General features: G+C 46.7%; 59 protein-coding genes and 1 pseudogene (1 of these 60 running past the window's edge). 59 read left to right on the top strand and 1 reads right to left on the bottom strand.

The window, feature by feature from the left end; translation table 11 throughout:
- From ACQSGY_RS08365 to ACQSGY_RS08380, 4 genes and pseudogenes are all read left to right on the top strand, one after another.
- A pseudogene (locus tag ACQSGY_RS08365) lies at positions 1 to 830 on the top strand (DNA ligase); the annotation flags it as partial.
- A complete protein-coding gene (locus ACQSGY_RS08370; protein WP_111269989.1) occupies positions 827 to 1138 on the top strand; it encodes an EscU/YscU/HrcU family type III secretion system export apparatus switch protein in 312 nt (103 codons plus the stop codon). The pseudogene ACQSGY_RS08365 and the gene ACQSGY_RS08370, both read left to right, overlap by 4 nt.
- Positions 1132 to 1530, top strand: a complete 399-nt coding sequence (locus ACQSGY_RS08375) for a YraN family protein (protein WP_427051519.1) — start codon at positions 1132 to 1134, stop codon at positions 1528 to 1530. The genes ACQSGY_RS08370 and ACQSGY_RS08375 overlap by 7 nt, the downstream gene beginning before the upstream one ends.
- Positions 1531 to 1816: 286 nt before the next feature.
- On the top strand, positions 1817 to 2368 hold the full coding sequence (locus tag ACQSGY_RS08380) for a nitroreductase family protein (RefSeq protein WP_216513420.1): 552 nt from the start codon (positions 1817 to 1819) through the stop codon (positions 2366 to 2368).
- Between the two features lie 190 nt (positions 2369 to 2558).
- On the opposite strand, the gene ACQSGY_RS08385 is transcribed toward ACQSGY_RS08380, so the two are convergent.
- A complete protein-coding gene (locus tag ACQSGY_RS08385) occupies positions 2559 to 4178 on the bottom strand; it encodes a YifB family Mg chelatase-like AAA ATPase (RefSeq protein WP_427051521.1) in 1620 nt (539 codons plus the stop codon).
- A 341-nt stretch (positions 4179 to 4519) separates the two neighbouring features.
- Here ACQSGY_RS08385 and ACQSGY_RS08390 point away from each other — a divergent pair, with 341 nt between their 5' ends.
- From ACQSGY_RS08390 to ACQSGY_RS08660, 55 genes are all read left to right on the top strand, one after another.
- Entirely contained in the window at positions 4520 to 4975 is a 456-nt protein-coding gene (locus ACQSGY_RS08390) for a MarR family winged helix-turn-helix transcriptional regulator (protein ID WP_145402793.1), read from the top strand.
- 245 nt (positions 4976 to 5220) lie between these two features.
- On the top strand, positions 5221 to 6381 hold the full coding sequence (gene sucC / locus ACQSGY_RS08395) for an ADP-forming succinate--CoA ligase subunit beta (RefSeq protein ID WP_111269994.1): 1161 nt from the start codon (positions 5221 to 5223) through the stop codon (positions 6379 to 6381).
- Between the two features lie 63 nt (positions 6382 to 6444).
- On the top strand, positions 6445 to 7374 hold the full coding sequence (gene sucD, locus ACQSGY_RS08400) for a succinate--CoA ligase subunit alpha (RefSeq protein ID WP_110893179.1): 930 nt from the start codon (positions 6445 to 6447) through the stop codon (positions 7372 to 7374).
- A 239-nt stretch (positions 7375 to 7613) separates the two neighbouring features.
- The gene (dprA, locus tag ACQSGY_RS08405; RefSeq protein WP_427051523.1) at positions 7614 to 8744 is read left to right on the top strand and encodes a DNA-processing protein DprA; all 1131 of its coding nucleotides are present in this window, start codon (positions 7614 to 7616) and stop codon (positions 8742 to 8744) included.
- A 175-nt stretch (positions 8745 to 8919) separates the two neighbouring features.
- Positions 8920 to 11019 (top strand): type I DNA topoisomerase, encoded by a 2100-nt coding sequence (gene topA, locus ACQSGY_RS08410; protein ID WP_184180239.1) that lies wholly within the window; start codon positions 8920 to 8922, stop codon positions 11017 to 11019.
- Positions 11020 to 11035: 16 nt separating this feature from the next.
- Positions 11036 to 12379 (top strand): FADH(2)-oxidizing methylenetetrahydrofolate--tRNA-(uracil(54)-C(5))-methyltransferase TrmFO, encoded by a 1344-nt coding sequence (gene trmFO / locus ACQSGY_RS08415; RefSeq protein ID WP_427051524.1) that lies wholly within the window; start codon positions 11036 to 11038, stop codon positions 12377 to 12379.
- A gap of 24 nt (positions 12380 to 12403) precedes the next feature.
- A complete protein-coding gene (hslV, locus tag ACQSGY_RS08420) occupies positions 12404 to 12946 on the top strand; it encodes an ATP-dependent protease subunit HslV (RefSeq protein WP_111269998.1) in 543 nt (180 codons plus the stop codon).
- Positions 12947 to 13061: 115 nt separating this feature from the next.
- Positions 13062 to 14468: an ATP-dependent protease ATPase subunit HslU gene (gene hslU, locus ACQSGY_RS08425; protein WP_427051525.1), complete on the top strand. Its 1407-nt coding sequence runs from the start codon at positions 13062 to 13064 to the stop codon at positions 14466 to 14468.
- A 1005-nt stretch (positions 14469 to 15473) separates the two neighbouring features.
- Positions 15474 to 15881 (top strand): flagellar basal body rod protein FlgB, encoded by a 408-nt coding sequence (gene flgB / locus ACQSGY_RS08430; protein ID WP_111270000.1) that lies wholly within the window; start codon positions 15474 to 15476, stop codon positions 15879 to 15881.
- A gap of 5 nt (positions 15882 to 15886) precedes the next feature.
- Entirely contained in the window at positions 15887 to 16339 is a 453-nt protein-coding gene (gene flgC, locus ACQSGY_RS08435; RefSeq protein WP_427051526.1) for a flagellar basal body rod protein FlgC, read from the top strand.
- A 54-nt stretch (positions 16340 to 16393) separates the two neighbouring features.
- Complete coding sequence (gene fliE, locus ACQSGY_RS08440; protein WP_110893165.1) at positions 16394 to 16705, top strand: flagellar hook-basal body complex protein FliE; 312 nt, start codon at positions 16394 to 16396, stop codon at positions 16703 to 16705.
- Positions 16706 to 16836: 131 nt separating this feature from the next.
- Positions 16837 to 18423: a flagellar basal-body MS-ring/collar protein FliF gene (fliF, locus tag ACQSGY_RS08445; RefSeq protein WP_216513428.1), complete on the top strand. Its 1587-nt coding sequence runs from the start codon at positions 16837 to 16839 to the stop codon at positions 18421 to 18423.
- Between the two features lie 11 nt (positions 18424 to 18434).
- A complete protein-coding gene (gene fliG / locus ACQSGY_RS08450) occupies positions 18435 to 19451 on the top strand; it encodes a flagellar motor switch protein FliG (protein WP_145402788.1) in 1017 nt (338 codons plus the stop codon).
- Positions 19444 to 20301 (top strand): FliH/SctL family protein, encoded by an 858-nt coding sequence (locus ACQSGY_RS08455; RefSeq protein ID WP_427051527.1) that lies wholly within the window; start codon positions 19444 to 19446, stop codon positions 20299 to 20301. The genes fliG and ACQSGY_RS08455 overlap by 8 nt, the downstream gene beginning before the upstream one ends.
- Positions 20288 to 21607 carry a flagellar protein export ATPase FliI gene (gene fliI, locus ACQSGY_RS08460; protein ID WP_427051528.1) on the top strand — a complete coding sequence of 440 codons (1320 nt, stop codon included), beginning with the start codon at positions 20288 to 20290 and terminating at the stop codon, positions 21605 to 21607. The genes ACQSGY_RS08455 and fliI overlap by 14 nt, the downstream gene beginning before the upstream one ends.
- An 11-nt stretch (positions 21608 to 21618) precedes the next feature.
- Positions 21619 to 22071, top strand: coding sequence for a flagellar export protein FliJ (fliJ, locus tag ACQSGY_RS08465; protein WP_427051529.1), 453 nt, complete (start codon positions 21619 to 21621; stop codon positions 22069 to 22071).
- Positions 22072 to 22116: 45 nt separating this feature from the next.
- Positions 22117 to 23055: a MotE family protein gene (locus tag ACQSGY_RS08470; protein ID WP_427051530.1), complete on the top strand. Its 939-nt coding sequence runs from the start codon at positions 22117 to 22119 to the stop codon at positions 23053 to 23055.
- Between the two features lie 39 nt (positions 23056 to 23094).
- Complete coding sequence (locus ACQSGY_RS08475; RefSeq protein ID WP_427051531.1) at positions 23095 to 24555, top strand: flagellar hook-length control protein FliK; 1461 nt, start codon at positions 23095 to 23097, stop codon at positions 24553 to 24555.
- Positions 24556 to 24574: 19 nt separating this feature from the next.
- Positions 24575 to 25141 (top strand): flagellar hook capping FlgD N-terminal domain-containing protein, encoded by a 567-nt coding sequence (locus ACQSGY_RS08480; protein ID WP_427051532.1) that lies wholly within the window; start codon positions 24575 to 24577, stop codon positions 25139 to 25141.
- Between the two features lie 50 nt (positions 25142 to 25191).
- Complete coding sequence (locus ACQSGY_RS08485; protein WP_427051801.1) at positions 25192 to 25521, top strand: TIGR02530 family flagellar biosynthesis protein; 330 nt, start codon at positions 25192 to 25194, stop codon at positions 25519 to 25521.
- Between the two features lie 81 nt (positions 25522 to 25602).
- Positions 25603 to 26418, top strand: coding sequence for a flagellar basal body rod protein FlgG (flgG, locus tag ACQSGY_RS08490; RefSeq protein WP_427051533.1), 816 nt, complete (start codon positions 25603 to 25605; stop codon positions 26416 to 26418).
- 67 nt (positions 26419 to 26485) lie between these two features.
- Positions 26486 to 26707 carry a flagellar FlbD family protein gene (locus tag ACQSGY_RS08495; RefSeq protein ID WP_123064455.1) on the top strand — a complete coding sequence of 74 codons (222 nt, stop codon included), beginning with the start codon at positions 26486 to 26488 and terminating at the stop codon, positions 26705 to 26707.
- Positions 26707 to 27168 (top strand): flagellar basal body-associated FliL family protein, encoded by a 462-nt coding sequence (locus tag ACQSGY_RS08500; protein ID WP_427051534.1) that lies wholly within the window; start codon positions 26707 to 26709, stop codon positions 27166 to 27168. Before ACQSGY_RS08495 ends, ACQSGY_RS08500 begins: the two co-directional genes overlap by 1 nt.
- 39 nt (positions 27169 to 27207) lie before the next feature.
- Entirely contained in the window at positions 27208 to 28206 is a 999-nt protein-coding gene (fliM, locus tag ACQSGY_RS08505; RefSeq protein ID WP_427051535.1) for a flagellar motor switch protein FliM, read from the top strand.
- Positions 28196 to 29503 (top strand): flagellar motor switch phosphatase FliY, encoded by a 1308-nt coding sequence (fliY, locus tag ACQSGY_RS08510; RefSeq protein ID WP_427051537.1) that lies wholly within the window; start codon positions 28196 to 28198, stop codon positions 29501 to 29503. The genes fliM and fliY overlap by 11 nt, the downstream gene beginning before the upstream one ends.
- 28 nt (positions 29504 to 29531) lie before the next feature.
- Positions 29532 to 29897: a response regulator gene (locus ACQSGY_RS08515; protein WP_090923862.1), complete on the top strand. Its 366-nt coding sequence runs from the start codon at positions 29532 to 29534 to the stop codon at positions 29895 to 29897.
- An 11-nt stretch (positions 29898 to 29908) separates the two neighbouring features.
- Positions 29909 to 30445: a flagellar biosynthetic protein FliO gene (locus tag ACQSGY_RS08520; protein ID WP_427051802.1), complete on the top strand. Its 537-nt coding sequence runs from the start codon at positions 29909 to 29911 to the stop codon at positions 30443 to 30445.
- Entirely contained in the window at positions 30442 to 31197 is a 756-nt protein-coding gene (gene fliP, locus ACQSGY_RS08525; protein WP_427051538.1) for a flagellar type III secretion system pore protein FliP, read from the top strand. The genes ACQSGY_RS08520 and fliP overlap by 4 nt, the downstream gene beginning before the upstream one ends.
- 25 nt (positions 31198 to 31222) lie before the next feature.
- Complete coding sequence (gene fliQ, locus ACQSGY_RS08530) at positions 31223 to 31492, top strand: flagellar biosynthesis protein FliQ (protein WP_111270016.1); 270 nt, start codon at positions 31223 to 31225, stop codon at positions 31490 to 31492.
- A 10-nt stretch (positions 31493 to 31502) separates the two neighbouring features.
- Entirely contained in the window at positions 31503 to 32291 is a 789-nt protein-coding gene (gene fliR / locus ACQSGY_RS08535) for a flagellar biosynthetic protein FliR (RefSeq protein ID WP_427051540.1), read from the top strand.
- Positions 32288 to 33397 carry a flagellar biosynthesis protein FlhB gene (gene flhB / locus ACQSGY_RS08540; protein ID WP_427051541.1) on the top strand — a complete coding sequence of 370 codons (1110 nt, stop codon included), beginning with the start codon at positions 32288 to 32290 and terminating at the stop codon, positions 33395 to 33397. Before fliR ends, flhB begins: the two co-directional genes overlap by 4 nt.
- A gap of 24 nt (positions 33398 to 33421) precedes the next feature.
- Positions 33422 to 35455, top strand: a complete 2034-nt coding sequence (gene flhA, locus ACQSGY_RS08545; protein ID WP_145402778.1) for a flagellar biosynthesis protein FlhA — start codon at positions 33422 to 33424, stop codon at positions 35453 to 35455.
- Complete coding sequence (gene flhF, locus ACQSGY_RS08550) at positions 35452 to 36816, top strand: flagellar biosynthesis protein FlhF (protein ID WP_427051542.1); 1365 nt, start codon at positions 35452 to 35454, stop codon at positions 36814 to 36816. The genes flhA and flhF overlap by 4 nt, the downstream gene beginning before the upstream one ends.
- Positions 36813 to 37700 carry a MinD/ParA family protein gene (locus ACQSGY_RS08555; RefSeq protein ID WP_427051543.1) on the top strand — a complete coding sequence of 296 codons (888 nt, stop codon included), beginning with the start codon at positions 36813 to 36815 and terminating at the stop codon, positions 37698 to 37700. Before flhF ends, ACQSGY_RS08555 begins: the two co-directional genes overlap by 4 nt.
- Positions 37701 to 37732: 32 nt before the next feature.
- Positions 37733 to 39172, top strand: a complete 1440-nt coding sequence (locus ACQSGY_RS08560) for a chemotaxis protein CheB (RefSeq protein ID WP_427051544.1) — start codon at positions 37733 to 37735, stop codon at positions 39170 to 39172.
- A gap of 32 nt (positions 39173 to 39204) precedes the next feature.
- Positions 39205 to 41289 carry a chemotaxis protein CheW gene (locus tag ACQSGY_RS08565; RefSeq protein WP_427051545.1) on the top strand — a complete coding sequence of 695 codons (2085 nt, stop codon included), beginning with the start codon at positions 39205 to 39207 and terminating at the stop codon, positions 41287 to 41289.
- A 42-nt stretch (positions 41290 to 41331) separates the two neighbouring features.
- Positions 41332 to 41793, top strand: coding sequence for a chemotaxis protein CheW (locus tag ACQSGY_RS08570; protein WP_184180292.1), 462 nt, complete (start codon positions 41332 to 41334; stop codon positions 41791 to 41793).
- Positions 41794 to 41830: 37 nt separating this feature from the next.
- Entirely contained in the window at positions 41831 to 42424 is a 594-nt protein-coding gene (locus ACQSGY_RS08575) for a chemotaxis protein CheC (RefSeq protein ID WP_216514182.1), read from the top strand.
- Complete coding sequence (locus ACQSGY_RS08580) at positions 42417 to 42914, top strand: chemotaxis protein CheD (protein ID WP_216513447.1); 498 nt, start codon at positions 42417 to 42419, stop codon at positions 42912 to 42914. Before ACQSGY_RS08575 ends, ACQSGY_RS08580 begins: the two co-directional genes overlap by 8 nt.
- 3 nt (positions 42915 to 42917) lie before the next feature.
- Positions 42918 to 43358, top strand: a complete 441-nt coding sequence (locus ACQSGY_RS08585) for a hypothetical protein (protein WP_184180294.1) — start codon at positions 42918 to 42920, stop codon at positions 43356 to 43358.
- Between the two features lie 15 nt (positions 43359 to 43373).
- Positions 43374 to 44162, top strand: coding sequence for a FliA/WhiG family RNA polymerase sigma factor (locus ACQSGY_RS08590; RefSeq protein ID WP_111270027.1), 789 nt, complete (start codon positions 43374 to 43376; stop codon positions 44160 to 44162).
- A gap of 60 nt (positions 44163 to 44222) precedes the next feature.
- The gene (locus ACQSGY_RS08595) at positions 44223 to 45632 is read left to right on the top strand and encodes a DUF342 domain-containing protein (protein WP_427051547.1); all 1410 of its coding nucleotides are present in this window, start codon (positions 44223 to 44225) and stop codon (positions 45630 to 45632) included.
- Positions 45633 to 45684: 52 nt separating this feature from the next.
- Positions 45685 to 45999 carry a hypothetical protein gene (locus ACQSGY_RS08600; RefSeq protein ID WP_216513449.1) on the top strand — a complete coding sequence of 105 codons (315 nt, stop codon included), beginning with the start codon at positions 45685 to 45687 and terminating at the stop codon, positions 45997 to 45999.
- A 66-nt stretch (positions 46000 to 46065) separates the two neighbouring features.
- Entirely contained in the window at positions 46066 to 46653 is a 588-nt protein-coding gene (locus ACQSGY_RS08605) for a hypothetical protein (RefSeq protein WP_216513450.1), read from the top strand.
- A 3-nt stretch (positions 46654 to 46656) separates the two neighbouring features.
- A complete protein-coding gene (locus tag ACQSGY_RS08610; RefSeq protein ID WP_216513451.1) occupies positions 46657 to 47283 on the top strand; it encodes an endolytic transglycosylase MltG in 627 nt (208 codons plus the stop codon).
- 217 nt (positions 47284 to 47500) lie between these two features.
- Positions 47501 to 48199, top strand: coding sequence for a 30S ribosomal protein S2 (gene rpsB, locus ACQSGY_RS08615; RefSeq protein WP_024630243.1), 699 nt, complete (start codon positions 47501 to 47503; stop codon positions 48197 to 48199).
- A 117-nt stretch (positions 48200 to 48316) separates the two neighbouring features.
- Entirely contained in the window at positions 48317 to 48967 is a 651-nt protein-coding gene (gene tsf / locus ACQSGY_RS08620) for a translation elongation factor Ts (RefSeq protein ID WP_110893107.1), read from the top strand.
- A 232-nt stretch (positions 48968 to 49199) separates the two neighbouring features.
- Entirely contained in the window at positions 49200 to 49928 is a 729-nt protein-coding gene (gene pyrH, locus ACQSGY_RS08625) for a UMP kinase (protein ID WP_111270032.1), read from the top strand.
- A complete protein-coding gene (gene frr / locus ACQSGY_RS08630; RefSeq protein ID WP_111270033.1) occupies positions 49928 to 50482 on the top strand; it encodes a ribosome recycling factor in 555 nt (184 codons plus the stop codon). The genes pyrH and frr overlap by 1 nt, the downstream gene beginning before the upstream one ends.
- 89 nt (positions 50483 to 50571) lie before the next feature.
- Positions 50572 to 51339, top strand: coding sequence for an isoprenyl transferase (locus tag ACQSGY_RS08635; RefSeq protein WP_145402770.1), 768 nt, complete (start codon positions 50572 to 50574; stop codon positions 51337 to 51339).
- Positions 51340 to 51355: 16 nt separating this feature from the next.
- Positions 51356 to 52150, top strand: a complete 795-nt coding sequence (locus ACQSGY_RS08640) for a phosphatidate cytidylyltransferase (RefSeq protein ID WP_427051549.1) — start codon at positions 51356 to 51358, stop codon at positions 52148 to 52150.
- Positions 52151 to 52240: 90 nt separating this feature from the next.
- Positions 52241 to 53380: a 1-deoxy-D-xylulose-5-phosphate reductoisomerase gene (locus ACQSGY_RS08645; protein ID WP_427051550.1), complete on the top strand. Its 1140-nt coding sequence runs from the start codon at positions 52241 to 52243 to the stop codon at positions 53378 to 53380.
- Between the two features lie 114 nt (positions 53381 to 53494).
- The gene (gene rseP, locus ACQSGY_RS08650; protein ID WP_427051551.1) at positions 53495 to 54766 is read left to right on the top strand and encodes an RIP metalloprotease RseP; all 1272 of its coding nucleotides are present in this window, start codon (positions 53495 to 53497) and stop codon (positions 54764 to 54766) included.
- A 62-nt stretch (positions 54767 to 54828) separates the two neighbouring features.
- Complete coding sequence (proS, locus tag ACQSGY_RS08655) at positions 54829 to 56283, top strand: proline--tRNA ligase (protein ID WP_427051552.1); 1455 nt, start codon at positions 54829 to 54831, stop codon at positions 56281 to 56283.
- A 168-nt stretch (positions 56284 to 56451) separates the two neighbouring features.
- Positions 56452 to 57671, top strand: the start of a protein-coding gene (locus ACQSGY_RS08660) for a PolC-type DNA polymerase III (protein ID WP_427051553.1). It continues 3103 nt past the right edge of the window; the window shows 1220 of its 4323 coding nt (coding positions 1–1220); the start codon lies at positions 56452 to 56454; its stop codon lies off the right edge, out of view.

Below are 57671 nucleotides of genomic sequence, written 5' to 3' on the forward strand. Positions count from 1 at the left end.
CCCCTCCCCCCCCCCCCCCCACTGCCGCCCCGGCACAGCCTGGCGCGGCAGCTCAGGCCGCCCCTGCTGCGCAGCAGGGCGGCCAGGTGGCTGCGGCTGCCGAAGGCTCGCCGCAGCCCTTGCCTGCCGCCGCACCTGCGGGCGCGGCGGCAGCCCACGCGCCTGTCACCCACGAGGGAGACCCGTGGGTGGGGCGCGTGCTGAAGCTGCTCGGTGCGGAGCACGAGCAGCAGGCCGTTCACGGCGCGGCGATGCAGCCGCGCGTGGGGGAAGCAGCGAGTCCGGCGAACGCGGACACGCTCAAGGGCTTGCTGCTGCAGCTTGCCAGCAGCGACAGTGCTCCGGCGGCACTGAAAGATGCCGCCGCCCAAGCGGTGCAGTATCTGACAGGTCAGCAGCTGCTGCTTACCACCGATCGCAGTGCAACGTTTGCACAGATGCACTGGTTTATCCCCATCACCGGCCCGGATGGAGAACAGACCGCTTCGGTGCAGATTCAATCGCGCCGTGGTCAGCGCGGTGAGCTGGATGCGTCCAACTGCCGCTTGCTGTTTGATCTGGACATGAAGAGCCTGGGACATACGCTGGTGGATGTACATGTAGTGAATAACATTGTCAGTCTGCGTGTGCTTAATGACAATGAGGGGATGGGAGCTTTGCTGGAGAGCGGCCGTGAGATGATTCAGCAATCACTCGACAAGCTGGGTTATCAGTTGTTGACCTTTAGAGCAGAGGCTTGGCCTGAAGGGCAGGAGGCAGGTGCAGATCGAAAGGTGACTGCATCGGACTACAGCCCTGAGCGATATAAAGGGGTGGATTTCAAAGTATGAAAGAGGAATCACCGCAGCCGGATTTGTTATCCAAAAAAGCAGTAGCGTTAAAATATGTTCCCGGAGAAACCGAAGCGCCGATTGTTGTAGCCAAAGGCCGTGGTAAAGTGGCCGAAGCTATTCTGGATAAAGCCAAGGAAAACGGGGTTCCCGTGCAGGAGGATGCAGCTCTCGTGGAAGTGCTCTCCAAGCTGGATCTGGATGAACAGATTCCAGCAGAGCTGTACCAGCTGGTGGCCGAGGTGCTGACCTATGTGTACCGAGCAGACCGGCTTGCCTCTGGTCGTGATGAGGAGGAGACATGGTAGACTCAGGGTCAGGTGAGAAGTTGAATGGCAAGCTGACTCGTCAGCAGAAGGGTCAAATTGGAGAAGAACAGGCTTGCCGCTGGTTAGAGCAGCACCAGTATCGTATCCTTCAACGAAACTGGCGCTGCCGCAGCGGAGAAGTGGATATCATCGCATCTCACGGGGATTTGTTGATTTTTGTCGAAGTTCGAAGCCGCAGTTCACATGCTGCATTCGGGACTCCGCAGGAGTCTGTCGATCAGCGCAAAATGCAGCAGGTGCGATCCACCGCTGCCGTTTACATACAAATGGCCGAAGAGCATGCTTGTCAGATTCGCTTTGATGTCATTGCTGTGATGATGAGCTCTAAGGGTGAGATTATATCCGTCAATCATGTAGAGAACGCATTTTAAGCTTGAATAATAACAAATGACTGAAGAGATGGGACTTCAGATATCGAAGAAGATATCTAAGGGCTCATCTTTTTTTGTTGGATGGGTGCAGCTGTACACACAGTGATTACACTGTTTTCAATAGACTCCTGCATGTTTTGAACAGCGCATCACACTATGGTGGGATTATAGGGGATAAGAGGACATCAAGGTCTGCACTTTGGGTCATTTTTGAATCTCGGCAGTAGAAGCGTGTATAATGGAAGCTGTAGCCTGCATGTACGATGTGGAGAGGGAGGCATGACCCATGAGTAAAGCGACGAACACAGGTAATGCAGTCCGGCATGCGATCCAGAGCCGCCGAACTGTCAAAAAGTTTAAAAAAGAGGCTGTTCCAACGGAGCAGATTATAGATTTGCTCGATACAGCGGTTTGGGCGCCCAACCATAAATTGCGCGAGCCATGGAGATTTGTACTGTTTAGCGGCAAAGGACGTAAAAAGCTGGCAGAGGCCATTGAAGCCGAGATGGGCGAAGATAACAAGTTTTCTGCCAATGTGCTGCAGGTGCCTTCCATTATGCTTGTTGTAATGGAGGAAGACCCGAGACAAGCGATCTGGGATGAGGATTTTGCTGCAGTCAGTGCGCTGGTTCAGAACTTTATGCTTGCAGCCTGGAGTGAGGAGATTGGCACGTTCTGGGTAACAAAGCCTTTTCTCTATGCACCCAAATTCCGTGAGGAGCTTGGTATCAAGGCCGGAGAGAAGATTATAGGCATGATCTATATGGGATACCCTGATGTGATTCCATCACCGAAAGAGCGCACACCAGCCAAGGACAAGCTTACCTTGTTTGAATAACATTCAGTTTTAACGAAACGATTCATGAATGGTATCAAAGTTTTGTTGGCATGATAGCAAAGTCTTGTTTGAGTGGTATGAAATTTTTTTCAAGGCCGTATCAGACTCTTCATTAACATATATGGAGAGCTCTCATACGGCTCTTTATGTGGGTTCATATGGGTTCACATGCATTCCGCATCTCGCAGCATTAAAATAAATTCAGGTCTAACTGACGATACTGTATTGCTTCCGCCACATGAGCGGTCTGAATCATTCCTTCATGATCCAGATCTGCGATCGTCTGGGCCACCTTCATAATTCGATCACGGGCACGCATGCTAAGTTGAAGTGTAGTCAACGTTTCGTCTAGCAGCAGCTCCGCTTCAGGCGGCAGGTGAATCGTTTTTCGTAAAAAGGTACCCGAGAGCTGACTGTTCCAGCGAACCGGATGGTTCGCGTAACGTTTGGCCTGAATGGCATGGGCTGCAATCACTTTGCTTTGCATGTCAGCAGAAGAAGGGGAGGCTCCGGACTTTCGCCAATCCCCCGGTGGAGGAACCTCGATCTGCAGGTCGATACGATCAAGCAGTGGACCTGAAATTCTGGCACGGTATGCTGCTACGCGAGCAGGAGTGCAGATGCAGCGCTGATCCTCAACCTGGGCTGATAAATAGCCGCAGGGACACGGATTCATAGAGCTGGCAAGCATGAACTGTGCAGGAAACGTGAACGCAGCTCTTGCACGACTGATCGTTACCGTCTGATCCTCGAGTGGTTGTCTGAGCACCTCCAGAACTTGACGCTGAAACTCGGGCAGTTCATCCAGAAATAATATTCCGCGATGAGCGAGACTGACTTCACCCGGCTTTGGTATGCCGCCACCTCCAATCAGGCCGGATGCCGATATCGTGTGATGGGGCGAGCGGAACGGTCTGTCCGTAATCAGTCCCTGTGGCGCTTCTTTCAGTTGTCCGGCTGCGCTTAACACTTTGGTCACCTCAAGCGCTTCCTCTTCCGACAAAGGCGGCAAAATCGTTGGCAGTCGCTTAATTAACATCGTTTTACCTGTACCAGGGGGACCTACCAGCATAATATTGTGCATTCCGGCAGCGGCAATCATTAAAGCACGTTTGACATGATGCTGTCCCAGCACATCGCTATAGTCTTCAGAGGACGAAGAGGACGTTGTCTTGCCTTGATTCCATGGTGAACTGGACGGTGCGCAGCTTCGCAGATGATTATAATTTTTCAAGGTAATTGGCCCTGTACTGGCCATTTTCCCCATCGTATTGCCCATATCGTTTGGCGGATGACCTGAACTGTCTGTGAGGTTAGGTGCCAGGTCCTTCAGGTGACGCAGGCCGTAAATCTCGATTCCACGAATCAGACGAGCCTCCTGCACATTGTCGGAAGGTAACAGAACCGACGTGAAGCCTTGTCTTTTAGCCAGATCAACCATTGATAACATACCGGGCACAGAGCGAATGGAGCCATCCAGTGCGAGCTCCCCCAGCACCAGAGTGCGTTCCCCTGGAGGAAGCACAAGCTGACCGCTGGTTGTAAGCAAAGCAATAGCAATGGCTAGGTCGAAGGAAGACCCTTCCTTACGCAGGTCAGCGGGAGCAAGATTAATCGTAATGCGCTGCAAAGGATACTGGTATCCGCAGTTTTTAATCGCAGCCCGAACTCGTTCAACGGCTTCACGGATCGCTGAATCAGGAAGTCCGATGATGGAGGTTATTGGTAAACCATTCGACAGGTCCGTTTCTACCTCAATTAATACGCCGTCGATACCATAGAGGCATGAGCTGTATAACTTTCCGTACATAACAAAGAAACACCTCACTCGGATAATCGGCTCCGCACAGGTCGGGCCGTTCTTCGAATTAAGGTGCTTCCTCAGCTTCTACTTGCATTTTATAGAAAAGCGATCAGAGCGTCAACCCGTTAGCATTTTCAGTCTGCTTAATTATATTTTATACAACTTAATTTACGATGATTTATTAGGTTCATAAAATAATTTGTGCTCAATTATTCTTCTTTTTATCTATTTTGTGATAAGATAGAACAAAGGCATCTGAATCACTGTAAAATTTAGGTGAAGCAGTTAGGATAGCCTTAAATCCAATAATGCAATTTAATGTACATTAGGCAGGTGAGACAGACAACATGCAGACAGATCGTTTGAAGCTGGACAATCAATTATGCTTTGCCATATACGCTTGTTCACGTGAGATTACCAAGCTGTACCAGCCTTATCTCGAGGTACTGGGTGTAACATATTCTCAGTATCTGGTTTTGATGGTATTGTGGGAGCGGCAGGAGTGTACGGTTAAGGAGATCGGTGAGGCGTTATACCTTGATTCAGGTACGTTGACACCTCTTCTGAAACGTTTGCAGGCAGCCGGACTCATCTATCGGGAGCGTTCCGCTCAGGACGAGCGTAAAGTATTAATTACATTGACCGATACAGGACGTGAACTTAAAAATAAAGCGCTTAGCATTCCGGATGCCATACAGGGAGATGCTTGTCTGAACAGCAAGGAGTTTGAAGCACTGCTTGGTCAGTTCAAAGGCTTGCTGGATAAAGTGCACGCAACCAATATGAATGCATCCAAAAAATAATTGGAGCTGTCATTTACACCGAACCTTAGCTAATTCAGCTAAGGTTTTTTCCATTTATATCCAAGCATTCACAAAAAGGGATCATATCCATATCAAAAAGCTGTCTATTAACCATTACTTTTTTAAGGAAAGCGTTTTAAAAACATGTTACAATGAATTGGGTTTAAGTGAAAATAGTCAACATTTGTCTTTTGTTCGTCTACCAACCCGCCTTGTTGCAGTCATGTTGATAGGAGGATTCGAGAATGAATATCCATGAATATCAAGGAAAAGAAGTACTGAAACAGTATGGAGTTACCGTTCCAAATGGAAAGGTTGCTTATACAGTCGATGAAGCGGTTGCGGCCGCAGAGGCACTGGGCAGTCCGGTGACTGTAGTTAAAGCGCAAATTCACGCAGGAGGCCGGGGGAAAGCCGGCGGTGTGAAAGTGGCAAAAAGCATCGACGAAGTTCGTGCCTATGCTTCCGAAATTTTGGGCAAAGTATTAGTAACCCATCAGACAGGACCAGAAGGTAAAGAAGTGAAACGTCTTCTCATTGAAGAGGGCTGTGATATCCGCAAAGAGTATTATGTGGGTGTTGTGGTCGATCGTGCTACAGGTCGTGTAGTCATGATGGCTTCTGAAGAAGGCGGTACGGAGATTGAAGAAGTAGCTGAAGCTACACCTGAGAAAATTTTCAAAGAAGTGATTGACCCTGCAATCGGGTTACAAGTGTTCCAGGCACGCAAGCTGGCTTACAGCATCAAAATTCCGAATGAACTCGTGAATAAAGCTGTGAAGTTTATGCTTGCGCTGTACACGGCATTTGTTGAAAAAGATTGCTCGATCGCCGAGATCAACCCGCTGGTTGTTACCGGAGATGGAAACGTTATCGCACTGGATGCAAAGCTGAATTTTGACTCCAATGCTCTCTTCCGTCACAAGGATATTCAAGAGCTTCGTGACCTGGATGAGGAAGATGAAAAAGAAATCGAAGCTTCCAAATATGACCTCAGCTACATAGCGCTTGACGGCAACATCGGCTGTATGGTTAATGGTGCAGGACTTGCGATGGCGACGATGGATATCATCAAATATTATGGCGGCGACCCTGCCAACTTCCTTGATGTTGGGGGCGGTGCGACCACAGAGAAAGTTACTGAAGCATTCAAGATTATTTTGTCTGATGCCAAAGTAGCCGGTATCTTTGTTAACATCTTCGGTGGTATCATGCGTTGTGATGTCATTGCCAACGGTGTCGTTGAAGCCGCGAAGCAACTTGGCCTGACCAAACCGCTGGTTGTTCGTCTTGAAGGAACTAACGTGGAACTGGGTAAACGCATTCTGGGCGAATCCGGACTGAATATCGTTCCAGCTGATTCCATGGCCGATGGTGCACAGAAAATTGTGGCCCTCGTAAAATAAGTTCATTCCTTCGTACCGGAGCTGTCCGGGAATTGAAAAATAACCGTAAGGATGTGAAGCAACGTGAGTATTTTGATCGATAAAAATACAAAAGTCATTACGCAAGGCATTACGGGTTCAACGGGAATGTTCCACACGAAGGGCGCATTGGACTACGGAACCCAAATGGTAGGCGGTGTTACGCCAGGTAAAGGCGGAACCAATGTTGACATCACGCTGGAAGACGGTTCAGTAGTCAGCCTGCCGGTATTCAACACGGTGCAGGAAGCGAAGGAAGCTACTGGCGCAACAGCGAGCGTCATTTACGTTCCTCCTGCATTTGCGGCGGATTCCATCATGGAAGCGGTTGACGCAGAACTGGATCTTGTCATCTGTATTACCGAAGGTATTCCTGTTCTTGATATGGTCAAAGTGGACCGTTTCATGGAAGGAAAAAATACGGTATTGATCGGTCCTAACTGTCCAGGTGTCATTACACCGGGCGAGTGCAAGATCGGTATCATGCCAGGATATATCCATATGCCAGGACACGTTGGTGTTGTTTCCCGTTCCGGAACACTGACGTACGAAGCTGTTCATCAGCTTACAACTCGTGGCATTGGTCAGTCTTCTGCGGTAGGGATTGGTGGAGACCCGGTTAAGGGTTCCGAGTTCATCGATATCCTGAAACGTTTCAATGAAGACCCTCAAACGCATGCTGTAATCATGATTGGTGAGATCGGTGGTACTGCGGAAGAGGATGCGGCCGAGTGGGTGGCAGCTAACATGACGAAACCGGTGGTTGGATTCATCGGTGGTGTTACAGCGCCTCCAGGTAAACGTATGGGTCATGCGGGCGCAATTATCTCCGGCGGTAAAGGTACAGCCAAAGAGAAAATTGCGAAGCTCGAATCCTGCGGTATCAAAGTCGCTCCAACACCAGCCGAAATGGGCTCCACTTTGGTAAGCGTGCTTGAAGAACGCGGCATTTTGAATCTGTGCACGACACATTAATCCTGTTCCGTTATAATAGAAGAAACGGCTTGGAAATTGTTTATTTCTGCAACCGTTAATTCAGAAACGGTAAAGGTAAGCAACCTTTTGTCCTTACAAGGGACGAAGGGTTGCTTTTTTGCGTTTTTTTACGAGAAATTCGTTTTGTAATGCCGAATAGGTGTAAACGCTTGCATTTTTTCGGAACTTATCACACAATATGAGGGGAGTTTTTCTCTCCTCCACGGGAGGTAAACAAGATGGAGGAACGCTGGATTTTGTTCGGGCTGCATGAAATGGAGGGCATCGGTAGAAAAAGCATTTCCAAATTGATGTCAGGTGCACATTCACTGACAGAGCTGTTTGATTACCAGGAAGCAGATTGGATTACAGCTGGACTGAGAAAAGATCAGGCTGCCCGGCTGGTCAAGGATTTTAATGCCAGCTGGATTGAATATAGAAGAGAGCAGGTTTATAATCGTGGCCTCAAGGTTATTACTTATTTGGATTCCAATTATCCTATATTAATGAAGGAAACCGTTCAGCCTCCCTGGATTATGTATGCTCGGGGGGATATTGAGCTGCTGCATACACCTTCGATTGCAATGGTTGGAACTAGGCTGCCTACCGTCTACGGACGCAAGGTAGGTGAGAAGCTTGCATCGCAATTAAGTCAGGCTGGACTAACCATTGTCAGTGGTCTTGCCAGAGGTATTGATCGTGTGTGTCATGAGGCCGTTGTACGAGAAGGGGGCAAAACAATTGCCGTGTTTGGAACGGGAATGGACTATGTTTATCCTCCTGAAAACACAAGCCTGGCGGAACAGATTGCCGAAACAGGTCTGCTTTTGTCCGAATATCCACTCGGAACGAGAGCCCGTCAAGGGCTGTTTCCCGAACGTAACCGAATTATAGCCGGATTAACACTTGGTACACTTGTTGTAGAAGCAGATCTGCGCAGTGGTTCATTAATTACCGCGGATGCAGCACTGGAAGCGGGAAGGGATGTATTTGCTGTTCCTGGACCCATTACTTCTCCGAAGAGCCGCGGGGCACATAATTTGATTCGTCAGGGGGCAAAACTGGTCACTTGTGCAGCTGATTTGTTGGAAGAGTATCGTTTGGACTTGCCAAATACCAAACAACTTCCTTACAATAGAGGACGTTCGGCAGAAATGCAGGGGCATGCAGAAGAAGGGCTGTTTACGAAAGTTCAGCTGTCTGCAGATGAACAGCGGATTATCGTTTTACTTGAGCAGGAAGAGCAATCCTTGGATCAACTGATTGATCAGTTAGGCTGGGATTTTGGACATTTACATTCAGTTCTGTTATCTTTAATCATAAAAAAGCAGATTACCCAATTACCTGGAACCAAATATGCAAGGGTATGACGATGCTGCAACCTGTGCAGTATGTGGAATATATAAAATATGAAAATGAAAGTACATGAACTATATAAGTTGAAAAATTATTTACACTCAAACTCTGTCATCGGAGTGTCACTTGTAAATTTCGAAGTTCAACTTATATGGCAAGAAGTTTCATGACTGAGAGGAGGATGAACCTATGGCGGATGCACTCGTAATCGTGGAGTCGCCTTCAAAGGCGAAGACGATTGGCAAATACCTGGGCAGCAAGTTCATCGTGAAAGCTTCAATGGGACATGTCCGCGATTTGCCAAAGAGTCAGATCGGCGTTGAGGTAGAGAACGATTTTAACCCGAAATATATTACGATCCGCGGTAAAGGTTCAGTACTGAAGGAACTCAAGGATGCGCGCAAGAAAGTCAAAAAAGTATATCTCGCAGCCGACCCCGATCGTGAAGGAGAAGCAATTGCCTGGCATCTGGCCCACGCGCTTGAACTGGATGACACGGCCGACTGCCGGGTTGTATTTAATGAAATTACGAAGCAGGCCGTTAAGGACGCATTCAAAACGCCACGTAAAATTAATATGGACCTTGTCAATGCACAGCAAGCCAGACGTATTCTGGACCGGCTTGTGGGTTATAAGATCAGTCCACTATTATGGAAGAAAGTAAAAAAGGGCCTGTCCGCAGGGCGGGTTCAATCCGTTGCGGTCAAAATTATTCTGGATCGTGAGAACGAGATTGATGAATTCGAGCCAGAAGAATACTGGAGCATCACGGCCAAACTGAGTGCAGATGGTAATCCGTTTGAAGCGAAGTTCCACAAATTAAACGGCACCAAAACCGAGCTGGGCAGTGAAGCGGAAGTACAGGCTATTCTCAAACAGATTGAGGGCGCCGACTTTACGATCAAGGAAGTAAAAGAAAAAGAGCGTACGCGTAATCCTTCTGCGCCATTTACAACGAGCTCCCTACAGCAGGAGGCGGCGCGTAAACTTAATTTCCGGGCTTCCAAAACGATGTCGGTTGCCCAGCAGCTCTATGAGGGCGTAGACCTTGGAAAAGAGGGCACAGTCGGTCTGATCACGTATATGCGTACCGACTCCACCCGTATTGCGGCTTCAGCACAGGAAGAAGCCAAGGAATATATCATTGGCAAATACGGAGAGACCTTTGCACCGGAGAGCCCGCGCAATTATTCCAAAAAGGCTTCCAATGCTCAGGATGCACACGAAGCAATCAGACCAACCTCTGTACTGCGTGATCCGGATTCCATTAAATCCTTTATGAGTCGTGACCAGTTCCGATTATACAAGCTTATATGGGAACGCTTTGTAGCAAGCCAGATGTCCTCGGCTATTCTCGACACACTTTCGGTAGATATCGCTGCAGGAGATACCATTTTCCGGGCGGCGGGTTCGAAAGTCCGCTTCCAGGGTTTTATGAAAGTGTATGTTGAGGGCAATGACGATGGTACTACCGAGGAAGATCGGTTGCTTCCTCCGCTCAAAAGTGGAGATGTGCTTGAAAAGCAGGAAATTGAGCCCAAACAGCACTTTACGCAGCCACCGCCGCGTTATACGGAGGCAAGGCTTGTTAAAACATTGGAGGAATTGGGCATAGGCAGACCGAGTACATATGCGCCGACACTGGAGACTATTCAGAAGCGCGGATATGTTGCGATCGAAGAAAAGAAGTTTATGCCGACCGAGCTCGGAGAGCTTGTTATCGAGCAGATGGAAGAGTTTTTCCCGGAAATTCTGAATGTTGAGTTTACCGCGAACATGGAAGGTGATCTTGACCATGTAGAGGAAGGCTCCGAAGACTGGGTTAAAGTTCTCGCTGAATTCTATGAATCTTTCGAAAAGCGGCTGGAGTTTGCCGAAGAAGAAATGAAAGAGATTGAGATTGAAGACGAGGTATCCGATGAGATATGTGAAAAGTGCGGCAAACCGCTTGTTTACAAGCTGGGGCGTTTCGGGAAGTTTCTTGCGTGCTCGGGTTTTCCTGATTGCCGCAATACCAAACCGATCATCAAGGATATCGGCGTAACATGTCCGAAATGTAAAGAAGGGCATGTGGTGGAGCGTCGCAGTAAAAAAGGACGTATATTCTACGGATGTGACAAGTATCCTGAATGTGATTTCGTTTCCTGGGATAAACCTTCCGCTAAGCCTTGTCCTAGCTGTGGATCTTTAATGATAGAGAAACGAAACAAAAAAGGAACCAAACTACAATGTACTTCATGTGATCATCAGGAGCCGGTGGAAGAAACGGAAGATGAGTCAGCGGATTAGCATATGATGGGGGTAAATGATTTTGACAAGTGAACAACAAGTAACGGTTATTGGTGCCGGATTGGCTGGATCAGAAGCGGCTTGGCAGATTGCCAGCCGAGGTGTGCGCGTTAAACTATATGAGATGAGACCGGTTGTCAAAACACCGGCTCATCATACAGATAAATTTGCCGAACTGGTCTGCAGCAACTCGCTGCGTGCCAATGGGCTGGCTAACGCAGTAGGTGTATTGAAAGAAGAAATGAGAATGCTGAACTCTTTGGTGCTGGGCGCTGCTGATCGTCATGCTGTTCCGGCGGGAGGTGCTTTGGCGGTTGACCGTGATGGCTTCTCAGGGGAAATTACATCCACACTGCATCAGCATCCGCTTATTGAAGTGGTGAATGAAGAGCTGACCTCGCTGCCTGAAGATGGCATTGTCGTTGTAGCTACAGGGCCCCTCACTTCGCCAGCGTTGTCCGAGCAGATCAAGGCACTGATGGGTGAGGAATATTTCTATTTTTATGATGCAGCAGCACCGATTATTGAAAAAGATTCGATTGATATGAACAAGGTATACCTCGCCTCCCGTTACGATAAAGGAGAAGCGGCTTATCTGAACTGTCCGATGACAGAAGAAGAGTTCGATATTTTCTATGAAGCGCTTATTAACGCCGAGGTTGCTCAGCTCAAAGAGTTTGAAAAGGAAATTTATTTCGAAGGCTGCATGCCGATCGAAGTTATGATGAAGCGTGGTAAACAAACGGCTTTGTTTGGACCTATGAAGCCGGTAGGTCTGATTAACCCGCATACAGGTGAATTACCGCACGCCGTAGTACAGCTCAGACAAGATAATGCGGCGGGAACGCTCTACAATCTGGTTGGCTTCCAGACCCACCTGAAATGGGGCGAACAAAAACGGGTATTCTCTCTGATTCCAGGTCTTGAGAATGCGGAGTTTGTACGTTATGGTGTAATGCACCGAAATACATTTATTAACTCACCGAAGCTGCTGCGTCCGACGTATCAGTTCAAAGATCGCCCGAATCTGTTCTTTGCCGGACAGATGACAGGGGTGGAAGGATATGTTGAATCTGCGGCATCCGGTCTGATTGCAGGCATGAATGCGGCCAAAGCGGCACTTGGTCAGGAGCTGGTTGTACTTCCAGTGGAAACAACGCTAGGAAGCATGGCTCAATATATTACAACAGCTGATTTCAAGCATTTTCAGCCGATGAACGCAAACTTTGGTTTGCTTCCGAAACTGGAAACTAAAATTCGAAACAAAAAAGAAAAAAATGAAGCACTTGCCCAGCGTGCCCTGGATGGAATCGCCAAGTTTGCTGCTTCCGAAGGTCTAACCGTTCCAGAACGCGTATAAATTATTCGTGGGGAGGCAGATATCATGGATATGTCATTTCATGCGACAACGATCTGTGCTGTCCGTCATAATGGCAAGGCGGCGATTGCAGGTGATGGTCAGGTAACGATGGGCCAGAGCGTTGTTATGAAAAATACAGCCAAAAAAGTGAGACGTTTATATCGCGGACAGGTTGTTGCCGGATTTGCAGGTTCTGTGGCTGATGCAATTACGTTGTTTGAAAAATTCGAAGGTAAGCTCGAAGAACATCACGGTAATCTGCAGCGGGCTGCTGTGGAGCTTGCGAAGGATTGGCGGCAGGACCGCATTTTGCGTAAGCTTGAAGCGCTGCTGATCGTCATGGATAAAACGGGTATGCTGCTTATTTCAGGCGGTGGCGAGATTATAGAACCGGATGATGATATCATCGCCATTGGTTCAGGCGGTAATTTTGCACTGTCTGCTGCACGGGCACTGAAACGTCACGCTGTACAGATGGAAGCCAAGGACATCGCACGCGAATCCCTTCAGGTGGCTTCTGAGCTGTGTGTATATACGAACAGCAATATCATTGTGGAAGAATTGTAAAAACAAAGAAATCTCCCGTACAGGGGCAAGATGTTTCATCTGCTCTGGCTTACGTTAAGGAGATTCTTTGTTCTTGTAGTACATGAACGTTAACATACATGCAGGAGGGAAGCATATGAATACTCAAGCCTTAACGCCAAGACAAATTGTTGCGGAACTGGATAAATATATTGTAGGTCAGAAACAGGCGAAAAAATCAGTGGCAGTAGCCCTTCGTAACCGCTATCGACGCAGTCTTTTGCCAGAACACACACAGGACGACATTGTGCCTAAAAATATACTGATGATTGGCCCTACAGGCGTTGGTAAAACAGAGATTGCCCGCCGTCTTGCCAAGCTGGTGGGCGCACCCTTTGTCAAAGTGGAAGCTACCAAGTTCACTGAGGTAGGATATGTGGGCCGTGATGTGGAGTCCATGGTCCGTGACCTGATCGAAACATCACTGCGTATGGTAAAGCTTGAGCGTACAGAAAAGGTGAAGGACAAAGCGGAGGAAGCGGCGAACGAGCGCATTGTACATATCCTGGCCCCTTCCCAGTCCAAGTCCAAAAATCAGCGTAATCCGTTTGAAATGATTTTTGGCAACAACAATGCGGGGAATGCTGCTAATGAGCAAGACGAGCCGGAACCTGATACAGGAGTGGCAGAGCGCCGACGCAAAATCAGATTTGATTTGCTGTCTGGTAAACTGGAAGATGACATCATCGAGATTGATGTGGAGGATAGTACTCCAAACATGATGGATATGTTTGCTGGTCAGGGCAATGATCAGATGGGCATGAACATGCAGGAGATGTTTGGCAGCTTGCTGCCTCGTCGCACGAAGAAGCGCAAACTGGCAATCAAGGAAGCACGCAAAGTGCTGATTCAGGAAGAAGCAAGTAAATTGATTGATATGGATGATGTGACTCAGGAATCCATAAGACGTGCAGAACAGACAGGCATTATTTTTATTGATGAAATTGATAAAGTGGCGAGCCAAGGACGTGGAAGTGGCCCGGATGTATCGCGTGAGGGGGTACAGCGTGACATTCTTCCAATCGTAGAAGGTTCGACGGTGATGACCAAGTATGGTCCGGTCAAAACGGATTATATCCTGTTTATGGCGGCTGGCGCGTTCCATGTGGCCAAACCTTCAGATCTTATTCCTGAGCTTCAGGGACGCTTCCCGATTCGGGTAGAGCTTAACAGCCTTTCACTGGATGAGTTTGTGTCTATTTTGACAGAACCACAGAATGCATTAACGAAGCAGTATGTGGATTTGCTGCGCACAGAGAATATCGAAATCGAGTTCTCCGATGAAGCGATTCGAGAGATCGCCAAATTGGCAGAATCGGTTAACCAGAACACAGAAAATATCGGTGCTCGCCGGTTGCATACCATTTTGGAGAAACTTCTGGAGGATCTTTCCTTTGAAGCTCCTGAGCTTACGCTCGAGCATATGGTGATTACGCCTGAGTATGTACGGGAGAAGTTAAATGATATCGCAACAGATCGTGATTTGAGTCAGTATATTTTGTAACAGCCTTTTATGTTTGGTGAAAAAGCGAGTTTATGGCGGCCAGCTTAGCCAATAAGCTGTAACGTATGGTTAGCTAATGAGTATGTATCGGAACAGACATTTTCTAATTATCTGTGAACACTTGCGGATGACATGGAGAAGGTCCTGTTGTTCGGTACATACTTTTTTATTTTTATGAATGGCTAAATCTTTCTTGGGGATACACCGATATAAGAGATGTAACATATTGAATAGACTGAAAAGTAGGACTTGTGCCGCAGACTAATCAGGGCAAAGGGCAGAGGAATGGCGGTTTATTCACACAAAAACAAAACCATTCATTTCCATTAAAAGAATTTTAATTATTTAATTTGCATTTATTATTCATGCGAAGCATTGGAAAAACTTGCGCATTTACGCAAATTGTTGATTTGCGGAAAAATGGGAAGCGGCTAAATTTTTGGCGGACATAAATTAGAAACAGTAAATGTAATTGTTAAAAAAGTGTTGAGGAAGAAATGAAGTTCAGACGATTTTTCAATGAAGAATGGTCAAGCGATGTAGAAGAAACTTCATTTAAGATACACTCTCTAGCAGCTCTAAACCCTAATATAGCGGTAAAAAATGCTAAAACCAACAAGTAGTCAAGCTTTTGAAATGCATGTGATTACCTCTTGCTTAATGAGAAATAGGGATTGAGAGAATCACAATTATTTTAAAAATGTTTAAGCTTGTTTTTCAACATTGTTAATACATTTTTGATTTGGGACTGAATATTTACGAAAAAAATCATAATTTACAGAAAACACACAAAAAGCCCTCTCTTTCAGAAAAGATAGGGCTTTTTTCTTATTGTAATATATCCCAATCTCGAAGAAACTTATGTTATACGACAACATCAGAGTTAATTCTACCAAAGTCCTAGAAAAACGTATAAAGACGAATGTTTTTGTCGAAAAATCATAAGCAGTTTCGCGTAAAAAGATTCAATCTTTTTCCATAAATTCTAAAGAGAGGAGGGATATCGTGAATCTTTTAAATGATATCAGTTTTAAAAGATTGCAAGGTGCACTCGATGCGTCGAACATCAGACAACGAACGATTGCTGACAACATCGCGAATGCCGATACCCCGTATTTCAAGCGCTCAGACGTTTCTTTTGAAGAAATGCTACAGGAACAGATGAACGGTGATCTGCCTGTTCTCAAAGGTAAAGTAACGGATCCAAGGCATTTTGTCATAGGTCCTTCCTCTTCTATACCAACGCCAGTAGTCAATATGGACCAGTCCACCTCCATGAATAACAACCAGAATAACGTGGATATTGATCGGGAAATGAGCCTTCTGGCGGACAATCAATTGCGTTACAACGCTTATATCCAGCAAGTCAACGAACAAATTAAAATGATGCGAATCGGCGTAGAAGGGAGATAACATCGTTGAATATTAGTAACAGTTTTGGAATCAGTGCTTCGGCCCTAACGGCTCAACGGTTACGAATGGACGTCATCTCATCAAACATAGCAAACGCGGAAACCACACGCGCGAGCGTGGTTAACGGGGTTGCAGTTCCTTATAAAAGGAAAATGGTTGTATTGGAGCCGAATAAAACGTCCTTCAGTACAATGCTGCAAAATCAGATTCGAGGTGGAGGAACGGGTGACGGTGTCAGAGTAACCGAAATTCGAGAAGATCAGTCACCACTCAAGCCAGTCTATGATCCTACTCATCCTGACGCAAACGCAGAAGGTTATGTCTATATGCCGAATGTGGATATTGCGAAGGAAATGGTCGATATGATCTCGGCTTCACGTTCTTACGAGGCTAACGTTACAGCACTGAATTCAACCAAAGCGATGATTTCCAAAGCCTTGGAGATCGGTAGATCTTAATCTGTTGCATTCTTCGACAACCATTGAAACCAGGAGATAAGGGGAGGGACATTCATGATTCAGAATAATATGTTCAACATTCAAGGTGCCCAGCAGTTGCAGATGAAAAGCACTGTTGAAAATAAACCTTCTACACCAGCCGAGAGCATTCAGAGCTTCGGTACATATTTACAAAATGCGTTAGGGTCTGTCGCTGCACAGGAGTCCCAAGCGCATGAAATGTCTAATCAATTTTTGATCGGCAAGGCGAATGTAGATCAGGTGATGATTGCTTCAGAACAAGCCTTGTTAAGTCTGCAGCTGACCTCTCAGGTTCGAAACAAAGTGGTTGAGGCTTATCAGGAGATTATGCGCACGCAGTTATAAGAAACACTCGCGCAGACAATAGCGCTGATCATTACGGCAAGCAGCTGCGATGCTGCTCCTCATACAGGCTAATGGAACGCTAAGGCCTTGTGGAAGGACAGACTAAGCAAAGTTTCGGATGGGGTGACAGAGTGAATGAGAGAATTGCCCAGTACAGAGACAAGGCATCACAGTACTGGAACAGCTTTAGCAAGAAGCAAAAAACATTATTTATTTCAACCTTCTTATTTCTGATTTTGGCAGCAGTCGTTCTGACGATGCAGTTATCCAAAACAGAATATGAAGTTGCGTTCACTGATTTAAATGCAAGCGATTCAGCTGGTGTAATCAATTATCTGAACTCTTCCAATATTCCTTACAAGCTCAGTGCAGATGGAAAGAGCATCTCTGTGCCTAGTACAGATGTAGCGCTGACGAAAGTTAATATCGGATCTCAAGGCATTATTCAAAATGGCTCGCTCGGTTATAAAGCATTTGAAAGTTCTTCTTCGCCTATTGGCATGACAGATAAAGAGTTTGATGTGAAGTATAACAATGCATTAAACGGAGAAGTTGAAAAGCTGCTTGAGCGAATGCAGGGAATTCAGGATGCCAAAGTGCTTGTTAACATGCCGAAAGATAACATCTTTGCAGGTCTGGAAGAGCAGGACAAAGCCTCGGCTTCCGTAGCGCTTCAGTTCAAGCCCGGCTATCATCCGAACCAGGCAGCTGTAGACGGATATTTCAATTTGGTCAAAACGGCTGTCCCGAACCTGCCGATTGAAAATATCACCATCACCAACACGGATGAGGCTGAGCTCATTCCAACGGCTCGCGGTGGCAGCGGTGGGTTGTCATCTGAAGTTCAGGAAAATATGGCTCTACAGAAAAAGTTTGAAAGTGATGTGCGGAACAACGTTAAACAGTTCCTTTCTCAAATTGTAGGTGAGGACAAGGTTAACGTGCTCGTAGCCTCGAAACTGAATTTTGACAAGGTGACCAGCAAAGAAAATATGGTTACACCTGTGGATCAAGAGAACATGAAGGGCATCGAGATCAGCGTGCAGCAGATTCAAAAAAGCTATACAGGAGGAGCTACACCGTCTGGTGGTGTCGCAGGAACCGGTCAACAGGACGTTCCGGGTTATCCTTCCTCAGATACAAACAGCAATGGGAATTCAGAGGAATCATCAAGCACGATTAACTATGAAGTGAATCGAATTGCCAGAGATATCATTTCAAGCCCATATACTGTAAAAGATTTAACCATTAACGTCGCGGTTGAACCGCCTGCAGGACAAACTGAATTGCAGCAGCCGGTTCGGGATGCCATTGAAAATATTCTGGTGAATATCGTTCGTGCCTCATTGGCAGATTCAGGTACTACAATAACAGACGCAGATTTGACGAAAAAAGTTTCAGTCATGTCACAAGGGTTCGCAACGGCTGCAGATGCCAAAACAGGCTTCCAGCTGACACCTGCAATGATGTGGGGTGGCGGAGCATTGATTGCAGCTTTGATTGCTACAGTCGTAATCCTGTTAGTGCGTCGTCGTCGTAAACAAAATGAGATTGAGGAAGAAGAAGACATTCCGCTTCCAGTAGCAACAGAGTTCCCGTCCATTACACTGGACAGTGTGACGAACGAAAGTCAAGTGCGCAAACAATTGGAGAGTTTGGCCAAGAAAAAGCCGGACGAATTCGTCAATCTGCTGCGTACGTGGCTGGCTGACGAATAGAGGTGAACACATTGGCAAAAGCAGGAAGTCAAACATTGACTGGAAGACAAAAAGCAGCAATCTTGTTAATTACGTTAGGTCCGGAAGTGTCAGCGCAAATCTTCAAGCATTTACGTGACGAGGAGATTGAGCAGCTAACATTGGAAATCGCCAATGTACGTAAGGTGGATGCTTCGGAGAAGGACCTTATCATGTCTGAGTTTCACCAGATTTGTTTGGCACAAGAGTATATCTCTCAAGGCGGCATTAACTATGCCAAAGAAATTTTGGAGAAGGCGCTCGGCTCGACCAAAGCGCTTGAAGTTATTAATCGGTTGACCGCTACACTGCAAGTCAGACCGTTTGATTTTGCGCGTAAAGCAGATCCGAACCAGATTTTGAACTTTATTCAGAATGAAAGTCCGCAAACGATCGCTCTTGTCTTGTCCTATTTGCAATTTGAGCAGGCCGCAGCGATTCTGTCTTCTCTTCCTCAGGAGAAACAGGCTGAAGTCGCTCGCAGAGTAGCGGTTATGGACAGTACTTCGCCGGAAGTTATTTCACAGGTGGAACGTGTGCTGGAACAGAAACTATCATCAACAGTAACGCAGGATTACACGAATGCCGGTGGTATCGAGTCCATCGTTCAGATCTTGAACGGTGTCGATCGGGGGACAGAGCGTACCATTCTGGATTCTCTGGAGATTCAAGACCCGGAACTGGCAGAAGAAATCAAAAAACGCATGTTCGTTTTCGAAGATATTGTCAATGTGGACGATCGCTCCATTCAACGTATTATCCGGGATATCGACAATGCCGATCTGCAGCTTGCACTCAAAGTGGCAAGCGAGGAAGTGCGGGAGGCCGTGTTCAGGAATATGTCGAAACGGATGTCCGAAACATTCAAGGAAGAGATGGAATTTATGGGACCTGTACGGTTGCGTGATGTGGAGGAAGCTCAGACACGTATCGTAGGTACAATCCGCAGACTGGAAGAAGCCGGTGAGATCATTATCGCACGTGGCGGAGGAGATGATATCATTGTCTAATTTGATTAAATCTTTCCAGTACGTTCCTGTCGAAGACCATAAAAGGCTCGAAAATCATCATTATTACGGTAGTGAAGAAGAGGCCGGATTGGATGGGGACGAAGCTGCAGTTTCCGAAGCAGACGTGCTTCGTGCACGAGTGGACGAAGAGACGGAACGGCTTACTGCCGAGATGCTGGAGGATGCCAAGGAGTTTGCGGAAAAGCAGGTGCGCGATGCTTCGGAAGAAGCAGAACGAATGCTTCAGGAAGCCCGGGAACAGATTGATCGCTGGTGGCAGGAGCAACGAGAGCAGGATGAGCATCTGACTGAGGCTCTGCGATCACAAGGTTTCCAGCAAGGGTTTGAAGAAGGAAGAGCACAAGCTGAAGTAGAGCTCCAGGTGAAGATCGAAGAGATGATGAGAGAAGCACAAGAAGTGCTTCAGGAAGCCTATGTTGCCAAAGATCAGATTATTCAGGAAGCAGAGCCTTTTCTTGTTGAACTTGCGTGCGGCATTGCGGAGAAAGTAATTGACAAGCAGCTGACGGTGGAGCCTGAACAAACACTCGAACTGATACGTCAGAGTTTATCAAGAAAAAGAGAACAGGGACAGATCACACTTTGTGTGGCGCCTGAACAGTTTTCTTTTGTACAAGCTGCACGGGAAGAACTGGCTCTCTCTATTGATTCGCAAGCGGAGCTGCAGATTCTGCCAGATGCAACGGTTAAGGATAAAGGATGTGTTATCCGTTCTGCCTTCGGGAGTGTTGATGCACGGATTGATACACAGCTTGCCGAGATAAAAAAAGAACTGATCCGCATAGCACTTGAGGATGAGGAGCGAAAACATCAACATGAAAGTTCTTAGTTCACAGCGATATATGGAGCATCTGCGGCAATTTGATCCTGTTCGGATTAACGGCAAAGTAACTCAGGTGATAGGGCTGATGGTGGAGTCCGAAGGCCCTGATGCCAGCATCGGTGATGTATGTTACATCTACCCCGGAAAATCTGCCAAGCCGCTTCAGGCTGAGGTCGTGGGGTTTCGGGATAACAAAGTGCTGCTTATGCCGCTCGGGGAGCTTCAATCTATCGGCCCCGGCTGTGACGTCGTAGGTACGGGGAAACCGCTCGGAGTGCAGGTGGGCTCAGAGCTTCTCGGTAAAGTGCTGGATGGACTTGGACAGCCGCTTGATGGTTCGCTGCTACCTTCCAGAATGCCGATGTACTCTACCTCCAATACACCTGTAAATCCGATGGATCGTCCACGTGTCCTTGAAACGATGAGCGTGGGTGTCCGGGCAATCGACGGTTTGCTAACGGTAGGCAAAGGGCAGCGGGTTGGTATTTTTGCCGGATCAGGTGTTGGTAAAAGTACATTAATGGGCATGATTGCCCGGAATACCGCAGCGGATGTCAATGTGATTGCACTTGTCGGAGAACGTGGTCGTGAGGTACGTGATTTTATTGAGCGGGATCTGGGACCGGAAGGTCTGGAGCGTTCTGTAGTCATTGTGGCAACATCAGATCAGCCTGCATTGATCCGAATCAAGGGGGCCGTTATTGCAACAACGATTGCTGAATATTTCCGGGATCGGGGCATGAATGTCATGTTAATGATGGATTCTGTTACCCGCTATGCAATGGCGCAAAGAGAAGTGGGACTGGCAGTAGGTGAACCGCCTGCAATGAGAGGATATACCCCTTCGGTATTTGCAAGTCTGCCCAAGCTGCTGGAACGTGCAGGCACAGGACCAACGGGTTCGATTACAGCATTTTATACTGTACTGGTTGACGGGGATGACATGAACGAGCCGATTGCAGACGCGGTGCGTGGGATACTGGATGGTCACATTGTGTTAAACCGTGCGATAGCTAATAAGGGACATTTTCCTGCAATAGATGTGCTTGCCAGCATCAGTCGTGTCATGAAGGATATAGCTCCTGAAGAACAGATTGAAGCGGTTAACAATATGAAACGTCTCATGGCCGTGTATAAGGAATCAGAGGATTTGATCAACATCGGTGCTTACCAGCGTGGATCAAATGCTGCTATAGATGAAGCCATGGACCAGATTGATCATATTTGGGAGTTTACGAAGCAGAAGGTTGATGAAAAGACAACGTTGAGTGAGGTACAGGAGCGGTTGATTCTGGAGTTTGCAAGGAGATGAATAGGTAAACGATGAAATTTCGATATCATTTCCAGAAGGTTGTTGACCTGAAGAGCAATGAGAAGACACAGGCAGAGTGGATGTTATCTTCAGCCATCGGTAAATTGCAAACGGAAGAAGAACATCTGATGCAATTAATTAATGATCGGAACAGTCTGATGGAGATTATTCAATCTTCTGCAGAGAGTTGTGCATCAGCGTCCAGTTTGCAGGAGATGCAGCGTTATGCATATCACCTTGACGAATGTATCTCACGGAAGAGCAGTGATGTCAAGCATGCTCAGGTTAATGTGCAGCGGAATCAGACCTTTCTGAATGGCAAAGTAATAGACGAAAAAGTGTGGCTTGGAGCGAGGGATAAGGCCAAAATCAGATTTCAGCAAGAGATGCTCCTCCGGGAACAGAACGATCTGGACGAGATGGCTACTGTACGCTTCGCTGCCAAGGCTGGACGCGCGAACTGATAGGTGAGCCGGACGCGAAGTTGTCTCGTGAAGGAGGAATAAACGGTGGCTGTAGAAGACGCTGATATGGAAAAAGAATCCGGGAATGGATGGGAAAAGTTTCTCATGATTTCTATTCCGATTGTATTTACGGTTGTACTGTTAGGTGTACTGCTTACCCTATTTAATGTAGATATTCGTAATAATGCACTTGAACTTGCCCAGAAAATCCCTTTTGTAAAGAACTGGGTGCCTGATCCGGTCCTGGACCCGGAGAAGGAAAAACTGAAAAGCTCGGAAAAGCAGGTAGAAAGCGCCGAAGCAACGATTGAAAAGCTGAAGTCTCAAGTTACGGCCAAAGACGCAGAGATCAAAGCAGCTAAAGAAGCAGCAGCTGCCGAAACACAGAAAACGGCTGATTTGCAAAAAAAACTGGATGATGCCCAAAAGGCTGCTGAAACGGCGGCAACGGCACAGCCGGAAACGGAAAGTGATTATCAGAAGCAGATTAAAAGTTTAGCCAAAATGTATGCGGATATGAGTCCAAGTAAAGCAGCGCCGATCTTGCAAAATATGACGAATGAAGAAATGGTGCTGATGTTAAGTGCGATGCAGTCCACGGCACGTACGAAGGTGCTGGAGAAAATGGACCCGAAAACCGCTGCAGATGTCACGATGATGATGAAAGATGCGAAACCTTCAGGGGATCTGGCAGTGGATGCATTGCAATCCCGATTGAAAAAGGAAACTGCGGCCGCATCTACAACAACAGCGACGAACAGCAAAAATCTGGACAAAAACCAGTTAAGTCAGACCTTTGCCTCCATGTCTGCGTCCAGTGGTGCCAAGTTGTTACTGGAAACCTACAAAATAAGTCCAGACAAAACACTGACAATACTGAATTCAGTTAATGATGCAACCCGTTCACAATTGCTGGAAAATATGTCCAAGGAAGATTCGGTCGAGACAGCTAAAGTTTTGAATCGGCTGATGGGCAATAAATAAGCACTATGAATCTGAATGGCATGGAGGGGAGGTGAAAAAATGTCACTTGTATTTCAAATGAACTCCACTGCTTCAGCCGGGAAAGCGTCTGGTTCAACTCAAGCGTCTGGTGCACAGTCCAAAGATGCTGTTACAACTGGTGGCGAATTTTTGCAGACGCTGACACAATCAATGGCTGGAGCAGGTGGGAATGGTCAAGGCACCGATGCTGCAAATGGAGCGGCAAGTCAGACGGCTAATCCGCTTGTGTTTACTTTCGCTTCCGAAAATGAAGGAGAAGACTCTTCTTTAAATGAGACGTTGGGTTCCTTGTTTGCGAATACAGACAAACTGGATTTGAGCGATAAGCTGAAAAAACTTTTTGGTGATCTGGATGCTTTGGAAGAAGCTTTGGAAAATGATCCAGCCTTGCTTGAAGGTCTTCAAACGTTAATTCAGCAGCTGTACGCCCTGTTAAACAATGACTCGAACAGCAAGCAGCAAGGTTCTTTGAACGATAATGCTGCGGATCAGGCTAATTCGGTTAAGTCTGCATCAGCTATGGAACTCTCTCAGCATCCAGCAGCTGTACGTTTTGTCCTGCAGGACATGTTGACTCAGCTCGCAGCGGAGGTTCAGAAACCAGATCGTTCATTCTTGCAATCTGCTCCTGAATTCAAACAGTTGTTACAAGATCTGCAAGCTCAACTGAAACAGGCTGGTGTTGAAACTGATGGTAAAAAAGGCTGGGCTGAACTCAGAACGATTTTGGATACATTCAGTGCAGTGAAAGATCAGCCTGTTCAAACGGTAAATACACCTAGAGCAGAAACATCCAAGACAGAGGCAAACACACCTCAGATTATGGTGACGGCAGCAGCTCAGTCAGAATCCAAAGCTACAGGAAATGCAGCTAAAGCTGAAGCGGCACCCGTTTCCAATGTAGATACACAGGTTCACGAAACTGCCATTGTCACTGCTGGAGAGTTGTCGCTACGCAGCTCAGGTACAGCGGCGGGCAAACCTGCCGAGCCTGTAATGCAAGCATCCCTTTTTGCTAAAGAGATGACACAGTTTGTGGTGAACAAGCTGGATATTGTTCAGCAGAAAGGATTTTCCGAGGCTACGATCTCACTTCGGCCTGAGCATCTGGGCAAATTGGATGTGCAGATTACGTTGCAAAACGGACAATTGGTCGCTCGCTTTATGACGGAGCATGTGATGGCCAAAGATATGCTGGAACAACAGATGATGCAGCTGCGTTCCTCGTTACAATCTCAGGGGATTCAGGTAGAACGACTTGAAGTAACCCAGAACAGCTCGCTTGGATCAGAGATGTATCAGGATGGCGGGCGTCAACAAGGAAGTCAGTCTCAACAGCAACGGCGTTCCCGTGAACGTGCAGAACAGACTGATGAAGCAGTAACTGCAGCAAGCCTTCAGGAGGAATTGCGCAACTGGCGCAGTGATCAGGTTGAGGGTGGCGATATTAAACGCGATTCATTTAGTGCAGAGGCCTAAACAGGGATGAGGTGAATCTATGGCAAATGAAATTATTTCTACAAACAATGTTTGGCCCAATTACTCGGCTGCCAACAAAGCGACAACTAATCCAGCAACGAAAGAGCTAGGCAAGGATCAGTTTCTCAAAATTCTAATTACCCAGCTGCAGAATCAGGACCCGATGCAACCGATGGAAGACAAAGAGTTCATTGCACAAATGGCTCAGTTCAGTTCAGTGGAACAGTTGGTGAATATCTCATCACAGCTAAAAACGTTAAATCAGTCACTTGGAGCAGTGTCCAGCATGATTGGGATGGAGATTAGCTGGCTTTCTGCGGATAAAGCTGACAGCGGTACGCTTCGTCAAGGAATTGTTGACTCAATTATTGTGCGAGATGGTGTGCAGTATGCCCAGGTAGGCAAGGACGAGATCAAGCTGGATGAGATCATTCAGGTGAATCGTGCAAAGCAGACTGACGAGGATAAAACCTCTGTGCAGAATGTACAGAATGATGCTGTGAATTCAAATGGTACTAATGGCAACGAAACGTCGGAAGTTAACAACGAGACGAACAATGCCGAGAATCGTGAGCAAACGATATGAGTGACCGCATAACCGTTGGACAATTGTACACAGGACCGGTTACTCCAGGAATGCTTCGCAAACCCCAAACGGGAGAGACCGCGAGTGCTCCTGCCAAACCTTTCGCAGAAGTCCTGGAAAGCAATCTGCTTAAACTCAGTAATCACGCGGCTAAACGATTGGAACAGCGTGGGATTGAATTGAAATCAGAACAGATGAAGCAGATTGGTTCAGCACTGGACAAGGCTGCTGCCAAGGGAGCCAAAGAGTCTTTGATCTTGATGCAGGATATGGCTTTTATCGTCAATGTCAAAAATCGAACCGTAGTTACAGCGATGGACAGTGAAAGTATGAAGGACAATGTCTTCACTCAGATTGATAGTGCTGTAATTATTTCTTAAACGGCTGGCCCTTCTCGGGAGCCGGAATGCCGCTGACCGACTGATGCGGTAACCAAATTAAGGCTGGGAGGATTTTATAAAATGTTGAAATCGATGTACTCAGGCGTTTCCGGGATGCGGGGTTTTCAAACAAAACTCGATGTCATTGGTAATAATATTGCCAACGTAAATACCGTTGGATTTAAGGGAAGCCGAGTGATGTTCAAAGATATTATGAGCCAAACGACTTCTGGTGTAACTGCACCGAATGATACAAATGGTGGTGTCAATGCACAGCAGATTGGTCTTGGTGTATCGGTAGGTTCCATTGACACAATGCACTTGGCAGGAAGTCCAATGACAACGAACAGACCTACTGACCTTCGGATTAATGGAGATGGATTTTTCCTGGTTCGTTTGAGCGAAGATCAAGAGGTTCCTTATTTGACACGTGCAGGTAACTTTACCCTTGATGCCAATCGCAACCTGGTAACTTCTGACGGATTGTTTGTTCTGGATAACGGTGGAGGGAACATTACGATTGGAGATGATGTTGTTTCCTTCACGATTGGGCAGGATGGAACGATTAACCAGACAATGGATGACGGAACAACAGGAGCAGGTCCCCAACTCGGCATTGGTAAAGTTGTTAATCCATCAGGTCTGGAAAAAATCGGCGGCAACCTGTATCGCATGACAGTCAATGCGAATCCGGAGGGTGCACTTGAACCACTGACTGCAAACAGTGCAGAGGATGGAACAGGAGCTATTATTGCGGGTCAGCTTGAGATGTCAAATGTGGATTTGACAAATGAGTTTACCGAAATGATCGTGGCACAGCGTGGATTCCAGGCCAACTCCCGGATCATTACAACTTCAGACGAAGTGCTTCAAGAAGTTGTTAATCTGAAACGTTAATAATTGATTAGTAATTTTTGAAAAGGTGGGGGAGCTTGCTCCTCCACTCTGATTGAGGGGGCTTAGCATGATTTCAGTTACGCGGTTAAATGGTTCTCCCATGTGGTTAAATGCGCTGATGGTCGAGATTGTGGAAGAGACGCCTGACACGTATATTACTCTGGTAACAGGAAAACGACTGATTGTGCTTGAAAAAGCCGATGAGGTGATTACCAAGATCAAAGAATACAACCGTGAAATTGGAGTGCAGGCGGCCACGATTAAAGTGCAGCAAACGGAGGAGTCCTGATGAAAAAGATGATGCCCTGGATTGCAACTGCATTGCTTGCAATCACACTTATTGTGGTCGTAGCTTTTGTGTTTTTGAAGTTACAGCCAGACAAGAACGACAATACACATACGGCAGCAGCCGCTGAAGAAAAAAAGATGACTGCGGATGAAATTGTAGAGGTATCGTCAGAGCTTCCACAAATTAAAACGAATCTGGCTGATCCCGATCGAATCATAATGGTTAGTTTCTCGTTCAGGTTATCTGATAAAACAGCCAAAGAAGATTTTGATAAAATTCAAAGCATTACGGTGAAGCCCATTATCATTCAGGCACTAGCGGACACCAAGGCTGAGGAACTGAATACAGCCAAGGGTATGAAACAATTTAATGAGAAGCTGACAGGTCTAATTAATGAGGCATTGCCTGAGCCAAATTTGAAAAGCACCAGCATTTCAGACATTGTTATAGCACCAATGTAATGAACAGAACACGCTGTAGACTTGTAAGGGGGTGAGGACATGGTGGATGTATTATCACAGAATGAGATTGACGCCCTTTTAGCAGCTCTTTCTTCAGGTGAAATGGACGCAGAGGAACTGAAAAAGGAAGAGACTCAGAAGAAAATCAGATCCTATGATTTTAAGCGGGCCGTGCGTTTCTCCAAAGATCACATTCGAAGCCTGACTCGTATACACGAGAACTTTGCGCGCTTTCTCACCACTTATTTTTCGGCCCAGCTGCGGACGTTCGTTCAGATCAATGTCGTTCAGGTAGAACAGTTGCCTTATGATGAGTTTATTCGTTCTATTCCCAAAATGACGATTTTGAACATTTTCGAAGCAGAGCCATTACAGGGGAGAATGGTGATGGAGGTCCATCCCAACGTGGGTTATGCGATGCTGGATCGTCTTTTGGGCGGTACCGGTAATGCTCCGACCAAAATTGCCAGTATGACGGAGATTGAAACGACGATTATGGAGCGTATATTCAGCCGGGCTTTTGAGAGTTTGCAGGAAGCGTGGAAAACGGTACTGGATATTTCGCCAAGACTAGAAGCGCTGGAGACCAATCCGCAGTTTATGCAGATTGTGTCGCCCAATGAGACGATTGCTTTAATCTCGCTAAGCACCAAAATTGGTGACACCACGGGCATGATCAATTTGTGTATACCACATGTCGTTCTTGAGCCTATTATGTCCCGGTTATCAACACATCAGTGGTTTGTTTCGGAGAAGAAAACGAGAGCTCCGGAAGAATACGATGCGTTGAAAACTCGTGTGAATAAAGCCAAATTACCGATTGTAGCCGAGCTTGGCGAATCCAGAATTTCGATTGCTGAATTTTTGGGATTATCGGTCGGCGATGTCATTACACTGAATAAACCGGTAGAAGAGGGACTTTCCATCAAAGTTGGTGACAGACTGAAGTATATCGGAAGTCCGGGAACGATAAAGGATCGTGTGGCTGTACAAATAGATCAAATTGTCACCGAAGGAGTTGAAGAATTTGACGAGTAAGGATTATTTATCCCAGGAAGAGATCGACGCTTTGCTTAGGCAGTCTGAATCCTTAACCAGTTCCGAACCTGCTCAGAAGACGGTAGATGATTTTCTGACAGAGCTTGAACAGGATGCCTTGGGGGAGATCGGCAACATTACATTTGGCAGTGCTGCCACAGCGTTATCCACGCTGCTGGGCCTCAAGGTAGATATTACAACACCTAAAGTATCGATTATTAGCCGAACACAGTTTGAAGAAGCTTTTCCTAAACCGCATGTTGCTGTTCATGTGAACTACGTCGATGGATTCGAGGGCATTAACTCTTTGGTTATCAAAAAGAGAGATGCGCAGATCATTGCTGACCTTATGCTGGGCGGTGAAGGGAATCCGGCCGACGAAGAGCTGAATGAAATTCATATCAGTGCGGTCCAGGAAGCGATGAATCAGATGATGGGATCTTCTGCTACATCGATGTCGACCATCTTTAACCGGTTCGTTAATATTTCGCCTCCAGGGATCGATATTCTCAACTTGGAAAGTGGAGAGGGCGTTACCAATCTGCCGCCAGATGAAACACTTATTCAAGTTTCGTTTCGTCTGTTAGTAGGGGATCTGATTGATTCAAATCTGATGCAGCTTCTCCCTGTACCTTTTGCTAAAAATATGGTGGATATGTTAATAGGAGGGGCTCAAGAATCTACAGCCAGTGCACCTGTGGCTTCAACTCCGGAGCCTGCACCTGCGCCAGTTGCGCCATCGGCTCCAACACCGCCGCCGATTATGGAACAGCCGCCAGTTCAGCAGCAGACGCCTCCACAGGCTCCACAGCAGCCTGTTCCGGACTATGGTGGATATGAACAACCGCCGATGGGGATGCCTCAAGGCATGCCGCCACAGCAGCCATACGGGATGCCACCACAACAACCATATGGGATGCCTCCGCAGCAACCTTATGGTGTGCCTCAACATTATGGCGGTGTACCAAATAGGAATGTGAATGTACAGCCTGTTCAATTTGCGAATTTCCAAAATGGGTCTTATGGTCAGGTTGACGAGAACAATTTGAATTTATTGATGGACATTCCCCTTAAAGTCACCGTAGAATTAGGAAGGACCCAGAAGCAAATTAAAGATATTTTGGAATTATCACAAGGTTCGATTGTCGAACTGGATAAGTTAGCGGGAGAACCTGTCGATATTTTGGTCAATAACAAATTGATCGCCAAGGGTGAAGTCGTTGTTATTGATGAGAACTTTGGTGTTCGTGTTATAGATATCGTAAGCCAATGGGACCGAATTCAAAAATTACAATAAGCACAATTTAGGGAGGACTTGAATCAAGATGGCAAACCGAATTTTAGTCGTAGACGACGCTGCATTTATGAGAATGATGATCCGGGACATTTTGTCCAAAAATGGGTATGAGGTTGTTGGAGAAGCACCGGATGGCGCACAAGCCGTTGAGAAGTTTAAAGAGCTTCGTCCTGACCTGATCACAATGGACATTACGATGCCTGAGATGGATGGAATTGCTGCACTGAAAGAGATCAAAAAAATTGATGCGAATGCAAAAGTCATTATGTGTTCCGCGATGGGGCAGCAAGCAATGGTTATTGATGCAATTCAGGCTGGTGCGAAAGACTTCATCGTTAAACCATTCCAGTCTGACCGGGTTATCGAAGCGATCAGCAAAACACTGGGCGCTTAACAAACATGATGATGGCTCTGGGTGATTCTCCAGAACCAGCTGGCGCAGGAATCAATTACTATCTACAGCTTGTATGGGTGATTGTTGTCCTGGCCGTCATCCTGGTTCTGATTGTTTATTTGATCCGATTCCTCAACAAACGGAATCAGCAATGGTTCAGAAGCGGAACGATTCGTATTATGGGCGGGGTCGGTCTGGGACAAAACAAGTCGCTGCAAATTATCGAGATTGGCGGAAACGTTTATCTGATTGGTGTGGGCGAAAACATACAGTTGCTGGATAAAGTTTCGGATGTGGAAGAAGCGCAGCGAATTATCGATTCCTTTGAACAGGATGCTGCTGCACAGCAAGGGAGCTTTTCGCCTATCATTGCCAAACTAGCGAAACGTCTTCGTAAGGAAGAACCGCCTCGGGAAATGGAAATTGAGGACACCGCTTCTTTCCATGAGATGTTTGAATCCAAACTTCGGCAGATGCCTAACCGTAAAGAGAAGATGGAGAAGCTCCTGGATCATGACAATACTACAGATCGGTCGAGGGATTCATGAAGAAAAAGATTTGGTTAGCGTGTTGTTTCATAGGACTTATCAGTCTGGCATCCGTCACGGTGGCTTTTGCCGAGCCGATTCCGAACATTGATATCCAGATCGGGAACGGTGATGGCAGTACGCCAGGTACAAGCTCATTATCTATTATTTTATTAATTACCGTGCTTAGCATCGCACCTGCTTTACTGGTGCTGATGACAAGTTTTACACGAATTGTTATTGTGCTTGGCTTTGTGCGGACCTCACTTGGAACACAACAGATGCCTCCGAATCAGGTATTGGTTGGTCTTGCACTTTTTCTGACACTTTTCATCATGTCGCCTACGATATCCTCTATAAATCAGGTTGCACTGCAGCCTTATCTTAAAGGGGATTTGACACAAACACAGGCGCTGGAAAAAGCAGCAGATCCGATAAAGAAATTTATGTTTACGCACACGCGTGAAAAGGATCTCCTGCTGTTTATGAAGTACAATCAGACAGAGAAGCCCAATTCCTATCAGGATATTCCGATTACGGTGATGGTGCCGGCGTATGCAATCAGTGAGCTCAAGACAGCCTTCCAGATGGGATTTATGATTTTCATTCCGTTTCTGGTGATTGATATTGTTGTGGCGAGTACACTCATGGCTATGGGTATGATGATGCTTCCACCGGTCATGATTTCATTACCTTTCAAAATACTGCTCTTTGTACTGGTAGACGGATGGTATCTGGTAGTCAAGTCACTGTTGCTAAGTTTTAACACTTGAACCGGAGAGTTAAAGGAGGACGGTCATGACTTCGGAATTTATTATCGGTCTGGCCGGAAAAGCAGTATACACGTCATTGCTGGCCAGTGCACCCATGCTTATACTAGCTCTGGTTGTAGGACTAATTATTAGTATTTTCCAAGCTACAACTCAAATTCAGGAGCAGACGCTGGCGTTTGTGCCAAAAATTATCGCTGTACTGCTGGCGGTACTTTTGTTTGGTCCCTGGATTTTGAATATACTCGTCGATTTTACGTACAACATACTCGATAATTTATACAGATACATAGGGTAGGCTTTAGCCAATGGAGACATTGCTGCAAAGTTTCCCTGTCGCTCTGCTTATGTTTTGTCGAATAGCATCATTTTTTGTAACTGCACCTGTCTTTTCTGCTCGAAATGTACCTGCATCGTTTAAGGTAGGTATTTCTGCCTTTGTTACCTTGACGGTATACATGACTTTTGGCATACACCAGACCGTTCCGACGGATTTGAGCTACATTTTGCTTATTATCAGAGAAATCCTTATAGGTTTGCTTCTCGGGTTTACAGCTTATCTTCTGATGACTGCGGTACAGACAGCAGGGGCGTTTATTGATATCCAGATTGGTTTTGGTATAGCTAACGTATATGATCCGATGACAGGCGCATCAGCGCCGCTCACAGGTAACTTTAAATATGCATTTGCTGTGCTTTTATTTCTGACCATGAACGGACATCATTATTTGCTGGATGGTATTGTGTACAGTTATCGGTGGATTCCTTTGTCCAATTTATTTTTCTGGAGATTGGCTGATGGGAGTGTTGCAGAGTTTCTAGTCCACACATTGGGCGAATCGTTTATGCTGGCTTTCCAGATGGCTGCTCCGATTGTGGTTGCTCTGTTCCTGACGGATGTAGGTTTGGGTTTTTTGGCCAAAACAGCACCACAGTTTAATGTATTTGCTGTAGGTATGCCGCTTAAAGTGCTCGTCGGAATTGCAATTTTGCTTTTGCTGGTGCCCAGCTTTGCTTTTGTGTTTGGCCAATTGTTCGAGGTGATGTTCCGGTCGATGGAAAAACTGCTTGGAACGATCGGACAAAGGCCGGTATGAGTGAAACGGAGGACAGAATTCACATGAAATTTCAACTCGACCTCCAGTTGTTTTCAGGGGAGAAGACAGAGAAAGCTACCCCGAAAAAACGACAGGATACACGAAAAAAGGGCCAGGTCGTCAAAAGCATGGAGTTGTCCGGGGCGTCGATTCTCCTGTTTACTTTTCTAATCATGATGATGTTTAGCAGTTTTTATAAGGAACGTATGGTTAGATTGTTTACGGATATTTTTATTAATCGGCTTAGTATGGAGATTACCGATGAAAATGTAATGGCATTGATGATGCGTTACGGAATTGAAGTGATGCTCCTGCTTGCTCCGGTGCTGCTTGGTGCAGCATTGATTGCATTAATAGTGAATTACATGCAGGTCGGTTTTCTTCTGATTGGTGAAGGCTTAAAGCCGAAGCTCGAGAAGCTAAATCCGATTAAAGGATTCAAAAATATCTTTTCGCTTCGTTCGCTTGTGGAATTTGCCAAGTCTATACTGAAAATGACGATTATCGGCTATCTTGTGTACAGTACGATTACCAGTTATCAAGCAGATATTGCTTCGTTATCTCATTTTTCAATGGATGCTATACTGCAGTTTGCTGCCTCAATTACATTAAATCTTGGAGTTAAAATTGCTGTTGCACTGCTTGTGCTTGCCATCTTCGATTACATGTACCAGAAGTACGACTATGAAAAAAATATACGTATGTCCAAGCAAGATATCAAGGACGAGTACAAGAAAATGGAAGGCGATCCGCTGATCAAAGGTAAAATACGGGAGCGTCAGCGTCGTATGGCTATGCAGCGTATGATGCAGGAAGTACCGAATGCAGACGTAATCATCACGAACCCGACTCACTTTGCCGTAGCGCTGAAGTATGAAGGGTCTGAGATGGAGGCTCCGCAAATTATTGCGAAGGGTCAGGATTACGTTGCCCTGCGTATCAAAGAAATTGCTAAAGAGCACGGTGTGATTACGATGGAAAACAAACCGCTGGCACGGGCTTTGTTCCAGAGAGCCGAGATTGGCGACGCCATACCGGCCGATTTGTTTCAAGCGGTAGCTGAAGTGCTGGCTTACGTATATAAATTAAAGGGCAGAGTGAAATAAAAGGGATCGGAGGCCGTACATTCATTGAAAACAAAAGATTTAGCTGTCCTTGCGGGTATTATCGGCATAGTGTTGATGATGATTCTTCCGATCCCGGCCTGGTTACTGGATATGCTGCTTGTTGTCAACATTTCCATTGCCTTGATGATACTGCTTGTTGCGATGAACAGCAAAGAAGCGTTGCAGTTTTCTATATTTCCGGCTTTACTGCTCATTACTACTTTATTCCGCCTAGCACTGAATATCTCGACTACCAAGCTGATTTTGGGTAAGGGGGATGCGGGAGCGGTTGTAGCAACCTTCGGAAGCTGGATTGCGGGTGGAGAAATTGCGATAGGGTTTATCGTATTTTTGATTCTGGTTGTGGTTCAGTTTATCGTTATCACCAAAGGGTCTGAGCGTGTTGCTGAAGTAGCAGCAAGATTTACCCTCGATGCCATGCCAGGGAAACAAATGAGTATCGATGCTGACTTGAATGCCGGACTGATCAATGAGCAGCAGGCTCGAGAGCGTCGATCCAAAATTGAACGCGAAGCCGACTTTTACGGAGCGATGGATGGTGCAAGTAAATTCGTCAAAGGGGATGCCATTGCAAGTATTATCATTCTCTTAATTAACCTGATTGGCGGCTTTATTATCGGTATGACCGTACATGGTCTCGATTTTGCAACATCACTTTCTACGTATTCGGTACTGACAATCGGTGACGGATTGGTTAGCCAGATTCCTGCACTTCTTATTTCAACTGCGGCAGGGCTAATCGTTACCAGAGCTTCATCGGAAGGAAACTTGGCAGAAGATATTACGGGCCAGCTGTTTACATATCCGATATTGATCTATATTGTAGCTTTTGTTATCGCGATGCTTGGTTTCTTTACACCGATTCATGTAATTACAACGCTGCCGCTGGCCGGCATGCTCGCCTTTGCCGCCTGGAGGATGCAGAACAATCTGAATCTGAAACAGGAGGCGGAAGAGCAGCTGGAGGAAGAGCAGCAGATTGAAGAGGTCAGAAGTCCTGAAAGTGTAATTAACTTGCTTCAGGTGGACCCTATTGAATTCGAGTTTGGATATGGTTTGATCCCGCTTGCTGATAATCAGCAGGGAGGAGACCTGCTTGATCGGATTATTATGATTCGGAGACAATGTGCGCTTGAGCTTGGGCTGGTCGTTCCTGTTATCCGGATTCGGGATAACATTCAGCTGAGGCCGAACGAATATGTCATCAAAATTAAGGGAAACGTGGTTGGCGGTGGCGAACTGCTTCTCAATCATTACTTGGCGATGAGCCCTGGTTACGATGAAGAATCTGTAACGGGAATCGAGACAACAGAGCCTGCGTTTGGACTGCCGGCACTATGGATTGATGAAGTAACCAAGGATCGGGCAGAGCTTGCTGGATATACGGTTGTTGATCCGCCGTCTGTAGTAGCGACACATCTGACAGAACTGATCAAGAAGCATGCACATGAGCTGCTTGGAAGACAAGAGACGAAGGCGCTTGTGGACAACCTCAGAGAGAATTATGCTGCGCTTGTGGATGAGTTGATTCCTTCTGTTCTTTCAATTGGTGACGTGCAAAAAGTTCTTGCCAAGCTGCTGCGTGAAAAAATCTCCATACGTGATATGGTAACGATTTTCGAAACACTTGCAGACTACGGGACTTACACAAAGGACCCGGATGTGCTGACCGAGTATGTCAGACAGTCGTTATCTCGCCAGATTACCCAACAATATTCTCAAAAAGGCGAAACGCTTCGAGTCATTACCGTTGGACCTGGTCTTGAGAAGAAAATTGCTGAAAGTGTGCAGCAATCGGAACAAGGCAGCTATCTGGCGCTGGACCCGGTGTCCACTCAAAGTGTTTACCAAAAGCTGAGCGAGCAAGTGAATCGTTTAATTCAATCGGGCCAACAGCCCATCGTTTTAACTTCTCCAACGATTCGAATGTATCTGCGTCAGGTTATTGAACGTACGATGCAGGATATTCCGGTGCTTTCCTACAGCGAACTGGAGCCGAATGTTGAAATTCAAAGTATCGGGGTGGTGAACTTATGAGAGTAAAACAATACGTTGTTGAGACCATGCCCGAAGCTATGCTTCAGATTCGCAAAGACCTGGGGAGCGACGCCGTCATTCTGTCCACAAAAGAAATCAAGGTGGGCGGAGTGCTGGGGATGTTTCGCAAGAAACGGATCGAGGTTGTTGCAGCAGTAGACAACGAACAAAAGAAACAAGCAAAGAAAACTGCTGCATCACCGGTTCAAAATTCATTTACACCAGTGCCTCGTGCGTTGGTGCCTGAAGCTTATGCTCAAACTGCGCGTTCGTTTGTCACTGCTTCCGATGAGGAGGCGGCAGCAAGCACGGTTGATCATAGTCCACAGGAGAAGTCGGCAATGGTTCCAGTTGTGTCCAGATCCAATCATGAGGATGCAAAGATGGATAATGGCTCTATTTCTTTGAGCAGTGAGCATAAACCGCGACCGCAAGGGGCGGATTTTTCGGGTTCAACCTCTACTAAGTCAGAGTCTGATTCGGAACAACAGCAGGACAAGCTGCTCAGTGAGCTCCAGGATTTGAAGCAGATGATGACCAAGCTTTCCAGGCAGGGGACAGTGGTTGAAACTTTTCCTGAGGCATTGCTCAGCTGGCGTCAGCGTTTGACAGAACAGGAGATTTGGCCGGAAGTGTGGGAGTCATGGCTTGAACCCATTCAGGAGAAGTTAACTGAGGGTGAGATGCAAGAGCAGGATATAGAGTTGGCATTGCAATCACAGGTCATCCATTTTCTGAACGAGCGCATCCAGGAGGGCATCTTGCCAACGACACGTATTGTGTATGTAGCTGGCCCGACAGGGGTTGGTAAAACAACAACGATTGCCAAGCTTGCTGCGGAACAGATGTTTAAAAAACAACGCAAGGTTGGATTTATTACTTCCGACACATATCGAATCTCAGCAGTGGAGCAGCTCAGAACGTATGCGTCGATCTTGAATGTGCCGTTGGAAGTGGTGCAGTCTCCTGGCGATACACAGCGTGCCATTTCCCGTTTAGCTCACTGTGATCTGATCTTTATGGATACAGCGGGCAGAAATTATAGAAATGAGCTGCTTGTGTCCGAGCTGCAAAGTCTGCTCGCTCCAGTGGAGAACAGCGAAACTTTTCTGGTGATGAGCATGACGGCCAAAAGCGCAGATATGGTGCAAATTACAGAGCACTTCAGCAAATACGGATTAGATAAAGTGATTTTCACAAAAATGGATGAAACAGGAACATGCGGTCCACTCTTCAACCTGCTTCATCGTTTTCCTCTCAGGCTTGCTTATGTGGCCAACGGTCAGAACGTCCCGGATGATCTGCTGAAGCCTGATGCAGAATGGCTGTGTAAGGCGCTGCTGGGAGAAGGGAAACAATGAAGGATCAGGCTGCGGCACTTCGAAGTTTGGTCTCTGCACCTCAGGGAGGCAGTGAAGGCAGGGGAAACCCTCGTTCTTCCAAAATCATTACAGTGGCAAGCGGCAAGGGCGGGGTAGGCAAATCCAACTTTACGTTGAACTTTGCACTTACACTTCACTCCCTGGGCAAGAAGGTGTTGGTTTTTGATGCAGATATTGGTATGGCTAATATCGATGTTTTGATGGGAACGACGTCTTCCTATAATCTGTATCATCTTTTATACCGACATAAAACTATAAGGGAAATCATACAACTTGGTGCAGACGGGCTTCCTTACATTGCAGGGGGGTCGGGAATGAAAGAGCTGTTCTCCTTGTCTGATCGTGATCTGGAGTTTTTCGCCAGTCAAGTGGAGGACATTGCACAGGAGATGGATTATGTCATTTTCGACACTGGGGCGGGTCTGTCCAAGGAGAATATGAGATTCATCGGTGCTGCCGATGAGTGCCTGATTGTAACTACACCTGAACCGACTTCAATAACTGATGCTTATGCCTTAGTCAAAGTAATGCACAGCCAGGAGCACTCAACTCCCTTCCGTATGATCGTAAACCGGGTCGAAGACGAAAGGGAGGCGGAGCGTGTGGCAGACAAAATAGCTGGAGTAGCAAGCAGGTTTTTGCAGACCGATATTCCACTCTTGGGATATATTTCGGAGGATGCACAGGTGGTTGCAGCGGTAAAGAAACAGATGCCCTATCGCCTGGCTTATCCAAACTGCAAAGCTTCCAAAGATATACAGAAGCTTGCTCTTCGTTATTTGGCTGTACCTGCGGCTCCGGAATCCGAAACCTTGTCAGGAATCAGGGGATTTATGAAAAAGTGGCTTAGACGAACAACATGATTTCTGAATAAAGGAAACAGAGGTGACACAATATGGCGGTCTATCAAGTATTGGTTGTCGATGATTCCGCTTTTATGCGCAAAATTGTGACGGATTTAATTGAAGCGGACTCAGAGTTTAAAGTTACGGCAACAGCGTCAAACGGGAAAGAGGCCATCCAAAAAACGTTAGAGCTTAAGCCTGATATTATCACGATGGATGTTGAAATGCCCGAGATGAACGGGCTGGATGCACTAAAAACAATTATGGACCAATCCTCCATTCCTGTAATTATGCTTTCTGGCATTAATGAACAAGGAATGAAAGAAACCATTATGGCTCTGGAAGCAGGTGCATTTGATTTTATCCGTAAACCATCCGTCGTGCATGATCAGGATATTGCTCAGGTTGGCAAAGCGCTCGTTGAACGAATGCGAGCTGCCATGCAAGAAGTCAAGCGAAAAGCTGAACGTAAAGAAGCGATCCAAAAGATGGATGCGTCCCGCAACGCCGGAACGCCTACAGCTCAGACGCTGAAGAAAGAGATACCGTCCAAAGACATCAGTGAACCGAGCAGTAAAACGGCTTTGCCTGCTGTTCCGAAGGTTCAGCCTTCATTAGAGGGGCGTACAGATGGGGCGCAGGGCAAAAAGCTAACCAGTGCGCCTTTATCTCCTTCCAAGCCTGATCGTGCGTTCAGTAAAAAAGAAAACTTGGTGAAGCCGGGTCAATCTGCTCGCAAGCAGACAGCAGACCAGCCGCCTGTCAGTCCGCTGCAAGCTCGCAAGGAGGCGAAGACGGTTAACACGTCACGTCTTACGTCCGATCAGCCAGTAGCAAGTAAGGCTTCCGTACCTGCGAAGGAGATAACGAAACCAAATACGGTTTATAAAGCCCCGGCAGGCATGGAGGGATCATTCAACAAGCTTGTAGCAATCGGATCTTCAACTGGCGGTCCAAGAGCGCTTAAAACCTTATTGGAGCAACTGCCTGCAGATCTGCCAGCACCAGTAATTATTGTGCAGCATATGCCGCCTAACTTTACGCGTTCGCTGGCTCAACGGTTGAATTCATTCAGTCCACTACATGTGGTGGAGGCTGAAGATGGTATGCAGCTGAAAAGAGGAACAGCATACATTGCCCCAGGTGGCTTTCATATGAGAGTTCACAAGGCAGCGGACGGAAGATTCATTCTGAAATTGAGTGAAGACCAACAGGTGAATGGGCACAGACCTTCAGTGGATACCATGTTTGAATCGCTTCTGCCGTTTACATCTTTACAGCGACATCTTGTTCTTCTGACAGGTATGGGAAGTGACGGAGCACGTATGATGAAAAAATTATACGAAACGGGAGTAACTTCTACTTTTGCCGAAAATGAAGAAACTTGTGTTGTCTATGGTATGCCGCGTTCAGCAGTTGAGCTGCAATGCGTGCGTCATCTTCTGCCATTGCAGGAGATTGCGCCAAGACTTGTTCAAGCAGTGAAATAACGGAGTGTAACTTACGGAGGAGGTGCCTCACAATGGACATGAACCAATATTTATCCATGTTTATTGATGAGTCTAATGATCATCTGCAATCCCTTAACGAAAACATGCTACAACTTGAAGCGAATCCGGAGGATCTGGGCATAGTGCAGGTTATCTTCCGTTCTGCTCATACTCTCAAGGGTATGGCGGCAACTATGGGATTCGAAGACCTGGCTTCACTGACACATAAAATGGAAAATGTGCTCGATATGGTACGTAACGAGAAGCTGAAAATGCAAGATTATATTTTTGATACCATGTTCAAAGGCCTTGATGCCTTGGAAACTATGGTTCAGGACATTACGAGTGGCGGGGAAGGTAAAGCGGATGTTTCCTCCATCGTGGCTTCGCTCCAAGCTATCGAAAGCGGTGAATGGAAAGGCGGAAGTGCTCCTGCAGCCAAACCGGACAAAAAAACGGATGCCTCGCTCTCCAATGCGGTTGAACTGGATGAATACCAATATTCAGTGCTTGATCAGTCTATCGCAGAAGGGCACCGTGTGTTCTATGTTGACGTGCTTGTGAGTGAGCACAGCCAGTTAAAAGGTGTTCGGGCGTACATGGTGTTTGACATGCTTGAGCGTTCGGGTGAAGTGGTTAAGGCATATCCTTCTGTTCAGGATATCGAGCAAGAAAAGTTTGAGCGCAGTTTCTCGTTGTATTACATAACGACTAAAGAGGCGCAAGAACTGGAAAAGGGCATCATGAGCATCTCCGAGATCGAGAGTGCCAAATTGATTCAGCTGGATCAAGAGACGCTGCAGCAAATGGCGAATCAGGTAACGAAACAGGTAGCCGCTACGGCCGAGGCCTCTGCTGCACCAGTTCCTGTGGCTGTCTTGGAGGCCCCTGTTGCAGATTCTGCACCTCAGGAAGAAGTCAAAGCGGCTCCGGCAAAGGTCGCAGCGCCGAAACAGGCTGCTGCACCTTCACGTACCATTCGTGTTGACATTGAACGTCTGGACGTGCTGATGAACTTGTTCAGCGAGTTGCTGATTGACCGTTCCCGCCTTGAACAGCTGGCAAGTGAGACAGGGAACAATGATCTGTCTGACACCGTAGCACACTTGAGCCGAGTGAGCACAGATTTGCAAAATATCGTCCTGAAGCTGCGGATGGTCCCGGTAGACACTGTATTTAACCGCTTCCCGCGAATGATTCGTGACCTCGCCAAAACGCTGGACAAAAAAATTGATCTGGTTATCACGGGTGCCGAAACGGAGCTGGATCGAACCGTCATTGATGAGATCGGCGACCCACTCGTGCACTTGCTGCGTAATGCAGTGGATCATGGCGTAGAATCCATTTCTGAGCGTGTGGCTGCTGGCAAGCCGGAGATGGGTACCGTTAATTTGCGTGCCTTTCACAGCGGCAATCATGTGTTTATCGAGATTGAAGATGATGGTAAAGGGATCTATCGTGACAAGCTCCTGCAAACAGCGATCAAACGCGGCGTTGTAACGGAAGAGCAGGGTGCGAAGATGAGTGATGATGAAGTCAATCAATTGTTATTTGCTCCTGGCTTCAGTACGGCTGATAAAATCTCTGATATTTCTGGCCGGGGTGTAGGTCTGGACGTTGTAAAATCCAAAATCACTTCACTTGGCGGTAATGTAACGATTACGTCCACGCCTGGCAAAGGCACGAACTTCTCCGTACAGCTTCCACTGACGTTGTCCATTATTGCGGCAATGCTTGTGAGACTGGGTTCAGAGAAGTATGCAGTACCACTGTCCTCCATTGTAGAAACAGCGATTGTACAGCGTGAACAAGTTCGCAACATCCATGGCAATAAAATGATTACGTTCCGCGAATCCCTGATCCCGTATTTGTCCTTAAGCGAGGTGTTTGGCGTGCCGGATTTCAACGATGCGGACGAGAAAGAAACCGAGATTGTTGTCATTCGAAAAGGAGATCGCCTGGCAGCTGTTGCTGTAGAAGAGTTCATCGGCCAAAGCGAGATCGTTCTCAAGTCTATGGGAACCTATCTCCCAGCTATTGAAGGAATCTCCGGTGCTACGATACTTGGAGATGGACAAGTAGCTCTGATTCTTGATCCTAACGCATTTATTAAATAAACAAAGCTTTTGCGTCTTACATTTAATAGGGAGGTTTTTAACATGGAAGAAGAGTTGAAAGTCATCGTCTTTAGATTAGGTTCCGAGGAATACGGTATTGAGGTAGACAAGGTTGAAACGATTGAGCGCATGATGCCGATTACCCGTGTTCCCAAAACCCTTTCTTTTGTAAAAGGAGTTATCAACCTGCGCGGAGTCGTGATTCCGGTCATCGATCTTCGCGGTCGTTTCGCCCTTCCTGAAACCGAGTATACCGATCAAACGCGGATTGTAATCGTAGGTGTAGATGATATGCAGGTTGGTTTTATTGTAGATTCCGCCAACGATGTTATCGATATCAAAAGCAGTTCTATCGACACTCCGCCTGAAGTGGTCGGAGGCGTTAAGGCCAGATATCTGCGTGGTGTTGCCAAACTCGAAGATGGCCGCTTGTTGATCATGCTTAACCTCAACGAAGTATTGAATAAAAGCGAGATTGTACAGCTGGAAAGTGTTGAGGGCTAGCACCGTGGATATATTCAACCGATTTGAGGGTTTCCAGATGGATGTGCTCAAAGAGGTCGGTAATATTGGAGCAGGCAACGCCGCTACGGCGTTGTCTCAGCTCCTTAACAGACCGATTGATATGGGTGTACCTACCGTTCAGATGCTCCCGTTTGAGGAGATTTCGGAAAAAGTGGGTGGCGACGAGCGCATTGTAGTTACAATTTTTCTTCGCGTAGAGGGTGAAGCGCCTGGCAATCTTTTCTTTATGATGACGCCAGAGGCTGCCAAGTTGCTGTTGAACCGTCTTGCGGGCTTTGAGTTAAAAGAAGGTTTGACTTTTACTGAGATGGAGCATTCAGCTCTGTCTGAGATCGGAAATATTCTGGCGGGATCATACTTGTCTTCTTTGGCCGATTTCACAAAGCTATCGATGTATCCAACGGTTCCCGGGCTGGCTATTGACATGGCTGGTGCAATTTTGAGTTATGGTCTGCTGCAATTTGGAGAAATGGGCGATGCTGCATTATTAATTGATACTTCTTTCTTTGAAGGTGAAGATCAGGTCGAAGGACAGTTTTTCTTGATTCCCGATCCGTCCTCATTTGCAAAGATTTTTGAATCGCTAGGGGTGCCACTGGACCATGATTGAGGACAAAAGCATCGTTAAAGTCGGTATGGCGGATTTGAATATCGCTCAGCTTCCTGGCGTAATCCGTACAACTGGCTTGGGGTCGTGCGTGGGACTGACGATGTATGACCCGCATTTAAAGATGGCAGGTATGGCACATGTGATGTTGCCCAGCTCTGATATTGCCCGCGAAGGCAAACTGAATACCGCTAAATATGCAGATACAGCACTGCCTGAACTACTTGAGAAGATGTTGAAAATGGGCGCATCACAATCTCGGATTGTATCCAAGATGGCAGGGGGCTCACAGATGTTTGCATTTTCGGGTGCTGGCGATACGATGCGTATTGGACCACGTAATGCCGATTCATGCCGAGAAATGTTGGAACAACTCAAAATTCCTCTACTGGCGGAAGATACAGGAGGAAATTACGGTCGCACTATCGAAATGAATTGTGAGACGGGACTTTTAACTATTCGTAGCGTACAAATGGGTGTAAAGGAACTATAATAAATGATAGGAAACTACCGCATTAATCTTGGAGCAGGCATAGTCGGATTCGTTCTGACTTTTTTTGTAGCATTCAGCAGCAATGTGCTGACAACCAGTTTAATACGCGGATTGATTGGATTCGCAGCCTGGTATGTCCTTGCATATGGTCTGCGTTGGGGATTGGGAATACTGCTTAGCCCTCGTATAGAACATGGATCAACTTACGATTCAGCGAGTGCTCAAGATCTAAGAGGTTCACAGGTGGACATCAAACTCGAAGACGATGGACAAGAGCTGAATGACTTGCTCAAGAATGGACAGAGCGACTCCACTGGAGAGGGTCTACCGCCATCTGAGACGAAAGCTCCAACGGGATTTGCCCCTTTGGATCCGCCTAAACTCGTCCGGACCAAAGACCCGGAGGAATTGGCGCAGGCCGTTCGTCACCTGACAGAAAAATAAGGAGGGTGAAAGCAGTTGAACGAGCGTAAAGCTTCACATTTGAACCATTCTGATCTGTGGGAAAAGTGGAAAGAACACGGAGATCTTGAAGCAAAAAAGATGTTGATCGAAAAATATCTTCATATTGTTAATTATGTATCAGGCCGGTTGGCCGTTGGTTTACCCAAAAATGTTCCGAAAGATGATCTCGAGAGCAATGGGGTAATGGGCCTTATTGATGCGCTGGAGAAATTCGACTACGAACGAGGTCTGCAATTTGAGACTTATGCTTCATGGAGGGTACGCGGAGCTATCCTTGATGGATTGCGTCAGGGAGACTGGGTTCCCAGATCGGTACGAGAGAAAGCAAAACGGATTGAAGATGCTTATCAGCAGCTGGAGCAGACCTATCTGCGTTCTGTCAGCGATGAAGAAATGAGTCAGTATCTGGACGTGTCAACCAAGGATTTTCAACATATGCTCCAGGAGGTGGCCGTGATGTCACTCTGCTCGCTGGAAGATCCGATTCGTGAAGAAGAGTCTGAAACCCGTCTGTCATTAATGATCGATGAAAAGGCTAAAAATCCGGATTATAAAGTGAATGAGTTTTACCTGAAAGAAGCGCTGGTGCAGGGGCTAGAGAAGTTGACAGTTAAAGAACGAACGGTAGTTTCACTTCTGTATTATGAAGATCTTTCTCTGAGTGAAATCGCAGAGGTCATGTCTCTTTCGCCGTCTCGTATCTCCCAATTACATTCCAAAGCCATTTTGCGTCTGCGCGGCACATTGGATAAACAAAAAGATTTGCTGATGCGTAAAGACTAGAGAGCAGAAGTTAACCATACAAACAGGGAGTGGACAGGCTAATAAGGAGGAAGATCTGCGTTGACTCAAATGACTGTTATGGAAAAATGTCTGAACGTTGTTTTATCAGATGATAAATGCACGGCTTACCTTGAATTTTACAACGAGGAAGAGGGATTCTCCTGCACCTTAGAAGAGCTTGAGCAATTTGTTGAGAGCAAGGGCGTTAAATATGGTCTGGCTCGGGAAGCTTTGTTGCTCTTTGTGAGTAATCCGTCTGCCTATCTCAAGGATAAATGCAAGATCGCCGAAGGCAATCCTCCCGTTCATGGAACGGATGGATACATACATGTTCTCATTGGCAAGGACGAGGATCAGGAGCAGCGTCCTCTGGAGGCGGAAGACGGAAGCGTTGATTACAAAGAGCTGATTCGATTAGACAATGTACGTACAGGCCAGATTATCGCAGAGCGGATTGCCCCTGTTGACGGTGTGCCAGGCAAAGCAGTGACAGGTGAAGAAATTCCTTTTCGTCCCGGTAAGGAAGCTAGATTCAAAGTTGGTAAAAATGTCGTAGTTAATCCTGAAGGTTCTGCAATGTATGCCGCATTGGACGGACTGGTTAGCCGAACAGAAGGCAATAAACTCAATGTTTTTCCCGTATATGAAGTCAATGGCGATGTAGATTACAAGCATGGAAATATCGATTTTGTAGGTAATGTTGTCATCCGCGGGAATGTACTTACCGGTTTTAAAGTTAAAGCGGCAGGTGATATTCGCGTTAACGGTGGTGTCGAAGGTGCGGAGATGGAAGCAGGCGGCTCGATTGAAATTACTGGTGGAATTATCGGATACAACAAAGGTTTGGTGCATGCTGAACATCATGTGAAATGCTCTTTTATTCAGGAAGGCAACGTTGATGCAGGTGAAGATGTGCTTGTATCCCAGAGTATTATGCATTCCAATGTTCGTGCGGGTCGCGCTGTGATCTGTGCTGGAACAAAAGGTCTTATTGTTGGCGGCTCAACGCAGGCTGGAGAACTTGTATCTGCCCGTGTCGTGGGCAATACGATGTCTACAGTAACCTCTATTGAAGTTGGCGTGTTGCCGAAACTGCGAAACGAAATGAATGAATTGCGCAAGGGACTCCGGGAGCAGATGGATTCCTTGGACAAAACCAAGAAAGCGTTGACTTTGCTGGATCAACTGGCTGCAGCCGGACAACTGACTCCAAATAAGACAGCGATGAGAATCCAGTTAATCGCAACCCAAAAATCAGCTCTCCGTCAGAGTGAAGAAATGAAAACACGTATCCTGGAAATTGAAAAGATACTTGAAGATACAAGCCGAGCTCGTGTGGATGTCCTGAAGATGATCTACGGAGGCTCTAAAATAGTTATCGGCAGATATACGAAATTTATTAAAGATCCGGTCAGTCGAATGTCATTTTATTATCAGGACGGGGATATCACGATGGTTCCGTACACATAAAATGCAGCAGCAGGCTTGTGAGGAAATCCATTCGAAACCGTGAGGTGAGCGTATGAGTTTCAAAGCAGTGGAGCTTCAGATTGCTGTGCCGCGAACAAGCGAGGCGGGACGTTATCAGAGTGAAGCCCAGCAGAGGCCCGTGACCGATCAGAATCTGCTTGCGGATCAGATGAACAAAGAAGCGAATGAGGCCAGGCAGCGTAGTGAAGCCATGGCAGAGACGGCACATACTTCGGTACGTGATGGTCATGCAGGCGGCGGGGAGCACCACAGCGGATCAGGCGGGCATGATGGAACCGAGGATCAAGAGAATATCAAGCCTGCGGAGCATCCTTACAAGGGCAAACATATTGATTTGTCGATGTAGGAGTGCTTAAACAAGTAGCAGCATGATTTGCATCCTCGGCCGTCGTATCAAAAGGAGAGAAGCAATTTGGCACCATGGATCATTATTGTCATATTAGGAGCTTGCGCTATCGCTTACGCATTGATTATGCCACGCAAAGACAAGGCGCAGGAATCATCGCATCAACTGGTGCAGGAGATGGAGTCAACGCTTGAACATTATATGACGGAGATTGAGCAGGATAACGATGCTTTGATCCAGCGAGTAGCCGAACTTAAAGGCGAGGCGGCTGCAACAGACCAGCGTATGATGTCACAGCTTCAGGAATTACAGCAGCGTCTGGATCAACTGGAACGGGAAAAAACAAGAATGCCTGAGCCTGATCAAAGCCCTGCCATGATAATAAATGCCAGACAGACTGCAGAAGGACTTCAGGCACAGGGACTTCTGGATAGTGTCAAAGCAGAGGCGGATCAACAAGCAGCAGCAACGTCAGACTTGCAAGTTGAGCAAGAGTCTCAAGAGCCACGGCGTGAATCTATTAAAGATCGTTACACAGAGCTATTCAGACTCCATGATGAAGGCAAGTCTATGGATGCTATTGCAAAACAAACAGGCATACAGCTGGGTGAGGTGCAGTTAATACTTCAGCTGGCAGAGCAGGAGGAGAGCTAAGCCATGGACAAGCGATCTTTATGGATCGGGATAGGTAGTGGCATGATGATTGGCGCCATTTTGCTTCAACTTGCAACAGTAGGACAAAAGGCATTGTCGGACACGAATCTGGAACCAGCTCTGCCTGCGAATTGGACGAAAGAACAACTTGAGTCAGCAGCGAAGAGCATGGATATGAAGCTGGTCAGTGCAAAGGATGAGCTGTATACGGAAGCAGAATGGGTGCAGAAGAAAAAGCAGGAAAGCAGCCAGATGCAGGGCAAAACAGCTTCAACCCCTGACCAGACAAGCTCTGCTGTACAACCTGCTCAGCCCGAACAGCCACAGCAACCAAAGTCAGACAATGTCAAGGGGCAATCAGAGATCAAACAACCAAGTACGACCGAGCCTGAGGAACCGTCACAGCCTAAAGGGGCAAGCGTAACATTCAAGGTGAGATCAGGGAACAGTCTGGCTATGGTTGCCGAGAATCTGAAGCAAGCCGGTATTGTGAACGATGCAGCAGCTTTTATTAAAGCTGGCAGAGCAGAAGGAATTAACCGCAAGATTCAAGTCGGCACATATTCTCTCGAAAAAGGTGAGAGCTTTAAATCCATTATTGCCAAAATCACTAAAGAACCGTCAAGCTGAGCATGCTCGGATCAGGCGGTTCTTTTTGATTCCTGTGTGCTTGAAAATTTAGTTTATATAATGTTGCAACAGGCTTTCACTTATGCTATATTAAATAACGGTGTTAAAACACACGCTGTGCTAATTTTGTTGAGGGTGCTTTCCTGATGGAGAGTCTTGGCGAAAAATGATGCTGGCGGAGGACACAATAAAAAACCATATTAGGAGGTGTGTGAAGATGGCAGTAATCTCCATGAAGCAGCTTCTTGAAGCTGGGGTACACTTCGGTCACCAGACTCGTCGTTGGAACCCGAAAATGGATCGTTATATCTTCACTGAAAGAAACGGAATTTACATCATCGATTTGCAAAAAACGGTGAAAAAAGTCGAAGAGGCTTACAACTTCGTTAAAGGAATCGCAGGCGAGAATGGTACTATTCTTTTCGTTGGTACTAAAAAGCAAGCACAAGATTCCGTTAAAGAAGAAGCTGAACGCGCTGGTCAATTCTACATTAACCAACGTTGGCTCGGCGGTACCCTGACTAACTTCTCTACTATTCAAAAACGTATTGATCGTTTGAAACAGTTGGAAGCTTGGGAAGAAGACGGTACTTTCGCTGTTCTGCCTAAAAAAGAAGTTATCTTGCTTCGCAAAGAAAAAGATCGTCTCGAGAAATTCTTGGGCGGTATTAAAAATATGAAAGGCCTGCCTAGCGCCCTGTTCATCATCGATCCACGCAAAGAGCGTATCGCTGTTGCGGAAGCTCGCAAATTGGGTATCCCAATCGTTGGTATCGTTGATACAAACTGCGATCCGGACGAGATCGATTATGTTATCCCAGGTAATGACGACGCGATCCGCGCTGTTAAATTGCTGACAGGTAAAATGGCTGACGCTGTTATCGAAGCTAACCAAGGCGAAGAAACTTCCGCTTAATAGTTTTCGAACATATCATTCATGAATTAAATGAAAAGGGTGGTTGGTAGGTGGATAACCTCTCACTGCCCTTTTTTTAGAGTGTACGTACAATACTTAATCTGGAGGGAATTTATAATGGCAGTTAATGCGAGTGCAGTAAAAGAACTTCGCGAAAAAACGGGCGCAGGTATGCTCGATTGCAAAAAAGCACTGGAAGAAGCAAACGGTGATATCACGAAAGCAGCTGAATTGTTGCGTGAGAAAGGTCTTTCCGCAGCAGCAAGCAAAGCAGGACGTGCAGCTACTGAGGGTGTTGTAGAATCCTATATCCACGCTGGTGGCCGTATCGGCGTTCTGGTTGAAGTTAACTGTGAAACAGACTTCGTTGGTAAAACAGACCAGTTCAAAGACTTCGTTAAAGATGTAGCAATGCAAATCGCAGCTGCTAACCCTAAATTCGTTACACGCGAAGAAGTTCCTACAGACGAGCTTGAGAAAGAAAAAGAAATTTTGAAAGCTCAAGCGCTGAACGAAGGTAAACCAGAAAAAATCGTTGAGAAAATGGTTGAAGGCCGTATCGGTAAATACTACGAAGAATACTGCCTGATGGAGCAATCTTTCGTTAAAGATCCAGACAAAACAATCGCTCAATTGCTGAATGAAAAAATCAGCCAAATCGGTGAAAACATCTCGATCCGTCGCTTCGTTCGTTATGAACTGGGTGAAGGTCTGGAGAAGAAAGTGGATAACTTCGTAGAAGAAGTTATGTCCCAAGTAAACAAATAAGACGGTTATCAAACCGACAAGCAGGAATGATTTTCGAAGATATAAGAATGATGAAACTTCGAAGCGCAAACTCCCTTATATCTCAGGAAAACAGTGACTGATCGGTTGAACGTTTTTCCTAAAAAGAACGGAACACTGCTGTGTTCCTTTCTTTTTAAGCAGGAGTCCATGCGCGAGAAGTTTTGTTGGTTGAACACTGGGAGGTGTTCAATTCAAAGTGGAGGGTGAACAATTGGAACAGCCAGTATTTAAACGTGTTGTCTTAAAGGTGAGCGGAGAGTCTCTTTCCGGTCAAAACGGCTATGGCATTGATGCAGCAACGATCTCATCCATTGCTCAGCAGGTAAAGGATGTAGTTGCACTTGGAGTACAGGTTGCGATCGTATGTGGCGGCGGAAACATCTGGCGCGGTATTGCTGGTAGTGAAAACGGCATTGATCGTGCCACTGCTGACTATATGGGTATGCTCGCGACGGTAATGAACTCTCTGGCGCTGCAAGACGCACTAGAGCAGATTGAAGTGCCTACGCGTGTACAGACATCAATTGCTATGCAGCAAATTGCAGAGCCGTACATTCGTCGTAAAGCCATTCGTCATCTGGAGAAAGGCCGTGTCGTTATTTTTGCAGCAGGTACAGGTAATCCGTTCTTCTCCACGGATACAACAGCAGCACTGCGCGCAGCGGAGATTGAAGCAGAAGTGATCTTGATGGCGAAAAATAAAGTGGATGGTGTCTATTCGGCAGATCCATTTAAAGATAGCACAGCTGAGAAATTCGAACAGTTGACTTACCTGGATGTACTTAACAAAAACCTTGGCGTAATGGATTCAACGGCGTCCTCACTTTGCATGGACAACAACATTCCGTTGATTGTATTCAACATTACAGAACAAGGCAACATCAAACGCGTTGTTCTCGGTGAGCGCATCGGGACAATCGTTAAAGGGAGTGTAGATTAATGCCACAAGCAGTGAAACAACATGCCGAAGAGCGTATGGAAAAAGCAATTCAAGCGTTGCGCCGTGACCTGGCTACTTTGCGTGCGGGCCGTGCAACACCTGCTCTTCTCGATCGTGTACAAGTTGAGTATTATGGTGCAATGACACCTTTGAACCAGTTGGCTAACATTAGCACACCGGATTCCCGTACACTGATGATTCAACCTTGGGACAAATCGGCGATGAACGATATCGAACGTGCAATCATGAAATCTGATCTGGGACTCACCCCGGCTAATGATGGTAGCATGATTCGTTTGTCTATTCCTCCGCTGACGGAAGAACGTAGAGCTGAGCTTGTCAAGCTGACTAAAAAGTTTGGCGAAGAAGGTAAAGTTGCCATCCGTAACATTCGCCGTGATGCGAATGATGATATTAAGAAAATGGAAAAGTCCGAGATCTCTGAGGATGAATCCCGCAGACATCAGGATGACATCCAAAAGTCGACCGATAAATATATCGCTGAAGTCGATAAGGTACTTGCTGCCAAAGAAAAAGAAATCATGGAAGTGTAAGACAAGCGCAGCCCCTCCATTACGGTGGGGTTTTGTCTCTTTTTCCAAGCTTCAGACAAAGAAACTTCAGGGATTTTGGAGGAACAGGAATGATCAAACGGGTTCGGTCGTGGTGGAATGGGGCTGACAAGCAGGAAACGCTGACTATATCCGAGGATAATATCCCGCAGCACGTCGCCATCATCATGGACGGCAATGGACGATGGGCCAAACGTTTGGGGCTTCCGCGCATCGCCGGACACCAGAACGGCATGAAGGCAGTTAAACGTGCAACCATCGCGGCGGATGAACTGGGCATCAAATATCTGACGATGTACGCTTTTTCGACAGAAAACTGGACGCGTCCAAAAGAAGAAGTGGATTTTCTGATGAGACTTCCGCAAGAGTTTTTGGCTATTGAGCTGGATGAATTGATAGAAAAAAATGTGCGCATTCGCATGATGGGACATGAAGAGCACTTGCCTTCACATACCGTCAATGCTTTGCGTGAAGCCATTCGTCTTACGGAACATAATACTGGTCTTGTGTTGAATTTTGCGATGAACTATGGAAGCCGCCGAGAGATGACGGAATGTGTCAAAGATATCGCGCTTCAAGTACAGTCAGGTGAACTGGCGGTTGAAGATATCACACCTGAACTCATTGATAAACATATGCTGACCGCAGATATGCCCGATCCGGATCTATTGATTCGAACGAGTGGCGAACTGCGTCTGAGCAATTTCATGTTATGGCAGCTTGCATATAGTGAATTATGGTTTACGGATATATACTGGCCCGAATTTGGCAAACAGCATCTGCTTGAAGCAGTAGCCGAATATCAGCGCAGATCAAGGCGTTACGGCGGTTTGAAATAGATGGAGGATGAAGCCGTTGAAACAGCGAATAACGACAGGAATTATAGCAGGTGTGTTGTTTTTGGGGTTTTGCATGTTAGGGGGACCTTGGTATCACGGGTTGGTTCTGCTTATGGCTCTCATCGGTTATTACGAGTTTGTTAAAATGACCGGGGTGAAGCCTTTTTCAGGTGTAGCCCTGATCGGATATGCGGGAATCATCTCCATCGTATTTCCTTGGGAAATGGTATGGGAGGTAAGGCCGTTATCCTTGTTTCAAGTGACATGGATTGTCATGTTGCTTCTAATGACAGTATCCGTTGTCACCAAGAACAGACTTCCAATTCATACGATCGCGATGCTCTTTATAGGCGTGTTGTATATTGGAACCGGATTTTATTACATTGCAGAATCCAGACATCTGCAGCATGGTTTGTTCTGGACATTTCTGCTGCTCGGCTCGATCTGGGCGAGTGACGCGGGAGCTTATTTTGTAGGGAAGTGGATTGGAAAAAACAAGCTTTGGCCTTCCATCAGTCCAAATAAAACCGTAGAAGGGGCTCTGGGTGGAATTGCTATCGCTGTGGTTACATCGGTGGTGTTTGCGCTCGTATCTGACGGGCTGATCTCCTGGCCTAGAGCTATTGTGATCGGGATTGCCTGTGCAGTGGTCGGTCAGATGGGGGATTTGATCCAGTCTGCCTACAAACGTGTATACAACATCAAGGATTCAGGCAATCTTCTTCCTGGGCATGGCGGTATTTTGGATCGGTGCGACAGCTGGATTGTTGTGTTTCCATTTGTACATATACTGATGCTATTGCCTTATTAAGAGGAGATGGATTTACTTGGGAAGCAGCGGTCTGAGCAGACAGGAATGACTGCCGGCAGGCGTTGGATTCATTAGAGGTGAGGTGCAGCAATGAAAAAAATAGCGATACTCGGTTCGACAGGTTCAATTGGAACGCAGACACTAGATGTTGTCGATATGCATCCAGAGCATTTTCAAGTGGAAGCCCTGGCTGCCGGAGGCAATACGGATTTGCTGATTGAACAGGCGAAACGTTACCAGCCGAAGAAAATCTCGGTAGGTTCTAAGGAATTAGCTGAAAAGGTAATGCCTTATATGCCAGCGGGCACCAAAGTGTATTATGGTGCAGAGGGTCTCATTGAGATTGCGGCAGGAACAGACGCGGACACTGTAGTTACGGCTGTTGTCGGAAGTGTTGGTCTTAAGTCTACGCTTGCTGCCATAGATGCAGGTAAACAGATTGGACTGGCGAACAAAGAAACACTGGTTACAGCCGGGCATATCGTTACAACAAGAGCTGCGGCGAAGGGTGTTTCCATCCTGCCCGTAGACAGTGAGCATTCAGCTATCTTTCAGTGTTTGAACGGTGAGAATCGCTCAACTGTGGCGGGTATCACATTGACTGCGTCCGGGGGCTCATTCCGGGATCTGACACGTGAACAGCTGCAGCGGGTGACTGTAGAAGATGCACTCAAACATCCAAACTGGTCCATGGGCTCCAAAATCACGATCGACTCCGCGACAATGGTTAACAAAGGTCTTGAGGTTATCGAAGCACATTGGCTGTTTGGACTGGCTTATGACCAGATTGATGTGCTACTCCATCCTGAGAGCATTATTCATTCTTATGTTGAATTCGAAGACACAAGCATCATTGCACAGCTCGGCACTCCGGATATGCGGGTTCCGATTCAGTACGCACTGACCTACCCTGATCGTATGTCTTCTCCGGCGAAGCGGCTGTCTCTTGCGCAGATTGGAAAGCTTCATTTCAAAGAGATGGACATGGGGCGTTACCCGTGTTTAAGAATGGCATATGAGTGTGGTAAAATGGGGGGGACGGCAACAACGGCGTATAACGCAGCCAATGAGGTTGCTGTAGCCCGTTTCTTGCGGAAGGAGATATCATTCCTTAAAATAGAAGATATCATTGCTTCAGTGCTGGAGGCACACCGCAATGTGGAGCAGCCTGATCTGGAGCAAATTGCTGCTTGTGATCAGGACAGCCGAGAGCTGGCATCCATGTTGTAATCTCTTTTTTCCATACGAAGTAGGAAGAAGTGATTCTCTTGTGCGGCATTAGAGAATAATGATAATCTAGAGGGACAGACTGCGGTACGTGCCGTGAAGGAGGATGGATAGGGATTGGAAACCATACAAGTGGTATTTCTAACGGTGCTCATGTTCTTTGTCATCGTGACGGTGCATGAATGGGGGCATTATTATTTTGCCAAACGCGCCGGCATTCTTGTACGGGAATTTGCGATCGGTTTTGGTCCCAAATTATTCTCATATAAAAGAAATGAGACGCAGTTTACACTGCGCTTGTTGCCCTTTGGCGGATATGCTCGGATGGCGGGAGAAGACCCGGAACTGATTGAAATTCAGGAAGGACAGACGATTGCGGTGCGAGCAGTGGATGATGAGGTCAAATGGATCTATCTGGATCAGCTGGACAATCGCAAAAATGTTATTCGCGGAGAAGTGATCTCCATTGATATGGAGAATGCGCTCAAGCTTCAGCTGGATGTAGACGGTGAAATGCAGCACTATCGCATTCATCCGCAAGCGATGCTGGTGAGCCGTGGCAAACAGACGCAGATTGCTCCGAAGGATCGCCAGTTTAGCAGCAAAACGGTAGCTCAACGCGCGATGGCTATTTTTGCGGGGCCTTTGATGAACTTCATTCTCGCTTTTGTATTGTTTGCTGTCTATGCCCAGATGGCAGGAGTGCCGGTAGAAAATCCGAAAAACCTGCAAATTGCTGAAGTATTGAAGGGCGGGGCAGCAGATCAGGCGAATTTGCAAAAGGGCGATATCATCGAAACGATTAACGGTACAGTGATCGGTACAGATTCAAAGAAAATGGTGGAGATGATTGCCGAATCTAAAGACAAGCCTATGGAGTGGACGCTGCGTCGAGGTAATGAGACGTTTAATATTACGATTACACCTCGGGCGGTGGAAGGACAGGAAGGCGGCAAGGTTGGCATTGTGCCTGCACTGCCTACACGCTCCGTGGGATTTGTGGAAACCTTCAAAGTTTCAGGAGTGGCCATGGTGGATACTACCAAAGTCATTTTCGAAGGATTCAGACATCTCATCAATCAATTCAGCATGGACGACATCGGTGGTCCTGTGCGTACGTTTGAAGTTACAGGACAGATTGCGAAGCAGGGAATTGAGCAATTAACAAGATGGGCAGCCATTCTCAGCCTCTATCTCGGTATCTTTAATTTGCTTCCAATTCCTGCGCTCGACGGCAGTCGCCTCGTTTTCTTGGGGATTGAAGCGCTTCGCGGCCGTCCGGTTGATCCAAACCGGGAGGGTATGGTGCATTTTGTTGGTTTTGCAATGCTCTTTGTGCTGATGCTGGCGGTAACATATAATGATATACTACGTTTAATTAACGGATAATTACGGTTTGACTACGCTCTGAATATTCAGTGCTGGTCTTTATGGGAGGACGCTGGAGTCTTATGTCAAAGGAAAACGATAAACAATTCGTGACTGAAATTACACCTCAGGGTGAGGATTTCTCACGCTGGTATATTGATGTGATCAAAAAGGCAGATCTCATGGACTATTCACCGGTTCGTGGCTGTATCGTGTTTAAACCGGACGGTTTCGAAATCTGGGAACATATCAAAGATGAGATGGATCGCCGCTTCCGTGAAACAGGCCATCGCAATGCGTATTTCCCGATGTTCATTCCCGAGAGCTTTTTCCAGAAGGAAAAGGAACATGTGGAAGGTTTTAATCCGGAGCTGCCTTGGGTCACTGAAGCTGGCGGAGAAAAGCTGGAGGAACGTTTGGCGATTCGCCCGACATCCGAAACGATTATTGGACACATGTATTCCAAGTGGATTCAGTCCTATCGCGATTTGCCGGTGTTGATTAACCAATGGGCTAACGTGGTTCGTTGGGAAAAGAGAACACTGCCGTTTCTGCGTACAAGTGAATTCCTGTGGCAAGAGGGACACACAGCCCATGAGACCGAGGAGGAAGCACGCGAAGAAACGATGAAAATGCTGGAGATTTATCGTGAGGTTGTAGAAGAGTATCTTGCGATTCCGGTTATTACAGGTCAGAAAACCAAATCAGAGAAGTTTGCCGGAGCGGTGGACACGTTCTCGATTGAAGCGATGATGAAGGATGGACGCGCCGTACAAGCGGGTACTTCTCACTACATGGGCACAAACTTTGCCAAAGCTTTTGAAATTCAATACTTAAGCCGGGAAAATGTACTGGAGCTTGCTCATACAACTTCCTGGGGAACGAGTACACGTTTAATCGGAGCTTTGATCATGGTTCACGGGGATGACCGTGGTCTCGTGCTGCCGCCAAAAGTGGCACCAACTCAAGTGGTCATGATTCCAATCGGACCGCCTAAAACACGTGATGCGGTTGTAGGTCGTGCCGATGAGCTGTTCGCAGAGCTGAAAAAAGCTGGTATTCGTGTGAAGATGGATGATCGCAGTGACGTTCGTCCAGGCTGGAAGTTTAATGAATACGAGATGCGCGGTGTACCGATTCGCCTGGAGATTGGCCCGCGTGATATGGAGAACGGCGTATGCGTGCTCGTATCCCGGATCACGGGAGAGAAAAAGGTTGTAGAGCAGGTCAATCTGGTGGAAGAAATCCAGGCGATGTTAACGCAAGTACAGTCGGATATGCTTGACCGTGCCCGCCAGTTTATGTCAGACAATTTCTATTCCGTAGATACACTGGATGAAATGAAAGAGCTGATGGAGAACAAACGTGGATTCACACTTGCTGGCTGGTGTGGTTCCGAAGCTTGCGAGGATAAAGTAAGAGAAGTTACCGGGGCAACAAGTCGGAATATTCCGTTCCAGCCTGCGGAAGAAAAGCACACATGTCTGGCTTGTGGTGAAAAAGCGCAGCACACGGTTGTGTTTGCAAGAGCATACTAGGGCGTATTTTGACCCTGGTCAGAATAGTTTGACCAAGAGAGCTTATTCACCGGTTTAGTCATGAATGAAGAGCTTCTGTCGGATAAAATGGATCGGTGCGGGTTCGGATCGGGAACATTTTTGAATACAGAGGCTTTTCATGTTTTAAGGGGGTACAGGAGGAACACGATGAGTGGATTTGAGGAGAAGAGAAAACGGTTTGAGTTGTTGATGAAACAGGCAGAGCTTCCCGCAGGTTTGACTGATCCTTATTTTCTGGATGGATGGATTGAACAGGTCGAGACCAATCGTACCAATCGCGAATGGCATATTCAGATCGGGAAGGACACATTGGTGCCTGCGCCGATCTATCGAACGTTCAGTCTTCATATTCAGGAGAAAATGAATCATATCGCAAAGATTACATTTGGCTTTAAATATACGGATAAAGTGCTGTCCGGTGATATCGTGAATGAATACTGGAATTTGTTTCTCGAGTGGGTCACCCGCGAGATTCCGTCAGTTAATGGCTGGATGAATCGTGCAATTGTTGAATGTGAAACTGATTTGCTGCAGCTGACCATGAGTGATTCCACGTCAATGGAACTGGCACGCAAGAAGCAGATTGATCAGGCCATCGCTACTTTCTATGAAAAGTATTTTCACTTGCCGCTGCGCATCAAGATACAGGTGGGTGAAGCGGGAAGCAACAAAGAAGCGATGGAGCAGTTCCAGGCGCAGAAGAAGGTAGAAGAGCGACAGGTTATTGAGAAGATGATGAGCGAAGTCGTTGAGACCGAATTGCCGGAGGAGGAAGATCAGGGCGACGTTCGTCTGCAAATGGGCTATGAGATCAAAGAGCCGGCTGTACCTATGCAAGAAGTTCAGGATGAGGAGAAAAAAATTACTCTTCAGGGAACAATCTTTGGTCTGGACCGTAAGGAACTGCGCAATGGCAATACGCTGTTTACGTTCTATCTGACGGATTTTACGGACTCCATGCAAATGAAGATGTTCGCCAAAACGAAAGAGGATGTCAAAATTCTCAGCCTGCTGGCTAATGGAAAATGGGTAAAAGTGCGCGGACGCGTAGAATACGACCGGTTTATGCAAATTCCTGAGCTGGCGATGATTCCATCCGATCTGACCGAAATTAAAGCACCGCCATCCCGCAAGGATACGGCGGAGGAGAAGCGGGTAGAATTCCATCTGCACACTACGATGAGCACGATGGATGCCGTTACATCCATTGATAAATACGTGAAGACAGCTGCTGACTGGGGGCATAAAGCCATCGCTGTTACGGATCATGGCGGCGTGCAGGTATACCCGGAGGCAGCCAAGGCGGCCAAGAAAAACGGGATTAAAATGATTTATGGACTTGAGGCCAACGTTGTAAATGATTCTGT

Origin of the sequence: Paenibacillus sp. TC-CSREp1 (genome assembly GCF_050171015.1) — a bacterium.
Lineage (GTDB): Bacteria > Bacillota > Bacilli > Paenibacillales > Paenibacillaceae > Paenibacillus > Paenibacillus silvae.

Coding starts and splice junctions, on each gene's coding strand:
- ACQSGY_RS08560 (WP_427051544.1), top strand. CDS start 37,733: ATGGCGGTCTATCAAGTATTGGTTGTCGATGATTCCGCTTTTATGCGC.
- ACQSGY_RS08375 (WP_427051519.1), top strand. CDS start 1,132: ATGGTAGACTCAGGGTCAGGTGAGAAGTTGAATGGCAAGCTGACTCGT.
- ACQSGY_RS08610 (WP_216513451.1), top strand. CDS start 46,657: ATGGACAAGCGATCTTTATGGATCGGGATAGGTAGTGGCATGATGATT.
- hslV (WP_111269998.1), top strand. CDS start 12,404: ATGGATATGTCATTTCATGCGACAACGATCTGTGCTGTCCGTCATAAT.
- fliJ (WP_427051529.1), top strand. CDS start 21,619: ATGAAATTTCGATATCATTTCCAGAAGGTTGTTGACCTGAAGAGCAAT.
- tsf (WP_110893107.1), top strand. CDS start 48,317: ATGGCAGTTAATGCGAGTGCAGTAAAAGAACTTCGCGAAAAAACGGGC.
- ACQSGY_RS08480 (WP_427051532.1), top strand. CDS start 24,575: ATGGCAAATGAAATTATTTCTACAAACAATGTTTGGCCCAATTACTCG.
- fliE (WP_110893165.1), top strand. CDS start 16,394: ATGATTCAGAATAATATGTTCAACATTCAAGGTGCCCAGCAGTTGCAG.
- frr (WP_111270033.1), top strand. CDS start 49,928: ATGCCACAAGCAGTGAAACAACATGCCGAAGAGCGTATGGAAAAAGCA.
- sucC (WP_111269994.1), top strand. CDS start 5,221: ATGAATATCCATGAATATCAAGGAAAAGAAGTACTGAAACAGTATGGA.
- fliI (WP_427051528.1), top strand. CDS start 20,288: ATGAAAGTTCTTAGTTCACAGCGATATATGGAGCATCTGCGGCAATTT.
- hslU (WP_427051525.1), top strand. CDS start 13,062: ATGAATACTCAAGCCTTAACGCCAAGACAAATTGTTGCGGAACTGGAT.
- flhB (WP_427051541.1), top strand. CDS start 32,288: ATGAGTGAAACGGAGGACAGAATTCACATGAAATTTCAACTCGACCTC.
- ACQSGY_RS08515 (WP_090923862.1), top strand. CDS start 29,532: ATGGCAAACCGAATTTTAGTCGTAGACGACGCTGCATTTATGAGAATG.
- proS (WP_427051552.1), top strand. CDS start 54,829: ATGTCAAAGGAAAACGATAAACAATTCGTGACTGAAATTACACCTCAG.
- ACQSGY_RS08570 (WP_184180292.1), top strand. CDS start 41,332: ATGGAAGAAGAGTTGAAAGTCATCGTCTTTAGATTAGGTTCCGAGGAA.
- ACQSGY_RS08485 (WP_427051801.1), top strand. CDS start 25,192: ATGCTTCGCAAACCCCAAACGGGAGAGACCGCGAGTGCTCCTGCCAAA.
- ACQSGY_RS08585 (WP_184180294.1), top strand. CDS start 42,918: ATGATAGGAAACTACCGCATTAATCTTGGAGCAGGCATAGTCGGATTC.
- ACQSGY_RS08390 (WP_145402793.1), top strand. CDS start 4,520: ATGCAGACAGATCGTTTGAAGCTGGACAATCAATTATGCTTTGCCATA.
- ACQSGY_RS08575 (WP_216514182.1), top strand. CDS start 41,831: ATGGATGTGCTCAAAGAGGTCGGTAATATTGGAGCAGGCAACGCCGCT.
- ACQSGY_RS08370 (WP_111269989.1), top strand. CDS start 827: ATGAAAGAGGAATCACCGCAGCCGGATTTGTTATCCAAAAAAGCAGTA.
- ACQSGY_RS08385 (WP_427051521.1), bottom strand. CDS start 4,178: ATGTACGGAAAGTTATACAGCTCATGCCTCTATGGTATCGACGGCGTA.
- rpsB (WP_024630243.1), top strand. CDS start 47,501: ATGGCAGTAATCTCCATGAAGCAGCTTCTTGAAGCTGGGGTACACTTC.
- ACQSGY_RS08580 (WP_216513447.1), top strand. CDS start 42,417: ATGATTGAGGACAAAAGCATCGTTAAAGTCGGTATGGCGGATTTGAAT.
- dprA (WP_427051523.1), top strand. CDS start 7,614: ATGGAGGAACGCTGGATTTTGTTCGGGCTGCATGAAATGGAGGGCATC.
- ACQSGY_RS08565 (WP_427051545.1), top strand. CDS start 39,205: ATGGACATGAACCAATATTTATCCATGTTTATTGATGAGTCTAATGAT.
- fliQ (WP_111270016.1), top strand. CDS start 31,223: ATGACTTCGGAATTTATTATCGGTCTGGCCGGAAAAGCAGTATACACG.
- ACQSGY_RS08645 (WP_427051550.1), top strand. CDS start 52,241: ATGAAAAAAATAGCGATACTCGGTTCGACAGGTTCAATTGGAACGCAG.
- ACQSGY_RS08380 (WP_216513420.1), top strand. CDS start 1,817: ATGAGTAAAGCGACGAACACAGGTAATGCAGTCCGGCATGCGATCCAG.
- topA (WP_184180239.1), top strand. CDS start 8,920: ATGGCGGATGCACTCGTAATCGTGGAGTCGCCTTCAAAGGCGAAGACG.
- ACQSGY_RS08495 (WP_123064455.1), top strand. CDS start 26,486: ATGATTTCAGTTACGCGGTTAAATGGTTCTCCCATGTGGTTAAATGCG.
- ACQSGY_RS08475 (WP_427051531.1), top strand. CDS start 23,095: ATGTCACTTGTATTTCAAATGAACTCCACTGCTTCAGCCGGGAAAGCG.
- flgG (WP_427051533.1), top strand. CDS start 25,603: ATGTTGAAATCGATGTACTCAGGCGTTTCCGGGATGCGGGGTTTTCAA.
- ACQSGY_RS08635 (WP_145402770.1), top strand. CDS start 50,572: ATGATCAAACGGGTTCGGTCGTGGTGGAATGGGGCTGACAAGCAGGAA.
- ACQSGY_RS08555 (WP_427051543.1), top strand. CDS start 36,813: ATGAAGGATCAGGCTGCGGCACTTCGAAGTTTGGTCTCTGCACCTCAG.
- fliP (WP_427051538.1), top strand. CDS start 30,442: ATGAAGAAAAAGATTTGGTTAGCGTGTTGTTTCATAGGACTTATCAGT.
- fliR (WP_427051540.1), top strand. CDS start 31,503: ATGGAGACATTGCTGCAAAGTTTCCCTGTCGCTCTGCTTATGTTTTGT.
- fliM (WP_427051535.1), top strand. CDS start 27,208: ATGGTGGATGTATTATCACAGAATGAGATTGACGCCCTTTTAGCAGCT.
- ACQSGY_RS08500 (WP_427051534.1), top strand. CDS start 26,707: ATGAAAAAGATGATGCCCTGGATTGCAACTGCATTGCTTGCAATCACA.
- ACQSGY_RS08520 (WP_427051802.1), top strand. CDS start 29,909: ATGGCTCTGGGTGATTCTCCAGAACCAGCTGGCGCAGGAATCAATTAC.
- ACQSGY_RS08600 (WP_216513449.1), top strand. CDS start 45,685: ATGAGTTTCAAAGCAGTGGAGCTTCAGATTGCTGTGCCGCGAACAAGC.
- flhF (WP_427051542.1), top strand. CDS start 35,452: ATGAGAGTAAAACAATACGTTGTTGAGACCATGCCCGAAGCTATGCTT.
- trmFO (WP_427051524.1), top strand. CDS start 11,036: ATGATTTTGACAAGTGAACAACAAGTAACGGTTATTGGTGCCGGATTG.